Source organism: Pseudomonas sp. AC247 (assembly GCF_979258015.1).
Genome location: NZ_OZ409829.1, coordinates 4,277,055 through 4,332,988, shown reverse-complemented (window position 1 = coordinate 4,332,988; position 55,934 = coordinate 4,277,055). Strand labels below are relative to the sequence as shown.

52 protein-coding genes (2 of these 52 cut by a window edge) are annotated in these 55,934 nt (G+C 59.6%); 27 read left to right on the top strand and 25 right to left on the bottom strand.

Annotated elements, in window-relative coordinates; all coding sequences use genetic code 11:
• The 4 genes from ACZZ0B_RS19675 to ACZZ0B_RS19660 all read left to right on the top strand — a co-directional run.
• A protein-coding gene (locus ACZZ0B_RS19675) for a PA1041 family peptidoglycan-binding anchor lipoprotein (RefSeq protein WP_008083923.1) crosses the window boundary here: on the top strand, positions 1-448 show its 3' portion. Its footprint begins 248 nt before the window's first position; 448 of the gene's 696 nt are visible here — the last part of the coding sequence; its start codon lies off the left edge, out of view; it ends in the stop codon at positions 446-448.
• 89 nt (positions 449-537) lie between these two features.
• The gene (locus ACZZ0B_RS19670) at positions 538-1,260 is read left to right on the top strand and encodes a PA1041 family peptidoglycan-binding anchor lipoprotein (RefSeq protein ID WP_008083925.1); all 723 of its coding nucleotides are present in this window, start codon (positions 538-540) and stop codon (positions 1,258-1,260) included.
• Positions 1,261-1,423: 163 nt separating this feature from the next.
• A complete protein-coding gene (locus ACZZ0B_RS19665; RefSeq protein WP_440093595.1) occupies positions 1,424-1,705 on the top strand; it encodes a DUF1145 domain-containing protein in 282 nt (93 codons plus the stop codon).
• Positions 1,698-2,456, top strand: coding sequence for a collagen-like protein (locus ACZZ0B_RS19660; RefSeq protein WP_463546045.1), 759 nt, complete (start codon positions 1,698-1,700; stop codon positions 2,454-2,456). Before ACZZ0B_RS19665 ends, ACZZ0B_RS19660 begins: the two co-directional genes overlap by 8 nt.
• 111 nt (positions 2,457-2,567) lie before the next feature.
• Here the strand turns inward: ACZZ0B_RS19660 and ACZZ0B_RS19655 are convergent, their stop codons facing one another.
• Positions 2,568-3,026 (bottom strand): CopD family protein, encoded by a 459-nt coding sequence (locus tag ACZZ0B_RS19655; RefSeq protein WP_158832046.1) that lies wholly within the window; start codon positions 3,024-3,026, stop codon positions 2,568-2,570.
• 98 nt (positions 3,027-3,124) lie between these two features.
• Here ACZZ0B_RS19655 and dinG point away from each other — a divergent pair, with 98 nt between their 5' ends.
• The 5 genes from dinG (at position 3,125) to pdxH (ending at position 11,059) form a co-directional block, all read left to right on the top strand.
• On the top strand, positions 3,125-5,269 hold the full coding sequence (dinG, locus tag ACZZ0B_RS19650) for an ATP-dependent DNA helicase DinG (RefSeq protein WP_008085357.1): 2,145 nt from the start codon (positions 3,125-3,127) through the stop codon (positions 5,267-5,269).
• A 95-nt stretch (positions 5,270-5,364) separates the two neighbouring features.
• Complete coding sequence (locus ACZZ0B_RS19645; RefSeq protein ID WP_463546044.1) at positions 5,365-7,836, top strand: beta-agarase; 2,472 nt, start codon at positions 5,365-5,367, stop codon at positions 7,834-7,836.
• 191 nt (positions 7,837-8,027) lie between these two features.
• Positions 8,028-9,173: a serine hydrolase domain-containing protein gene (locus tag ACZZ0B_RS19640; protein ID WP_463546043.1), complete on the top strand. Its 1,146-nt coding sequence runs from the start codon at positions 8,028-8,030 to the stop codon at positions 9,171-9,173.
• Between the two features lie 113 nt (positions 9,174-9,286).
• Positions 9,287-10,387 carry an OmpA family protein gene (locus ACZZ0B_RS19635; protein WP_158832040.1) on the top strand — a complete coding sequence of 367 codons (1,101 nt, stop codon included), beginning with the start codon at positions 9,287-9,289 and terminating at the stop codon, positions 10,385-10,387.
• 24 nt (positions 10,388-10,411) lie between these two features.
• Positions 10,412-11,059 (top strand): pyridoxamine 5'-phosphate oxidase, encoded by a 648-nt coding sequence (gene pdxH, locus ACZZ0B_RS19630; protein ID WP_008086353.1) that lies wholly within the window; start codon positions 10,412-10,414, stop codon positions 11,057-11,059.
• A 5-nt stretch (positions 11,060-11,064) separates the two neighbouring features.
• Here pdxH and ACZZ0B_RS19625 read toward each other — a convergent pair whose 3' ends face one another.
• On the bottom strand, positions 11,065-11,301 hold the full coding sequence (locus ACZZ0B_RS19625; RefSeq protein WP_463546042.1) for a hypothetical protein: 237 nt from the start codon (positions 11,299-11,301) through the stop codon (positions 11,065-11,067).
• A gap of 179 nt (positions 11,302-11,480) precedes the next feature.
• Between ACZZ0B_RS19625 and ACZZ0B_RS19620 the strand changes: the two genes are divergently transcribed.
• Positions 11,481-11,945: an outer membrane lipoprotein gene (locus ACZZ0B_RS19620; RefSeq protein WP_008086349.1), complete on the top strand. Its 465-nt coding sequence runs from the start codon at positions 11,481-11,483 to the stop codon at positions 11,943-11,945.
• Positions 11,946-12,020: 75 nt separating this feature from the next.
• Here ACZZ0B_RS19620 and ACZZ0B_RS19615 read toward each other — a convergent pair whose 3' ends face one another.
• The 5 genes from ACZZ0B_RS19615 to nhaA form a co-directional block, all read right to left on the bottom strand.
• Positions 12,021-12,272, bottom strand: a complete 252-nt coding sequence (locus ACZZ0B_RS19615) for a pyocin S6 family toxin immunity protein (protein ID WP_440093609.1) — start codon at positions 12,270-12,272, stop codon at positions 12,021-12,023.
• 10 nt (positions 12,273-12,282) lie between these two features.
• Positions 12,283-13,476: an S-type pyocin domain-containing protein gene (locus tag ACZZ0B_RS19610; protein WP_463546041.1), complete on the bottom strand. Its 1,194-nt coding sequence runs from the start codon at positions 13,474-13,476 to the stop codon at positions 12,283-12,285.
• Between the two features lie 192 nt (positions 13,477-13,668).
• Entirely contained in the window at positions 13,669-14,409 is a 741-nt protein-coding gene (locus tag ACZZ0B_RS19605) for a zeta toxin family protein (RefSeq protein WP_463546040.1), read from the bottom strand.
• Positions 14,406-14,672, bottom strand: a complete 267-nt coding sequence (locus ACZZ0B_RS19600; protein WP_008086340.1) for a hypothetical protein — start codon at positions 14,670-14,672, stop codon at positions 14,406-14,408. Before ACZZ0B_RS19600 ends, ACZZ0B_RS19605 begins: the two co-directional genes overlap by 4 nt.
• A gap of 122 nt (positions 14,673-14,794) precedes the next feature.
• Positions 14,795-15,982: a Na+/H+ antiporter NhaA gene (gene nhaA, locus ACZZ0B_RS19595; RefSeq protein WP_008086339.1), complete on the bottom strand. Its 1,188-nt coding sequence runs from the start codon at positions 15,980-15,982 to the stop codon at positions 14,795-14,797.
• Between the two features lie 252 nt (positions 15,983-16,234).
• On the opposite strand from nhaA, the gene ACZZ0B_RS19590 reads away from it, so the two are divergent.
• Complete coding sequence (locus ACZZ0B_RS19590) at positions 16,235-17,329, top strand: PLP-dependent cysteine synthase family protein (RefSeq protein WP_008086336.1); 1,095 nt, start codon at positions 16,235-16,237, stop codon at positions 17,327-17,329.
• Between the two features lie 115 nt (positions 17,330-17,444).
• On the opposite strand, the gene ACZZ0B_RS19585 is transcribed toward ACZZ0B_RS19590, so the two are convergent.
• Positions 17,445-19,058 carry an NAD(P)/FAD-dependent oxidoreductase gene (locus ACZZ0B_RS19585; RefSeq protein ID WP_463546039.1) on the bottom strand — a complete coding sequence of 538 codons (1,614 nt, stop codon included), beginning with the start codon at positions 19,056-19,058 and terminating at the stop codon, positions 17,445-17,447.
• 97 nt (positions 19,059-19,155) lie between these two features.
• Positions 19,156-19,809 (bottom strand): COG3650 family protein, encoded by a 654-nt coding sequence (locus ACZZ0B_RS19580; RefSeq protein WP_008086332.1) that lies wholly within the window; start codon positions 19,807-19,809, stop codon positions 19,156-19,158.
• Between the two features lie 144 nt (positions 19,810-19,953).
• Between ACZZ0B_RS19580 and ACZZ0B_RS19575 the strand changes: the two genes are divergently transcribed.
• Complete coding sequence (locus ACZZ0B_RS19575) at positions 19,954-21,057, top strand: acyltransferase family protein (RefSeq protein ID WP_463546038.1); 1,104 nt, start codon at positions 19,954-19,956, stop codon at positions 21,055-21,057.
• Positions 21,058-21,080: 23 nt separating this feature from the next.
• Here the strand turns inward: ACZZ0B_RS19575 and ACZZ0B_RS19570 are convergent, their stop codons facing one another.
• A complete protein-coding gene (locus ACZZ0B_RS19570) occupies positions 21,081-21,680 on the bottom strand; it encodes a short chain dehydrogenase (RefSeq protein ID WP_463546037.1) in 600 nt (199 codons plus the stop codon).
• Between the two features lie 104 nt (positions 21,681-21,784).
• On the opposite strand from ACZZ0B_RS19570, the gene ACZZ0B_RS19565 reads away from it, so the two are divergent.
• A complete protein-coding gene (locus tag ACZZ0B_RS19565) occupies positions 21,785-22,699 on the top strand; it encodes a LysR family transcriptional regulator (protein WP_463546036.1) in 915 nt (304 codons plus the stop codon).
• Between the two features lie 102 nt (positions 22,700-22,801).
• On the opposite strand, the gene ACZZ0B_RS19560 is transcribed toward ACZZ0B_RS19565, so the two are convergent.
• From ACZZ0B_RS19560 to ACZZ0B_RS19545, 4 genes are read right to left on the bottom strand one after another with little or no spacing between them, the layout of a single operon-like run.
• Positions 22,802-23,278 (bottom strand): DoxX family protein, encoded by a 477-nt coding sequence (locus ACZZ0B_RS19560; RefSeq protein ID WP_463546035.1) that lies wholly within the window; start codon positions 23,276-23,278, stop codon positions 22,802-22,804.
• The gene (locus ACZZ0B_RS19555; RefSeq protein WP_463546034.1) at positions 23,275-24,033 is read right to left on the bottom strand and encodes an HvfC/BufC N-terminal domain-containing protein; all 759 of its coding nucleotides are present in this window, start codon (positions 24,031-24,033) and stop codon (positions 23,275-23,277) included. The genes ACZZ0B_RS19560 and ACZZ0B_RS19555 overlap by 4 nt, the downstream gene beginning before the upstream one ends.
• Positions 24,030-24,917, bottom strand: coding sequence for an MNIO family bufferin maturase (gene bufB / locus ACZZ0B_RS19550; RefSeq protein ID WP_463546033.1), 888 nt, complete (start codon positions 24,915-24,917; stop codon positions 24,030-24,032). Before bufB ends, ACZZ0B_RS19555 begins: the two co-directional genes overlap by 4 nt.
• Positions 24,918-24,942: 25 nt before the next feature.
• Positions 24,943-25,245, bottom strand: coding sequence for a BufA1 family periplasmic bufferin-type metallophore (locus ACZZ0B_RS19545; protein ID WP_008086321.1), 303 nt, complete (start codon positions 25,243-25,245; stop codon positions 24,943-24,945).
• A gap of 345 nt (positions 25,246-25,590) precedes the next feature.
• Between ACZZ0B_RS19545 and ACZZ0B_RS19540 the strand changes: the two genes are divergently transcribed.
• Together ACZZ0B_RS19540 and ACZZ0B_RS19535 are read left to right on the top strand one after the other, a co-directional pair.
• Positions 25,591-26,925 carry a DUF2599 domain-containing protein gene (locus tag ACZZ0B_RS19540; RefSeq protein WP_463546032.1) on the top strand — a complete coding sequence of 445 codons (1,335 nt, stop codon included), beginning with the start codon at positions 25,591-25,593 and terminating at the stop codon, positions 26,923-26,925.
• A gap of 34 nt (positions 26,926-26,959) precedes the next feature.
• Positions 26,960-28,198 (top strand): DUF2599 domain-containing protein, encoded by a 1,239-nt coding sequence (locus ACZZ0B_RS19535; RefSeq protein ID WP_463546031.1) that lies wholly within the window; start codon positions 26,960-26,962, stop codon positions 28,196-28,198.
• Positions 28,199-28,369: 171 nt separating this feature from the next.
• Here the strand turns inward: ACZZ0B_RS19535 and ACZZ0B_RS19530 are convergent, their stop codons facing one another.
• From ACZZ0B_RS19530 to ACZZ0B_RS19510, 5 genes are all read right to left on the bottom strand, one after another.
• Positions 28,370-29,071: an ABC transporter ATP-binding protein gene (locus ACZZ0B_RS19530; RefSeq protein WP_008082262.1), complete on the bottom strand. Its 702-nt coding sequence runs from the start codon at positions 29,069-29,071 to the stop codon at positions 28,370-28,372.
• A complete protein-coding gene (livG, locus tag ACZZ0B_RS19525) occupies positions 29,072-29,839 on the bottom strand; it encodes a high-affinity branched-chain amino acid ABC transporter ATP-binding protein LivG (RefSeq protein ID WP_008082259.1) in 768 nt (255 codons plus the stop codon).
• Complete coding sequence (locus tag ACZZ0B_RS19520) at positions 29,836-31,092, bottom strand: high-affinity branched-chain amino acid ABC transporter permease LivM (RefSeq protein WP_008082257.1); 1,257 nt, start codon at positions 31,090-31,092, stop codon at positions 29,836-29,838. The genes livG and ACZZ0B_RS19520 overlap by 4 nt, the downstream gene beginning before the upstream one ends.
• The gene (livH, locus tag ACZZ0B_RS19515) at positions 31,089-32,012 is read right to left on the bottom strand and encodes a high-affinity branched-chain amino acid ABC transporter permease LivH (RefSeq protein WP_008082254.1); all 924 of its coding nucleotides are present in this window, start codon (positions 32,010-32,012) and stop codon (positions 31,089-31,091) included. The genes ACZZ0B_RS19520 and livH overlap by 4 nt, the downstream gene beginning before the upstream one ends.
• Before the next feature lie 230 nt (positions 32,013-32,242).
• Positions 32,243-33,370: a branched-chain amino acid ABC transporter substrate-binding protein gene (locus ACZZ0B_RS19510; protein ID WP_008082248.1), complete on the bottom strand. Its 1,128-nt coding sequence runs from the start codon at positions 33,368-33,370 to the stop codon at positions 32,243-32,245.
• A 353-nt stretch (positions 33,371-33,723) separates the two neighbouring features.
• On the opposite strand from ACZZ0B_RS19510, the gene ACZZ0B_RS19505 reads away from it, so the two are divergent.
• Positions 33,724-34,044 carry a DUF2288 domain-containing protein gene (locus tag ACZZ0B_RS19505; RefSeq protein ID WP_008082246.1) on the top strand — a complete coding sequence of 107 codons (321 nt, stop codon included), beginning with the start codon at positions 33,724-33,726 and terminating at the stop codon, positions 34,042-34,044.
• 277 nt (positions 34,045-34,321) lie between these two features.
• Here ACZZ0B_RS19505 and ACZZ0B_RS19500 read toward each other — a convergent pair whose 3' ends face one another.
• Positions 34,322-36,520 (bottom strand): hypothetical protein, encoded by a 2,199-nt coding sequence (locus tag ACZZ0B_RS19500; RefSeq protein ID WP_463546030.1) that lies wholly within the window; start codon positions 36,518-36,520, stop codon positions 34,322-34,324.
• Positions 36,521-36,716: 196 nt separating this feature from the next.
• Here ACZZ0B_RS19500 and ACZZ0B_RS19495 point away from each other — a divergent pair, with 196 nt between their 5' ends.
• A complete protein-coding gene (locus ACZZ0B_RS19495) occupies positions 36,717-37,613 on the top strand; it encodes an NAD(P)-dependent oxidoreductase (protein WP_463546029.1) in 897 nt (298 codons plus the stop codon).
• Here the strand turns inward: ACZZ0B_RS19495 and ACZZ0B_RS19490 are convergent.
• Both ACZZ0B_RS19490 and ACZZ0B_RS19485 read right to left on the bottom strand, forming a co-directional pair.
• A complete protein-coding gene (locus ACZZ0B_RS19490; RefSeq protein WP_463546028.1) occupies positions 37,504-39,786 on the bottom strand; it encodes a putative bifunctional diguanylate cyclase/phosphodiesterase in 2,283 nt (760 codons plus the stop codon). The genes ACZZ0B_RS19495 and ACZZ0B_RS19490 overlap by 110 nt on opposite strands.
• A 150-nt stretch (positions 39,787-39,936) precedes the next feature.
• On the bottom strand, positions 39,937-40,305 hold the full coding sequence (locus ACZZ0B_RS19485; RefSeq protein ID WP_008082241.1) for a YkgJ family cysteine cluster protein: 369 nt from the start codon (positions 40,303-40,305) through the stop codon (positions 39,937-39,939).
• A gap of 300 nt (positions 40,306-40,605) precedes the next feature.
• Here ACZZ0B_RS19485 and ACZZ0B_RS19480 point away from each other — a divergent pair, with 300 nt between their 5' ends.
• Positions 40,606-41,955: a spinster family MFS transporter gene (locus ACZZ0B_RS19480; RefSeq protein WP_008082239.1), complete on the top strand. Its 1,350-nt coding sequence runs from the start codon at positions 40,606-40,608 to the stop codon at positions 41,953-41,955.
• A 271-nt stretch (positions 41,956-42,226) separates the two neighbouring features.
• Here the strand turns inward: ACZZ0B_RS19480 and rapA are convergent, their stop codons facing one another.
• Positions 42,227-45,073 carry an RNA polymerase-associated protein RapA gene (gene rapA / locus ACZZ0B_RS19475; RefSeq protein ID WP_463546027.1) on the bottom strand — a complete coding sequence of 949 codons (2,847 nt, stop codon included), beginning with the start codon at positions 45,071-45,073 and terminating at the stop codon, positions 42,227-42,229.
• Positions 45,074-45,327: 254 nt separating this feature from the next.
• Here rapA and ACZZ0B_RS19470 point away from each other — a divergent pair, with 254 nt between their 5' ends.
• From ACZZ0B_RS19470 to ccoM, 3 genes are all read left to right on the top strand, one after another.
• Positions 45,328-45,669: a hypothetical protein gene (locus tag ACZZ0B_RS19470; RefSeq protein WP_008082237.1), complete on the top strand. Its 342-nt coding sequence runs from the start codon at positions 45,328-45,330 to the stop codon at positions 45,667-45,669.
• A gap of 135 nt (positions 45,670-45,804) precedes the next feature.
• Complete coding sequence (locus ACZZ0B_RS19465) at positions 45,805-45,966, top strand: hypothetical protein (RefSeq protein WP_007918490.1); 162 nt, start codon at positions 45,805-45,807, stop codon at positions 45,964-45,966.
• Positions 45,967-46,111: 145 nt separating this feature from the next.
• Positions 46,112-46,225: a cytochrome c oxidase subunit CcoM gene (gene ccoM, locus ACZZ0B_RS19460; RefSeq protein ID WP_003222396.1), complete on the top strand. Its 114-nt coding sequence runs from the start codon at positions 46,112-46,114 to the stop codon at positions 46,223-46,225.
• A gap of 934 nt (positions 46,226-47,159) precedes the next feature.
• Here the strand turns inward: ccoM and ACZZ0B_RS19455 are convergent.
• Complete coding sequence (locus tag ACZZ0B_RS19455; protein WP_158829284.1) at positions 47,160-48,635, bottom strand: inorganic phosphate transporter; 1,476 nt, start codon at positions 48,633-48,635, stop codon at positions 47,160-47,162.
• Between the two features lie 375 nt (positions 48,636-49,010).
• The gene (locus ACZZ0B_RS19450; RefSeq protein ID WP_008080067.1) at positions 49,011-49,211 is read right to left on the bottom strand and encodes a hypothetical protein; all 201 of its coding nucleotides are present in this window, start codon (positions 49,209-49,211) and stop codon (positions 49,011-49,013) included.
• Between the two features lie 649 nt (positions 49,212-49,860).
• On the opposite strand from ACZZ0B_RS19450, the gene pcaR reads away from it, so the two are divergent.
• The 6 genes from pcaR to pcaH form a co-directional block, all read left to right on the top strand.
• Positions 49,861-50,703 (top strand): pca regulon transcriptional regulator PcaR, encoded by an 843-nt coding sequence (gene pcaR / locus ACZZ0B_RS19445; RefSeq protein WP_008080069.1) that lies wholly within the window; start codon positions 49,861-49,863, stop codon positions 50,701-50,703.
• Between the two features lie 293 nt (positions 50,704-50,996).
• Positions 50,997-52,343 carry a 4-hydroxybenzoate transporter PcaK gene (pcaK, locus tag ACZZ0B_RS19440; RefSeq protein ID WP_008080080.1) on the top strand — a complete coding sequence of 449 codons (1,347 nt, stop codon included), beginning with the start codon at positions 50,997-50,999 and terminating at the stop codon, positions 52,341-52,343.
• Between the two features lie 262 nt (positions 52,344-52,605).
• On the top strand, positions 52,606-53,463 hold the full coding sequence (locus tag ACZZ0B_RS19435; RefSeq protein ID WP_463546026.1) for a CoA transferase subunit A: 858 nt from the start codon (positions 52,606-52,608) through the stop codon (positions 53,461-53,463).
• Entirely contained in the window at positions 53,463-54,242 is a 780-nt protein-coding gene (locus tag ACZZ0B_RS19430; protein WP_463546025.1) for a CoA-transferase subunit beta, read from the top strand. The genes ACZZ0B_RS19435 and ACZZ0B_RS19430 overlap by 1 nt, the downstream gene beginning before the upstream one ends.
• Positions 54,239-55,444 carry a 3-oxoadipyl-CoA thiolase gene (gene pcaF, locus ACZZ0B_RS19425; protein WP_177323304.1) on the top strand — a complete coding sequence of 402 codons (1,206 nt, stop codon included), beginning with the start codon at positions 54,239-54,241 and terminating at the stop codon, positions 55,442-55,444. The genes ACZZ0B_RS19430 and pcaF overlap by 4 nt, the downstream gene beginning before the upstream one ends.
• Before the next feature lie 36 nt (positions 55,445-55,480).
• Positions 55,481-55,934, top strand: the 5' portion of a protein-coding gene (gene pcaH, locus ACZZ0B_RS19420) for a protocatechuate 3,4-dioxygenase subunit beta (protein ID WP_463546024.1). Its footprint extends 251 nt past the window's final position; only the first 454 of its 705 coding nucleotides appear in the window; its start codon is at positions 55,481-55,483; its stop codon lies off the right edge, out of view.

The window sequence follows — 55,934 nt, the reverse complement described above, 5'->3', positions numbered from 1 at the left end:
CGACAAGTGCCCGGGCACGCCGAAAGGTGTGCAAGTCGATGCTGACGGCTGCCCTCCACCTGCCCCTGCGCCAGTGGTTGAAGAAGCTGTAGTGGTCAAGGAAGAAACCATCGTCATTCGTGATGTGCACTTCCAGTTCGACAAAGCCACGCTGACCGGTCCTGACAAACAAGTGCTCGACAAGGTCGCCACGCGCCTGAAACAGGAATCCTCTACCGCGCAACTGACCGTGACCGGTCACACCGACAGTGTCGGCAGCGATGCCTACAACAAGAAACTGTCGGATCGTCGTGCGCACTCGGTGGTTGAGTACCTGATCCAGCAGGGCGTACCGCGGGCCAGCTTCGTGTCGGTGTCCGGTCTGGGTGAAAGCCAGCCTGTGGCTGATAACAAATCGGCTGATGGTCGCGCGCAAAACCGTCGTACCGAAATCAAAATCGTCCGCTAGACCTCTCGCATCCGCGGCTTGTGCAGTCGCGGATGCGGGTCTTTACTCCTGTGTAACCGGTATGGGCCGGTGACACAGGAGCTTTCACAATGAGTGTTTTCTCAAGGTCCGTCTTGCCGGTACTACTGCTAGGCAGCTTGCTCACCGGTTGCGCCACCCACAGCGATGGCACTGCCCCCCTCAATCAACGTACGTGGCCGATCTGCAGCCTTATCGGCGGGCTGGTCGGTGGCGGTCTCGGCGCCATTGAAAGTGCCGGCTGGGCCGGTGGCGGCGCAGCGCTGGGGATTCTGACCGGCGGACTGATCTGTTATGCCCAGGACGGCGATGAGGATGACGACGGCGTATTCGACCGCCGCGACCGTTGCCCGGACACCCCGCAAAATACCCCGGTCGATCACCGCGGTTGCCCGCTGCCGCAATATCCAGTCACCGAAAAAGTACCAGAACCAGCGCCGCAGACTGAGGTGATTACCCTCAGCGATGCCGGCAACGTGCTGTTCGATTTCGACAAGTCCGACCTGACTCCGGCGGCGAAAGCCCAGCTCGATACGCTGATGGACAAGCTGCGCAATGCTGACGTGGTGAGCATCAAGGTCATCGGGCATACCGACAGCAAAGGCTCGGATGCGTATAACCAGGCCTTGTCGGAACGGCGCGCGAGCAGTGTTGCGGCGTATCTGCTGAGCCAGGGCCTGGCACCGAACAAACTCACCAGTGAAGGTCGCGGGGAAAGCGAACCGGTGGCCGACAACGCCACCGACGAGGGACGCGCGCAAAACCGTCGCGTGGAGTTGCACATCAATCGTTAGGACGCGTCTGAAGGGCGCAGGCTAGAGCTGCCGGGCGACGATCATCGTCGTTCCGGCAGCCATTTGGCGGTGTAACGAAGTTTTTTCATTTTCCCCTCTGGCTTATCCCCCGCAGAAGCCGTTACTGTGCGCCCAAAGAATAATTCGCAACACGGGGGAGCGTATGAAACTGTTCTGGGGGCTGGGGCGTTTGTTGACCCTGCTGTTCTGCTGCGTGGTGCTGGCCAATCAACTGGTGCCGTTCGTACATCCGCTGCACCTGCTGGTCAATCTGGCCGGTGGTCTGCTGTTGCTGATTCATGTACTCGAAGTGCTGCTGTGCAATCGCAGCCTCAAAGGCCGTCCGCACCCTTGGCGTGACCGTGGCCGCATTCTGTTGTTCGGCGTATTCCACCTGCAAACCATCCCGGCCCCGGCCGCTCCGGAGGCTTCTTCCCATGCGTAAACTTTGCCTGCTCGCTGCATTCATCAGTCCTTTGGCCTGCGCCCAGGTGGTCAGTGTCGAAACCAATTCGCTGATGCGTTTGCCCAACACCGCCAGCACCTTGCAGCTGGAAAAACTGGAAGTCGCCGATTTCGGCACGCTGTTGATTCCTGCCAACGTGACCGAGTTGAGCGTCGGTGAACTGCGCCTTGGTCATGAAGCGCGCATTGCGATCGTTCCGGGTGAACAGGCGCTGGACCTGAAGGTCGCGCGCGCCGAGCTGAGCGAAGGCAGCAAAATTACCGCGCGCGGCGCACCGGGCACCTATGAAAAAGCTGCGCGTGCCGGGCGTAATCTGAATCTGCAATTCAAGGCATTGAACGCGCCGCAGCTGTCGGTTGATGCCCGTGGCGGCACCGGTGCACCGGGTTTTGTCGGGCTCGATGGCGGCAACGGTGAAGATCCGGGCTGCACCTATGGCTCGGCTGGTCATGGTTTTGATGGCAGTAACGGCAGCGACGGTCAGCCCGGTGCCCCGGGTGCGCTAGTGCGCCTGGAAGTGCCACGCGAGTTTCCGGCCGATTTGATCAAGGTCAACGTGGCTGGCGGTGCCGGTGGCCCGGCCGGTGTTGGCGGTAAGGCAGGGAAGGGTGGCAAGTCCAAGGGCTGCCTGGTGTATCGCGCCGATGGCGGCAAGAACGGCAAGGCCGGGGCGGATGGTCAGCCTGGGCCGGTGGGGGCGGCGGGTGCGGTGACCGTGCAGCGTTTGTAAGCGCTTTTACTGATTGTTCCCACGCTCTGCGTGGGAACACAGCCCGTGACGCTCGGCGTCACTGGACGCGGAGCGTCCCTTGCGGCATTCCCACGCAGAGCGTGGGAACGATCACGGCCTCGCCGCCGCAATCGCCACCAGCACCAACCCCACAATCAAATTAATCCCCACCACCCGGCGAATCCGCCCCAGTACCGCCGCACCCGCCGGCCAATCCTTCGCGTCCACCGCCGTGCGCAACTCCGGCAGCATCAGCCCCTGAATCCGGATAAACAGCGCCGTCATCACCACGTACAACCCGATCATCACCTGCACATATTTTGGCGCGGTCTCAAACCCGACCTGCTGCAGATGCAACATGCCCACGCCGCTGATCGGCAACAGGATCACCGCGACCCATACCCAGCGAAAAAAACCTTGAAACACTTCCACCCACAAGGTCAGGCGGGCAGGTCCGTCGAGGGCCTTCACAGCCGCGGGCCGCAGGACCATCCAGGCGAAAAACATGCCGCCGACCCACACCAGGGCGGACAGGACATGCAGGGGATAAACGAGGCTAAAAGGTGTCATTGGGGTACTCCGTTCTGCGCGGGATCGATTCGCGGGGTATGATAGCCGCCGAACCGAACCACTGAAAATTTATCCAGCGTTTTTGCGCCCGACACTCAATGATCAGCACTGAACTCAAAACCACGATCCAGGGCGCCTATTCGCGTTTTCTAGAGGCCAAGAGCCTCAAGCCGCGTTACGGCCAGCGCCTGATGATCGCTGAAATCGCCAAAGTCCTCGGGGATATCGACACCGACGACGAAGGCCGGCGCAGTGGCGACCCCGCAATTGTTGCGGTGGAAGCCGGCACCGGTACCGGCAAGACCGTGGCCTACAGCATGGCGGCGATCCCCACGGCCAAGGCCGCCGGCAAGCGTCTGGTCATCGCCACCGCGACCGTCGCGCTGCAAGAGCAGATCGTCTACAAGGATTTGCCCGACCTGATGCGCAACAGCGGGCTGAATTTCACATTTGCTCTGGCCAAGGGCCGTGGCCGCTACATGTGCCTGTCCAAACTCGACATGCTCTTGCAGGAAGGTCACGCGCAAACCGCCACCGCCCAGCTGTTCGAAGAAGAAGGCTTCAAGATCGAGGTTGATGAGGCCAGTCAGAAGCTGTTCACCAGCATGATCGAGAAACTCGCCGGCAATAAGTGGGACGGCGACCGCGACAGTTGGCCGAACGCGCTGGAAGACGCCGATTGGGCGCGTCTGACCACCGATCACAGCCAGTGCACCAACCGTCATTGCCCGAACTTCGGCCAGTGCGCTTTCTACAAGGCCCGCGAAGGCATGGGCAAGGTCGACGTGATCGTCACCAACCACGACATGGTCCTCGCTGACCTGGCCTTGGGCGGCGGGGCGGTGCTTCCCGATCCGCGCGACACCATTTACGTGTTCGACGAAGGCCACCACCTGCCAGACAAGGCGATCGGCCACTTCGCCCACTACACGCGCCTGCGTTCCACCGCTGACTGGCTGGAAACCACCGCGAAGAACCTTACCAAACTGCTCGCCCAGCATCCGCTGCCGGGCGATCTCGGCAAGTTGATCGAGCAGGTGCCGGAGCTGGCGCGGGAGATCAAGGCCCAGCAACAGTTCATGTTCAGCGCCTGCGAGCAGGTTGCCGATTTCAAACCCGGCGAAGATGTCGAGGGCCGTGAGCGGCCGCGTCATCGTTTCGTCGCCGGGGTGATTCCCGAGCACATGCGCGAAATGGGCATCGAGCTGAAGAAGGGCTTCTCGCGCCTCAACGATCTGTTCACCCGTCTGACCGACCTGCTCAAGGAAGGCATGGACGGCGAGGTCAACATCGGTATCGCCAGCAATCAGGCCGAAGAGTGGTATCCGTTGTTCGGCAGCCTGTTGTCTCGCGCCTCCGGCAATTGGGAGCTATGGACCGCGTTCACCGCCGAAGACCCGGAAGACAGTCCGCCGATGGCGCGTTGGCTGACCTTGGCCGAAAGCGGCTCGCTGTTTGACATCGAGGTCAACGCCAGCCCGATCCTCGCTGCCGAAACCCTGCGCCGCAGTCTGTGGAACGTGGCCTATGGTTGCCTGGTGACCTCGGCAACGCTGACGGCGCTGGGCACTTTCGACCGCTTCCGCATGCGCGCCGGTCTGCCGAAAAAAGCCGTCACCGCCGTGGTGCCGAGCCCGTTCCATCACGCCGATGCCGGCGTGTTGCGCGTGCCGGACCTGAAGGCCGATCCGCGTGATGCCCCCGCGCACACCGCTGCGATCATTCGTGATCTGCCGGATCTGGTCGAAGGTTCGCGCGGCACGCTGGTGCTGTTTTCTTCGCGCAAACAGATGCAGGACGTGTTCGACGGCCTCGACCGCGACTGGCGCAAGCAAGTGTTCATTCAAGGCAACCTGTCGAAACAGGAAACCCTGAACAAGCACAAGGCGCGGGTCGATGGCGGTGATTCCAGCGTGCTGTTCGGTCTCGCCAGTTTTGCCGAAGGTGTCGACTTGCCGGGTGCGTACTGCGAGCACGTGGTGATCGCCAAGATCCCGTTCTCGGTGCCGGACGACCCGGTCGAAGCGGCGTTATCGGAATGGATCGAAGCCCGTGGCGGCAATCCGTTCATGGAAATCTCCGTGCCCGATGCCTCGCTGAAGCTGGTTCAGGCCTGCGGGCGTCTGCTGCGCACCGAAGAAGACCGCGGCACCATCACCTTGCTCGATCGGCGCCTGGTCACCCAGCGCTATGGCAAGGCGATCCTCAATGCGTTGCCGCCCTTCCGTCGTGAAATATCCTGAGACATCAGTGGGCAGTTTTGCCCACTGTGTTGTCTATCTCTCTGCCATCGCTTTTCCATTGGCCTCAGTTGGTCGTTAGGGAGAACTCCGTTCTTATGATTCGCCGTTCGTTGCCTGCCGTTTTCGCCTTGATCTTCGCTGCGCCGTTGCTCGCAGCGCCAGCCGGTCAGCAGACCCTGTTCAACTTTGTGCGTCCGGCCGACGTGGTAAAGATCGCCACGGAAAACGCCGATTTGCCGCAAGCCAATGCCGAACAGACGGCTGAAGGCGAAGTGCTGCGCCGGGTAACCTTCAATCCGGTGGCCCGCCCGACTTTGCGCCTGACCCCGCAAACCGGTGCCTGGGATTGGTCGCAGTCGGGGATGATGACCCTGCGCTTGCAGAGCGCGATGAACTGGGCTGTCACCGTTTACGTGCAAATCCAGAGCAATGACGGCCGCACGCTGGTCAGCCGCGTCGATCTGCCGGCAGGTCCTGCGCAGACGTTGCTGGTGCCACTGGTGGCGACTGCACCGTTGAGCCAGGGCATGAAGGCCGGCCCGCCGATGCCGATGACCGTCGATGGCCAGCGGATTTTGCTGGCCAGCAGCAGCGGTGAGATTGATCGCAGCCAGGTGGTCTCGGTGAGCTTGTCGATGGATCAGCCGAAAGTCGCGCAGAGCTTGCTGCTTGAGCGTTTCGGTGTGCAGGACGGCGACTCGGTGACCCAGGCTGTTTATGGCAATCTGGTCGACGCCTACGGGCAATCGACCCGCAGCAAATGGCCGGAAAAAGTCGCCAATGACGAACAGCTGAAATCCGCCGCCGCCAAGGAACAGCAACAGCTGAAAACCTGGCTGGCCGAACGCGAGAAGTCCTCGCTGGACAAGTTCGGTGGCTGGAACAAAGGCCCGGCGTTCAAGGCCAGTGGCTTCTTCCGCACGGAAAAGCGTGATGGTCGCTGGTATCTGGTGACGCCGGAAGGGCACCCGTTCTACTCCCTTGGCGTCAACACCGTCAGCCCGGACGTCAACCAGACCTACGTGGCCGGTCGCGAGTACATGTTTGAATCGCTGCCCAAAGCCGACGAGCCACTGGCCAGGCATTTTGGCGAAGGCGATAACCATGGCGGCAACGGCGCCGATCAGGGCCGTGGCTACGGTAATGGGCGTTGGTATGACTTCTACGGCGCCAACTTGCAGCGTGTGTACGGCGAACCGTGCAAAGCGGACAGCGAAAGCAAATCCGGCGTTGCTGAAGCGGCGAAAGCTGAAGCGGCTGAAACCGCCGCCGCCAAGGCATCAGAACCTGCAGCTGTACCGGCTGAGCCGAAGTCTGGCGTCGCCGAAGCGGCCAAGACTGAAACCGTGCAAGTGGCCAGCGAAAAGACTTCCGCGCCGTGTAAAGCAACAATTGATGAGTCGCAGTGGGCCAACCACACGCTTGATCGCCTGCAAGCCTGGGGCTTCAACACGCTCGGCAACTGGAGCGCGCCTGAGCTGGGCGATGCCGAGCGGGTGCCGTACACCTTGCCGCTGTCGATCGTTGGTGACTACACCAGCATCAGCACCGGCAGCGACTGGTGGGGCGGCATGCCCGATCCGTTCGACCCGCGTTTCGCCATGGCCACCGAGCGCGCCGTGGCCATTGCTGCCCGCGATCACCGTGACGATCCGTGGCTGATCGGCTATTACGCCGACAACGAATTGGCTTGGGCCGGTCCCGGCGCTGACCCGAAATCGCGTTACGCGTTGGCCTACGGCACGCTGAAAATGACCACCGACGTGCCGGCCAAGCGTGCGTTCCTCAAGCAACTGCGCGACAAGTACCGCAATCAGGCCGGGTTGTCGAAGGCTTGGGGCATTGACCTGCCGGCGTGGGAATTGATGGAAGACCCAGGCTTCGAACCACCATTGCCGAACCCGGAACACCCGGAAATCGAAGCCGACTTCAAATATTTCCAGAAGGTCTTCGCTGACACGTACTTCAAGACCATTTCCGACTCGCTGAAATGGCACGCGCCAAACCAGATGCTTTTGGGCGGCCGATTCGCCATCAGCACTCCGGAAGCCGTGGCGTCCTGCGCGCAGTACTGCGATGTGCTGAGTTTCAACATGTACACGCTCAAGCCACAGGATGGTTATGACTTTGCCGCGCTGGGTGCCTTGGACAAACCGGTGCTGATTACTGAATTCAACTTCGGCTCCGCTGATCGCGGCCCGTTCTGGGGCGGCGTGACGCAACTGAGCAAAGAAGAAGATCGTGGCCCGGCCTACGCCAATTTCCTCAAGCAGGCCTTGAGCGAGCCTTCGATTGTCGGCGTGCACTGGTTCCAGTATCTGGATCAACCGGTGACCGGGCGTCTGCTCGATGGCGAGAATGGTCATTTCGGCTTGGTCGGGGTGACGGATCTGCCGTATCAGGGCTTTGTCGAGACCGTGCGTAAAAGCAATTTGCAGGCGGTTGATCAGTTAGGTCAGCAAGTGCAGAAAGCCCCTGTGCACGAAGCCGAAGGCGGCCGCAAAGGTGAGGCCGGCAAGGGCGCGGGGGCAGGGCATGCGGGTGGGCATTCGGGGAATGGTCATTAAGGTTTGAAACGCTAAAAGATCGCAGCCTTCGGCAGCTCCTACAAAGGAACGCAATCCCATGTAGGAGCTGCCGCAGGCTGCGATCTTTTGATTTGGCTTTTTAACCGTCTGGCCCGCAACTGTTCCCAAATCCCTCAAGGGCTGGAACAATGCGGGCCACTTTGTAGAGCGTTTTCGCGGGGGAGTTGCGGGTGCAGATTCAGGGACATTACGAGCTTCAATTTGAAGCGGTGCGCGAGGCTTTCGCAGCACTGTTCGACGATCCCCAGGAACGCGGCGCAGCCTTGTGCATTCAGGTCGGTGGACAAACCGTCCTCGACCTCTGGTCCGGTACCGCCGACAAGGACGGTGCCGAGGCCTGGCACAGCGACACCATCGCCAACCTGTTCTCCTGCACCAAAACCTTTACCGCTGTCACCGCGCTGCAACTGGTCGCCGAAGGCAAGTTGCAACTCGATGTCCCTGTCGCGCGCTACTGGCCGGAATTCGCCGCTGCCGGCAAGGAATCCGTGACCCTGCGCCAATTGCTCTGCCACCAGGCCGGCTTGCCGGCGCTGCGTGAATTGCTCGCCCCCGAAGCCCTTTACGACTGGCAGACCATGGTCGACGCCCTCGCGGCCGAAGCCCCTTGGTGGACGCCGGGCACCGCTCACGGGTATGCCGCGATCACCTACGGCTGGCTGGTCGGCGAACTGCTGCTCCGCGCCGATGGTCGTGGCCCGGGTGAGTCCATCGTTGCCCGCGTGGCGAAACCGTTGGGCCTGGATTTCCACGTTGGCCTGGCCGACGAAGAATTCCATCGCGTGGCGCACATCGCGCGCGGCAAAGGCAATGCCGGCGATGCTGCCGCTCAGCGCCTGCTGCAAGTGACGATGCGCGAACCCAGCGCGATGACCACCCGCGCTTTTACCAATCCGCCGTCGGTGCTCACCAGCACTAACAAGCCGGAATGGCGACGCATGCAGCAACCGGCGGCCAACGGCCACGGTAATGCGCGCAGTCTCGCCGGTTTCTACGCCGGTTTGCTCGACGGCAGCCTGCTCGAAAGCGACATGCTCGAAGAGCTGACCCGCGAACACAGCCTCGGTGAAGACAAAACATTGCTGACCCGCACCCGTTTTGGTCTGGGCTGCATGCTCGATCAACCGGACGTGGCCAACGCCACTTACGGCCTCGGCCCACGGGCGTTTGGCCATCCTGGCGCGGGCGGTTCCATCGGTTTTGCTGACCCTGAGCATGATGTCGCCTTCGGATTCGTTACAAACACCCTTGGGCCGTACGTTTTGATGGACCCGCGCGCGCAGAAGCTTGCGCGGGTACTTGCCACTTGTCTGTAAAGCGTCAATAGAGGCTCCAGGGTCGGAACCTCGACTGGTTTTTCGATTCAAATCGACTGTTTATCCGGGCGAAAGTGCTCTGATTTTTCATTACTTCATTTTGTGGATTTTCAATGTCATCTAAAAAGACCCTCGCCTTGGCCCTGTGTGTAGCGATCACCGGTTGCGCACAGACCCCGAAAAACGATGCGGACGGCGGCAGTTGGTGGCCGTTCGGTTCTTCCGACACTGTAGCCGCTAAAGAGCCGGCTCCTGCACCTTTGAAGCCAGCTGCCACTGCCCCGGTCGCCAAAACTGAAAGCAGCAGCCCTTGGTACTGGCCGTTCGGTTCCGATGATGAAGCGGCCAAGGCTGACATGAAGGCTGAAGTCGCACCGGAAGCCAAGAAACCGGTTGCCGTGGCCAAGGCTGACGCCGACACCGGTAGCAAGTGGTGGTGGCCGTTCGGTGGCAAGGATCAGCCGACCACCAAAGCCGTGCCGATGCCGGATCCGAAAGTCACTCAAGCCTGGCTTGACGACTACGAGCCGCGTCTGCGTGAAGCGGTCAAGGACAGCAACCTGCAACTCGAACGCCGTGAAAACGTGCTGGTCGTGACCGCTCCGGTGGAAGGTTCGTTCAACCCGGATCGTCCGGCGATGCTGCTGCCGGTCACCCTCGGTCCGTTCACCCGTGTAGCGAAAATCCTTGAAGCCGACCCGAAAACCGCCGTTCTGGTACTGGGCCACAGTGACTCCAGCGGTGCCGCTCCGGCCAACATCAAGTTGAGCCAGGAACGTGCCCAGGCCATTGCGGCGATTTTCCGCCTCAGCGGTTTGCAGCGTGATCGCCTGATGCTGCGTGGCATGGGTTCCGAAGCCCCACGTGCGGCCAACGACAGCGTTGAAGGCCGTGCCCTGAACCGTCGCGTCGAACTGTTGGTAACCCCGCAAAACACCATGGTCGCGCTGCTGAGCAAGTACAACATGCCAGCGCCGAAGCCAGTGACCATGGTCGCCGCGCAAGACGTCAAGCCAGTGGCCAAACCGGTGACCCCGGCCCCCGCTGCGAAAAAAGCGGCTGTGCCTGCCGCGAAAAAGGCTCCGGCCAAGAAAGCCGCTGCCAAGGCTCCCGCCAAAAAAGCCCCGGCGAAGGCTCCAGCGAAGAAAACCACGCCAGCCAAAGCCGCCGCGACCGACAAGAAAGTCGCCGCTACCGATACCACCAAGAAGTGATCCGCTAACGAAAAGGAATGCGCCATGACCCAGGCTCTGGCAGATATGCGTCGTGATTACACCCGGGACGGTTTGACCGAGGCGCAAGCCCCGGCCGAGCCATTTGCGCTGTTCCACCAGTGGTTCGCCGACGCGGTGAAAACCGAACAGGCGCCGGTGGAAGCCAACGCCATGACCCTGGCCACGGTGGATGCGGACGGCCGCCCGCATTGCCGCATTCTGCTGCTCAAAGGCCTGGACGAGCAGGGTTTCACCTTCTTCACCAACTACGAGAGTGCCAAGGGCCAACACCTGGCGGCCAACCCGTGTGCCGCCATGACCTTCTTCTGGCCGACCCTCGAGCGCCAAGTGCGCATCGAAGGCCGGGTGGTAAAGGTCACGCCCGAGGAGTCCGACGCCTATTACCAGGTGCGTCCGTTGGGCAGCCGTCTCGGCGCCTGGGCTTCACCGCAGAGCCGGGTGATCAACGGGCGCGGTGAACTGGAGGATTTGCTCAAGGCGACCGAACAGCGCTTTTCCGATACTCAGCCCGACTGCCCGCAACATTGGGGCGGTTATCGCTTGCTGCCTGAGCGCATCGAATTCTGGCAGGGCCGTCCGAGCCGTCTGCACGATCGCCTCAACTACCGTGTGCAGGGCGCTGACTGGATTCTTGAACGTCTGGCACCCTGAGCAGTCTACCGAGCGGGATAGCCTGCCGCAGCGGCCTCAAGCCACTGCGGCAGATCCCGGCGCTTGATCTTCTGCGCCTGAGCGTTCGCCAACTGCTCGAGCATGAAGGCCCGTTTGCCCTCATCCTTGCCGGCCAGCGACAGCGCCAGGTCGCGATCCATCCAGCGTTTGATCCGCACGCACAACCACCCATGGAAGTACAAACCGGCGGCCGTGGTGACGACGATGATCAAGTAATCCATGAAAATCCTTGGTGTCGGTGGCGCAGAATCTGGAATTTGGCGCTACTGTAGGGGCTTCTATAGGGAAAAGTGCAGGCGTCTGTACCTCGCCTGAATGAAAGCCAATTTGTCCGGGCTGCGTCGTGACAGGCGTCAAGCCACGGAGTTTAATGAATATATGTTCCTTTGGAGTTGATGCTATGCGTAAGTCTGTTCTGCTGGTTGCTTCCTTTTCCACGATGGCGATGTTGCTTACCGGCTGCCAATCGAGCCTGACCGGTGACTCCTACTCCCGTGACGAAGCGCGTCGCGTGCAGACGATTCGCATGGGCACCATCGAATCCCTGCGCCCGGTCAAAATCGAAGGCACCAAAACCCCGATCGGCGGCATCGCCGGTGCAGCAGTGGGCGGCGTCGGGGGCAGCGCCATCGGTGGCGGCAAGGGCAGCATTGTTGCTGCAGTGATCGGTGCAGTGGCGGGTGGTTTGATTGGTTCGGCGACAGAAGAAGGCCTGACCCGCACGCAAGGTGTGGAAATCACCGTGCGTGAAGACGACGGCAGCATGCGTGCCTATGTGCAGCAGGTTCAGGAGAACGAAGTGTTCCGCGTTGGCGAGCGCGTGCGCATCTCCACCGTTGGCGGCACCAGCCGCGTTTCGCACTAAGCGGGATGCAGGGTAAAGAAAACCCCGATCAGGTGACTGGTCGGGGTTTTTCTTTATTGCTTCCAATTCGTTAGTTCAGTAGTCAGCACAGGTGCCCATGAAAAACTCCAAACCCTTAGGGAGGCTAACTTTGAGAAGAGTTTGCAGCGCTGTGACTTGATCTGTAGTCAATAATAGCTCTCCGGGTTCCAATTCATTCAGGGGCTTAGACTCAACGAGCTGTGCAACTTTTTCGTTCATCTCGCTATCTTTGATATACAACTCGAATTGCAAAGAGTCATCTTGAGCATCATCAGGGTAAAAGCCGGTTATCGAAAGGTAGCGCATGTCTCAATCCTTAATTTCTAGAAGTTCTTCTGTCCGGCTCTGCAGGCCCGGTCTGTTCACCCGTCAGGTGATTGAACTCGCCTAAATGAGTCGTTCCCAACTTGTCGTATTTTTCCACAGCGTTACTTTTGTAATCCCATTCATAGATTCGACCTTTGCGGTCTACCCACCGTGCTCGCTGCTTTCCACCACCTTTCACCGAAGATTTCGACTTTACTCTAACTGCGTCAGGGAAGGCCGGTAGTGTCTCTGGGTGGCCGTAGTAGACATGGTCGCGAGCCCGGCTTAAAACGATGTAAATTGGCCGAATCCCCGAATGCGCTGGAAAAACCAAAATGAAGTCCCGGTACTCAGGCGGATAAACCGGATTGACCAGAATCCCGTCCGCAGCCTTCGTCGGCGGATAAACCCAGATATGCGGTGCTTGCGGTGCAGCCTCCAGCGCAGGAATGCCGAGGATGTCCGAGCCATCAACAGCAGGTGTCCAGATCAGTTCTACGTCTTCACCAAGATCGGCAATAAACTCGCTGCCCCGCGCGCTGAATTGCACGACATCAACCATTTCCCAATCGCGATGTTTGCCGGTGTAGAAGCCGTAGCCCTTCAAGCTTCCATCAGCCTGTTGCTCGACTCTCAACCGGACGCGAGTTCGCGCCTGTTGAAGGCCGCGCAATTGCTCCTCGGTATACAGCGCGCTGTCATCAAGGCTCGATGGCATGAACAGCGCCACCAGACCCACCAATGGCGTAATCACCGGGATGGATACAATTGCGGGCAGAGCTTTGAAAGCCGAACCTGCCAGCGCAAAACTGCCAAATCCTGTAGGGATGGCCGTTGCACCGATTTTCTTGAGATGAACTGCACCGCTTTCATCGGCTTCGCGGGCACCGAGCAGGATGAGATCGCCGTAATCCTTCAGGCTGTCGGTCGGCACCATCCCCGAGGGGCTCGAGTAGTCGATGATTGCATCCGGCAAGTTGCAGGACTTGGCGAATACGCAGCCGGCACGCTCGGGGTTGGCTTTTTTGACCGCCGCCTCACAGCTACGCTCGAAAGCCTCCTGCCGCGCCAACATGGCGTCGTAAGCGTTTTGTCTGGCGTCGCGCGCGGCCAATTCGCTGGCCTTCATAAAGCGGTGGGTGACGTGATGCCCGTCGCCTTGCGGTGGGTTGGGAACCCGGGGAATGTCCTTGTCGCCAGCCACTGATCGTCCTTTCGCTCATCCATCGACAGCCCTTTGCAAAGGGCTGGGCAACGTTAACGAAGCAGGAAAGTTGTGGCTGTAGGACGCGTCTCTAAAGACGTGGGGATTGTTCGACGCAAGACTGCTGGCGCTTTGCTGAAGAGCAAGACTATAAAAGAGTCAGAAGATTGGGGAGAAATTCGCGTCCATCACTTACAGCAACTTATCGAGTACGAACTCTTTGAACCATGGCGGCTGGGTGTCTGACTTGATTTCAATCAGTTCGCCATCAGTGATCTCCGCTATTTGCGTCAGGCCTTCACTGCCTTCATCCGAGTTGTCGAAAATATAGGCCCGGTTCGAGGTCAAGATAGCTTCAGACAAGAGCTCAAGAGATCTCCAGTACCGCGCTTGTATTTTTTTAGGAGGAACGCTGTGCCCGCCTTGGGATACTCGATAGGCAACCCTGGCAATATTGATCTGAGGATCGGCTGTCGCGACGTAGTAAACGTAAACCCGGTAACCGGACTGATGGGCCTCGGCGAGCAGGCTGACTTTGTCAGAGGAGGACATGACTGTTTCAAAGGTAAAACTGATGCGTTCTTTGATCAGTGATCTACGTATAAAGTCGGAAAGGGCGGATGCGACGTATGAGTCGATTTCAGTATTGGAAAAGCTGAGGCGTTCGCCATCAATCGTAAGGGCATCGAGCTTTGCTAGTGAATGTGGGGATTTCTTTAGTAGGGCATGTTCACGGAAGAAGTCGAAAATGTCTTCCTTGTGAGCCTCGATGCGATAGGAGGTGAAATCAAAATAGCCCGTATCTTTGATTGCTCGTTCGATGTCATCAGGATTTATGTAGTTGCCCAGCAAATGCGCGGGAACCAGTCGATTGAAGGTGCTTTTTCCTGAGCCGTTCGGGCCCGCGAATATCCGTATCCTCGGTGTGCTCAAGAAGTGGCCTGTTTTGATTTGTTGATGTGCAGGCGAGTGCCGCTTTTCAGATTTCCATAGGTGCCGATTGAGCGCAAAGCAATTGATGTCTTCTCGGTCACTTCAAACAGCTGACCATCTTTGGCAACGAGAACCGCAGCGCCGTTGGCGAGCGCCATTTTATAAGCGTTGCTGAATGCCTTCAGAGCAATGTCCGGAATACGCGATTCCTGTACGGAAATCTGATCGTCCGTCATTGGGCGTTTTTCTGCTTTACGTGACATGGATGACTCCAGATGCGGTGCTGAGAAGGTGCGGCTGTCAACGAAAGATATAGCACACTTGCAAGGTTCAGAGCCAAGCCCCTCTAGATAGAAGGGCTCTGCCTTTTGTAGAAATATGCGTATCAGGCGTTTTGCAGAGCATTGCGGCGACTCGCCGCCGCCGTCACCGCATAACCAATCAACGCCGCCAGAATCGAGCCGGTCAGAATGCCCATCCGATCCATCCCGGCGTAGTCGCTCACGCCCGGCTCAAAGGCCAGCGAACCGACGAACAGGCTCATGGTGAAGCCGATCCCGCAGAGAATTGCCACGCCCATGACCTGACCCCAGTTGGCGCCTTGGGGCAGGGCGGCGATGCCAACCTTGACCGCCAGCCAGGTCAGGCCGAACACACCGACGGTCTTGCCCAGCAGCAGGCCCACCGCGATGCCCATCGGCACGTGGTGAGTGAAGCTTTCCACGGTCACGCCGCTCAGTGAAAGGCCGGCGTTGGCGAAGGCGAACAGCGGCAGGATGCCGTAGGCTACCCACGGGTGCAGCGCATGTTCGAGGGTCAGCAGCGGCGAGGGCTCGGCGTTTTTCGTACGCAGCGGGATGCAGAAGGCCAGGGTCACGCCCGCCAGCGTCGCATGCACGCCGCTCTTGAGGACGCAGACCCAGAGGATCAATCCAATGATCATGTACGGCCCGAGCTTGACCACCCCGAGCCGGTTCATCGCCACCAGCGCCGCGATGCACGCCGCCGCCAGACCCAGTGACAGGGTTGAGAGTTCGCCGGAATAGAAGATTGCGATGATCACGATGGCACCGAGGTCATCGATGATCGCCAAGGTCATCAGGAACAGCTTCAGCGACACCGGGACACGCTTGCCGAGCAACGCCAGTACGCCGAGGGCGAAGGCGATGTCGGTGGCGGTCGGGATTGCCCAGCCGCTCAGTGCCGCCGGGTTGTCACGGTTGAGAAACCAGTAGATCAGCGCCGGCACCAGCATGCCGCCGATCGCCGCCGCGCCGGGCAGGACGATCTGCGAGGGCTTGGACAGCTGACCGTCGAGCACCTCGCGCTTCACTTCCAGGCCGATGAGCAGGAAGAACATCGCCATCAGACCGTCGTTGATCCACAGCAGCAGGGGTTTGGCGATTTTCAACGCACCGATCTGCGCCACCACGGGGGTGTCGAGCAGGCCGGTGTACAGCCACGACAGCGGCGAGTTGTTGATAATCAGGGCCAGGATGGCTGCGGCGATCAATAACAGACCGCTGGCAGCTTCCAACTGAAAGAAACGCGTGAAAGTGCTACGCAGAGGCAAGGTCGCTCTCCATCGAATCGTCAAAAAGGTGGGACACCCTAACCCGTACTGTTAGTTGTTAAAACAAAAGTTATATTCTTTTTTGTTATATGGCGTTACAACGCGGCTGAGCCCCGGCCACGCTGAGCCTAGCAGTTGCCCGACACATTGAGACGCAGCTGTATCTGTGCGTGAAGGAGGATTTTTCCTAAGCTGGTGAGCAAGCTTTTCGAACAGATAGACCACCTGCCCGATTCAACGAGAACCATCACCATGAGCGACAACCGACAGTGGGCCCGCGAAGCCATCCGCATCATCGAAGCGGATTTTCAGCGCAGCGCCGACACCCATCTGATTCCCTTGCCGCTGCCAGGTTTTGCCGGCATCGAGTTGTATTTCAAGGATGAGTCCAGCCATCCGACCGGCAGCCTCAAACATCGGCTGGCACGTTCGCTGTTTCTCTATGCGTTGTGTAACGGCTGGCTTAAACCCGGCGCGCCGGTGATCGAAGCGTCCAGCGGCTCGACGGCAATTTCCGAAGCCTATTTCGCGCGGATGCTCGGTTTGCCGTTCATTGCGGTGATGCCGGCAACTACCTCGAAAGAGAAGATCGCGCAGATTGCGTTCTACGGTGGCCAGAGTCATCTGGTGCAAGATCCGACGCAGATCTACGCCGAATCCGAGCGTCTGGCGCGTGAGCATGGTGGCCATTTCATCGACCAGTTCACCTACGCCGAACGTGCCACCGACTGGCGCGCGAACAACAACATCGCCGAGTCGATCTTTCAGCAGATGCGTTACGAGCAGCACCCGGAACCGAGCTGGTTGATTTCCAGCCCCGGCACCGGCGGCACCACCGCGACCCTCGGCCGTTACGTGCGCTATCGCCAACATTGCACCCGCGTGTTGTGCGCCGACGCCGAGCGCTCGGTGTTCTTCGATTACTACCAGAGCGGTGACGCGAGTTTGCGCCTGGATTGCGGTTCACGCATTGAGGGCATTGGCCGGCCACGGGTGGAGGCGTCGTTCCTGCCCAAGGTGATCGATGCGATGGTCAAGGTGCCGGATGCCTTGTCGCTGGCGGCCATGCATTATCTGGCGCAGCGTCTGGGACGGCATGTTGGTGGGTCGAGCGGGACTAATCTGATCGGCGCGTTGATGGCGGCGCAGCAGATGAAAGCGGCGGGGGAGTCGGGGTCGATCGTGGCGATTCTGTGCGATGGCGGCGAGCGGTATGCCGACACGTATTACGATCAGGATTGGCTGAGAGCGCAGGGCTATGAGCTGAGTGGGTTGATCGAAGCCGTGACAGCGAGTGCCGAGCGCGGTGAACCGCTGCCGACCTCAGTCCTGCGCGCCAATATCTGACACACCGAAATCAACTGTAGGAGTGAGCCTGCTCGCGATGGCGGAATAACATTCAACATTGATGTTGAATGGACTACCGCTATCGCGAGCAGGCTCACTCCTACACGTTTTTGTGTCAGTCAGTCAGACCTAGGATGTCGCGCGCCACGGCTTCGGCAATGCGAATCCCGTCAACACCCGCCGACAGAATCCCGCCCGCATAACCGGCGCCTTCACCGGCGGGGAACAAGCCCTTGACGTTCATGCTCTGCAGCGTCTCGTTACGCGTAATGCGCAGCGGCGACGAGGTGCGCGTCTCGATCCCGGTCAATACCGCATCGTGCAGCGAATACCCGCGAATCTGCTTCTCGAATGCCGGCAAGGCCTCGCGGATGGCCTCAATGGCAAAGTCCGGCAACGCCAGGGCGAGGTCGCCCAGCGCGACGCCCGGCTTGTACGAGGGCTCGACTTCGCCCAGTTCGGTTGAGGGAATGTCATTGATGAAGTCGCCGACCAGTTGCGCCGGCGCCTTGTAATCGCTGCCACCCAGAATGAACGCGTGGGATTCCAGACGTTCCTGCAACTCGATCCCTGCCAGCGGGCCGCCCGGATAATCGACTTCCGGGGTAATACCGACAACGATGCCGGAGTTGGCGTTGCGCTCGTTACGCGAGTACTGGCTCATGCCGTTGGTGACTACGCGGTTTGGCTCGGAGGTCGCCGCGACCACGGTGCCGCCCGGGCACATGCAGAAGCTGTAGACCGAACGGCCGTTCTTGGCGTGGTGCACCAGTTTGTAGTCGGCGGCACCGAGTTTCGGGTGGCCGGCGTATTTGCCCAGACGCGCACGGTCGATCAGCGATTGCGGGTGTTCGATGCGGAAACCCACCGAGAACGGCTTGGCTTCCATGAACACGCCACGGCTGTGGAGCATGCGGAAGGTGTCGCGGGCGCTGTGGCCGAGGGCCAGAACCACGTGTTTCGAATGCAGGGTTTCGCCGCTGGCCAGCTCGACGCCGACCAGTTGGCCGTCTTCGATCAGCACGTCGGTGACGCGCTCCTGGAAGCGCACTTCGCCGCCCATTTCGCGGATCTGCTCGCGCATGTTTTCAACCATGCCGGTCAGACGGAACGTACCGATGTGCGGTTTGCTGACGTAGAGGATTTCTTCCGGCGCGCCGGCCTTGACGAACTCGTGCAGGACTTTGCGGCCAAGGAACTTCGGATCCTTGATCTGGCTGTACAGCTTGCCGTCGGAGAACGTGCCCGCGCCGCCTTCGCCGAACTGCACGTTGGATTCTGGGTTGAGTACGCTTTTACGCCACAGGCCCCAGGTGTCTTTGGTGCGCTGGCGGACTTCGGTGCCGCGTTCGAGGACGATCGGCTTGAAACCCATTTGTGCCAGCAACAGGCCGGCGAAGATCCCGCACGGGCCAAAACCGACAACGATCGGGCGCTGGTTCAGATCGCTTGGCGCCTGGCCAACAAATTTGTAGCTGACATCCGGCGCCATGTTGACGTTACGGTCGTCGGCGAACTTGCCCAACACCGTGGCCTCGTCGCGCACGCTGAGGTCGATGGTGTAGATGAAGCACAGTTCGGAGGACTTTTTGCGCGCATCGTAGCTGCGCTTGAACAAGGTGAAATCGAGCAGATCATCGCTGGCGATGCCCAGACGCTGCACGATGGCAGGGCGCAGGTCTTCTTCGGGATGGTCGATTGGCAGCTTGAGTTCAGTGATTCGTAACATGGCGAGGATCCGGGTTCGCGGGGCGCACAACTGCGCCAGGGCGTTTGAAGGCCGCGATTATAAGCCGCAAAGGCCGGATCCGGTGAGGCTAAAACGCTCAGTCGTTGCGCGATCCGCCGAAATACCCGCAACCGCGCTGCACCTGGCCGTCGATGCGCAACTCGGCGCTCATGTGCTGCACGCTGCCGGTGTTGCTGTCGACGCAGCGCTGCGGCGCGACCCACAATTCGATGCGCTGGTTGTTGGCTTCACTGCTGAGGTTGAAGCGGCCGTCGCCCAGTTGCTCTTCAACATAAGGCACGGCGAGTGGCGGCTGGCCTTCACGGTCGATGACCATGCCTTTGCCGCTGACCTTGACGTTCCACTCCGGGCCATGGCCGGTCGCGCGCAGGATCAGCAGTTTGAAATTCGGATCATCGCAGGCCGTACCGGAGCGCTCGACGCGGTACAGCTGCGTCAGATCGAGGCGATCACCGGCGACTTTGCCGCGAACATCGGCAAACAGTTTGCCCTGCTCATCGGCGAGGGTCGCCGCCTCTTGCAGGACGCTGGTGCCGCCGATGTCATTGACCACCAGTTGGCGCTGATCCTGACACGGCTGAAACACCAGTTTGCCGTCAGCGGCGGTCAGTTGCCCCTGCATCCGCGTCTGCCCGACGTGCGAGGCACTTTCACGCTGGCCATCGAACAATTGGCAGGCGGCAAACAATGGCAGCAAGGCAACCAGGACTAACGAACGGGCAACACGCATCTTCGACTCTCCAGACAAGTGCCACCACGTTACTGAGGGTGGGCGGTGATCACAAGGCTTGTGTGGCCGATGCCTGCCTACGCTTGAGTTGAGCACCGGGCCACAGCATAGTGGCGCACCTGTCCAGCAGCGGGCTCATCAGACATGCAGCAAAACTCTTCGGTGTTTCCTCAACGACTGCATGCGCTGGACGCATTGCGCGGCCTCGCGGCGCTGGCCGTGGTGTTCTGGCACTGGCAACACTTCTTTTTCCTCGGCGCAGTGCCCGGTTCGTTACTGCGCGAGGAACAACCGTTTTACAGTGTTTTTTCGCTGTTCTACCGCCATGGCGGCGATGCCGTTTCGCTGTTTTTCAGTCTTTCAGGGTTTGTGTTTTTCTGGTTGTTTGCGCGTGCCCTCGCGCAGCGCGAACTGACCGCCAAACAGTTTTTCATTGATCGGTTCAGCCGGATTTACCCATTGCATCTGGTGACATTTGTTGGCGTCGCAGTGCTGCAAAAGATCTACAGCGCCTACACCGGTAACGCATTTGTTTATCCTTTCAACGATGCGTATCACGCGTTGTTGAATGTGCTTCTGGCGCCCGCGTGGGGGTTCGAGGACGGTTGGTCGTTCAATGGGCCGGTCTGGTCTGTCTCGGTGGAAGTGCTGTTGTACGGCGCATTTTTTCTGCTGTGGCGTTATGCGCCTGCGCCGCTAGTCATCAGCGTCGGTTTGGTGGTCAGCGCCGCGTGGATATTTCCCGCGCATTACAAAATCGCCCTGGGTGTGATCGGATTTTTCGGCGGTGGCTTGGCCTACTTCGGGGTGGCCGCGTTGTTGCGGCGGTTTGCCGAGCGCTGGGTGGGTGTGAGTCTGGCGCTCGTCTGCGCGGCAGGCTGGTGGTTGTTCGACGATGCAAACCAATCGGCACTGATCAAATTTGCCGTACTGTTTCCGCTGTCCGTCGCCTGCGTGGCGGCCTGTCACTCATGGCTGGAACCGTTGGCCAGGCGTCTGTCCTGGCTTGGCGACATCAGTTACGCCACCTATTTACTGCATTTCCCGCTGCAAATTTCTGCGGCGTTGCTGGCCGACAAATTCTTCCATGGGCGCGAGGTGTTTTATCAACCGTGGAGTTTTTTGCTGTTTTTCACGGTGTTGATCGGCGCCAGCCTGCTTTGCCATCGTCTGTTCGAACGACCGCTGCAGCGCTGGCTTCGACAGCGCGCCGGTGGGTACGCCAAGCAACTTGAACCCGCTCGCTGACCCACCTCGTTGCAGTAGACGGCTCAGTTCACATGAAACGTCTGACCGGTTTGCAGGCCTTCGACACTTTTCGCGTAGGCCAACGCCACATCTGCCGCAGCAACTGGCTTATAGCCCCGGAAGTACGGCGCATATTTGCCCATCGCTTCCAGCAACACGGTCGGACTGACCGAATTCACCCGCAGGCCGCGCGGTAACTCAATGGCGGCCGCCCGCACAAAACTGTCCAGCGCACCGTTGACCAGCGCCGCCGACGCACCGCTGCGGATCGGATCATGACTGAGCACGCCCGTGGTGAAGGTGAACGAAGCGCCATCATTGGCGAATTCGCGGCCGATCAACAGCAGGTTGACCTGGCCCATCAGCTTGTCCTTGAGGCCGAGGGCGAAGCTGTCTCCAGTCATCTCGCCGAGCGGCGCGAAGGTCACGTTACCGGCAGCGCAGATCAGCGCGTCGAATTTGCCGGTCTGTTCGAACAATTGGCGGATCGATGCGCTGTCGCTGATATCGACATTGAGATCACCGCTGTTGCGACCGATGCGAATGATTTCATGATGTTGCGAGAGCTCTTTGTCCACGGCTGAACCAATGGTGCCGCCAGCGCCTATCAATAGAATTTTCATCGAGCTGTACCTCAAGTGATTGAACGAGGACTCAGTCTAGAGTGGTTTTTTCTGCGGATAAGCGCGCTAATAGGCAACCTTTGGTTTTCAAATGGAAACAATCCATGAGCGAAATGGATGATCTGGCGGCGTTTGCCGTGTTGATCGAGGCCGGCAGTTTTACCCTGGCGGCGCAGCAGTTGGGCTGCAGCAAGGGGCAGTTGTCCAAACGCATCAGCCAACTTGAAGCGCGCTTTTCTGTGGTGCTGCTGCAGCGCACCACGCGTCGCTTAAGCCTGACGGCGGCAGGTGCGGCGTTGCTGCCGCAAGCGCAGGCGCTGGTCGTGCAGGTCGAAAAAGCGCGTCAGGCGTTGGCGCGGCTGAAAGACGATATGGCCGGTCCGGTGCGGATGACGGTTCCGGTTTCGCTGGGAGAAACCTTCTTCGATGGCTTGCTGCTGGAGTTCTCGCAGCAGTATCCCGAGGTGCAGATCGAACTGGAGTTGAATAACAGCTATCGGGATTTGTCCCGCGACGGTTTTGATCTGGCGATTCGCAGCGAGGTGGCCAACGACGAGAGACTGGTCGCCAAGCCGCTGCTGGCCTGGCAGGAAATGACCTGTGCCAGCCCGGCGTATCTGCAGCGATTCGGCGAACCGACGACCCCGCAGGCGCTGGCCGAGCACCGTTGTTTGCTCAACAGCCACTACAGCGGCCGTGAGGAATGGCTGTATCACCAGCAGCACGAATTGCTGCGAGTACGGGTGTCGGGGCCGTTCGCCAGCAATCACTACAACCTGCTGAAGAAAGCTGCGCTCACTGGCGCGGGCATCGCCCGATTGCCTTCGTACTTGCTCCAGGCGGAATTGGCTGACGGCCGATTGCGCCTGCTGCTGCGCGACTATCAGACCCGACGGATGCCGATGTACCTGGTGCATCCGTATCAGGGCGGTTTGCCGAAACGCACGCAGGTATTGGCGGACTATCTGATCGGCTGGTTCAAGCGCAGCGGCGAGGCGCTTGATCGCCTCCAGCACTGACCCATCCCCCTGTAGGAGCTGCCGAAGGCTGCGATCTTTTGATCTGGCTTCGAAAAAAACAGAATCAAAAGATCGCAGCCTTCGGCAGCTCCTACATGAGTGTCAGTGGTTGTAGTGTTTGGCGATCAGGTGGTCGAGCGAGAGTTTTCCCGGCCCGGTCGCCATCAGGTACAGCAACACTGCCGCCCAGGTGCCATGAGTCGGGTAGGCATCGGGATACACAAACAGCTGAATAGTCAGGGTCATGCCCAACAATGCCAGCGCCGAAAACCGTGTGGCGAAGCCGATCAGGATCAGCACCGGAAAGAAGTGCTCGGCAAACGCCGCCAGGTGCGCGGCAATTTCCGGCGACAGTAGAGGCACCTGGTATTCGCTCTTGAACAAGGGGATGGTCGAGTCGGCCAGGCGTGGCCAACCGAGCTCAAAGGTGCCGTCGATCAAGTCGATGGCCAAGCCTTCGACTTTGGTTTGTCCGGACTTCCAGAACACGGCGGCAATCGAAAAGCGTGCAACGAAAGCGATCAGGCTGTGGGGGATTTTTTCCAGCAGCGCGATGGCGTGGACGATCAGGTGATTCATGGCAATTCCTTGGCGTTCAGTTGAGTGATGGCGTTCCGCGCGATCAGCAGACCCAGTACTTCTGTGAGGTCGAATGGCGGGCTGTTCTCTGCCGCCGTCAGCACGGGCATGCCGTCGAGCAGATGGCGGATGAACCCATGGGCGGCGGGTTGAACGGCAAACACTTCGACGTCGAGGTTATTGCGCAGTACCAGCGCACTTTGGCCGTGATTGAGGTCGATGCCCGCGAGCGATGCCCCGCGCTGATGCGCCGCCCAAATGGCAACCACGGGATAGGCCGAACCGAGCACGTGCAGGGACGGATGAAGCCCCACACGCAGCTCGCCGAGAATGTCCGGTTTGGCCAGTGCAGCGGTGATTTCCGCCGGCCGGACAGGCAACGCGTCGGCGGCGTGGTAGGCGAGGGTGCGCAACTGTTCGAGGCGCGCCACATCGGCCAGATACGGCACGCTGGCGGCGGGTTCGAAGGCTGCAATGAAGTCCGCAAACGGTTCGCCATAGCGGCTCATCAGCGGATTTCGGGGCGGGTTTGCCTGTACGAAAAGTGCCGCCATGGCACGGAAAAATTCCTCGCCAACCAACTGCGCGACCACCGGGTAACCGTCAGCCAGCGCGTTGATCAGTGAGCCCAGCACGTTATTGCGATACACCGCGAAACGGCTGGCCGGATCGGCGCCGTTGGCACTGCACAGCCCCTCGGGGCAGGGCAGTTGTCGGTCAAGCAGGGCGGCGGCGAATGCCATTTGACTGCTCATGGCTGTCCCCCGACCTGCCGCAACAACGCGTCGGCCCGTTGCGTCTCGGCAAGCAAAACGTTGAAAGCGGGCACGTTATTGTCGCGCTCGATCAGTGTTGCCACCGGGCCAATGCGCTCCAGCACTTGCTGGTACAACTGCCAGACTGCCTGATCAATCGGTGCGCCATGATCGTCGATCAACAAGCGGTCACCGAGGCTGTCGCAATCTTCAGCAAACCCTGCCAGATGAATTTCGCCGACCGCGTGCAACGGCAATGCATCGAGGTAGGCCTGCGGATCGCGCTGATGATTGATGCACGCCACGTAAACATTGTTGATGTCGAGCAACAGACCGCAGCCACTGCGGCGGATCACCTCGGCGATGAACTCTGGTTCATCGATTGTCGAGCGCTGGAACGCCAGATACGTCGCTGGATTTTCCAGCAGCATCGGTCGTTTCAGGGCGTTCTGCACCTGATCGACATGCGCGCAGACGCGGTTCAGCGTCGGCGTGTCGTAAGCCAGTGGCAGCAGGTCATTGAGAAACACCGGGCCATGGCTGGACCACGCCAGGTGTTCGGAAAAGGATTGTGGTTGATAGCGTCGAATCAGCTCGGCCAATCGTTTGAGGTGCTGTTGATCCAGCGGCCCTTCAGCGCCGATGGACAAACCGACACCGTGCAGCGACAGCGGATACTGCTGACGAATCAAACCGAGAAAATGATGAAACGGGCCGCCGGCCACCATGTAGTTTTCGGCGTGGACTTCGAAGAACCCGATGTCCGGTTGAGTGTCGAGCACTTCACGAAAGTGCCCGGTCTTGAGCCCCAGCCCTGCACGGGGCGGGAGCTCGGCAAGGGCTGCCTGAGTGCCGGGGAGGGGAGTGTCTTGTGTTGTAAACATGATCGTCACTCAGGCAGGACTTGGATCAGGACTTGGCTTTGAAGGCTTCCATCTGACCGAAACCGGTCGGCGAGGTCTTGCTTTCGGTGGTGGCGCAGGTGCCTTTCGGGACGAGTTTCCAGGCGTTGGCCTGGTAGTCCATTTTCGCCGTGCCGGCACACGTGGTGCCTGCACCGGCGGCGCAATCGTTGTGACCTTTCATGGCGACGCCGAAGCATTTTTCCATGTCGTCGGCGGCGTGGGCGGTGGAGACGGCAGCCATGCTCAGGGCAGAACCGAGGGCCAGAACCAGGGCGGTGGCGGACAGGGTGCGGGTGGTAGCAGTCATGATGTTTCTCCAGTATTGATCAGGGTTTTTACAAGCGCTTTTGCGCTTGCTTACCCCTCTAGAGAACGCTCATGACGATGCGTTACACCCTACGCAAAAACTTTTTCACTACCCCTGTAGGAGCTGCCGCAGGCTCGGGCCGCGATCGGACGATCTTTTGACGTTGGTTGTAAAAAACAAGATCAAAAGATCGCAGCCTTCGGCAGCTCCTACAGGGGGATCGTGTTTGCAGATGTGTTCTATAGTCATTTCGAAGGCCCATCGTATCGGGCCGATTTACCAGGACGGTATCTCATGACAAAGGATTGCTCGGACTCCGCTGTGCTATCGCGCAGAATTTCATCTTTGGCGCTCGCCCTCACGCTGCCCCTATTGCTGAACACGGCGATCGCCCAGCCGCAGCCTGATCCGCTGGACACACTCAAGCGGATCAATTCCAACTACAACACCCTCAAGGATTCCTGCCAGGAACCCGATACCGGCGCCGCGCGGGGGCTCTATTACTGCAGCGGCGTGACGCTGCGCATGGTCAATGACGGGCCTTTCAATCCGTGGGATTACAGCCCTTACGCGATCAAGATAGGTGCGACGTCCTACTCGTGGATTCGCAAGGATCTGAGCACACGAATCCTCATCCACCCGGCCGGGTTCATTCTGCGCACGCCCACCGATGCGGCGGCGCTGAACCTGCCGGTCAAGGAGCAGGGCTTCACCTGTATTTACGCTTTCGATGGCGGCACGGGGCCGGAGCGCAAGTGGTATGGCTGCGGTTTCTTCGACAGTCGCGAGCCGCCGCGCGTGGCGCAGGGGGTGATGAACAATCGCAATGCCGCGCTGGCCTATGGCACTTGTGCCGAAGCCGGGGTCAGCACCGCCGAGCAGTGGACGCAGAAATACACCGGGTTGATGAAGGGGCCGATTCAATACGGCCAATGTTCGTGGAACGCGGAAAAACCCAGCGACTGGAAAGCGATGATCCGCGTGCACGAGTCGCGGCCAAACACCACCAACAAGGACCCTTTTGCCTTCAGTGCCCAGGTCAACGAGTTCATGTTGAAAAACGCCACGGCGACCAACGATGGCAGCGAAAACATGAAGTACATCGATGCCTTCATCTACAACGTCAACAGCACGCAGAACTTCGCCACTCGCGGTGATCAGGCGCCACCGAAACCCGAGAACGGCCTGAACAGCGCACGCAACTTCCAGAAAAAACTTCAGGCGCGAGGCTACAGCGTGCCAATTCTGCGGCTGGATTTCACCAAGCCTGCCGAACAGCGTTTCAGCTACGTTGCGGCCGATCAGGCGATCGATCTTGGCGTGGCGAGCGGCACCCAGCCGCCACCGCTTGCAGCGCAATACATTGCTTCGGCCGACTGGATCAAACGTTATGACCCCGGCACCCGCAAGGATGAATGGAGCCTGAGCATTGTGCCCACGGCGGCGGGGCGGGCCTTGCCTAAAGAACAGATTGACGCGATCTACCAGCAACTGTTTGCCCTCAAAGGCGCTGACAGCAATTGGCGCGACAACGAAAAGTCGGTGGGCAGCATGCGTCAGCAATTGAGCTGCGTGCTGGTCAATTACCGCAACAAGACGCCGTGGAATCTCGAGCCTTTCCGGCCGGCGTTGTCGGACAGCGAAACCCGGGCGGCGGGTTGCAACCCGGTGCCGCGTTGAAGGTGTGTGTTGGCTAATCAAGGAGATGCAAGCCATGCAAAAACGTTTGAACAGGATCGCTCCATTGCTCATGTTCCCGCTGCTGATTCAGGCGACGTGGGCGCATGCCGAGTCGTGCGACGAGACACTGAAAAAGGTCGAAACCTTGTATAACAAAACCGTCGACAGTTGCGGGCAGGACCCCGCGTCGGACTGTTCCGGACTACTGGTTCGCGGCACGCACCGCGCCGACCCGGCGAAGGGGCAGAAATGGGATGTGTGGAATCCCAGTCCGAAAGCCGTGGAAATCGGTACGTTTGCCGCCTCGTATATGCGCGCCGATGGCGTCAGCTATGAAGATCCGGGCATGAGCACGCAGAACGGCTATCTGATTACGCCCAGAGACCTGGTGCGCGACCCCGAGACGCCGGTGCATGTCTACTGTGCGTTTCCCAACGATGCCTGGACCGATTTTCGCAATGATCGGGGCTGTGGCGACAACAAAAATACCGCCCCGACAGAAGCGGTTTGCCAGGCGATGAAACCACCGATCACCAGCCCGAATGCCTGGGTCGCGCACTTCACCCAGTACAACAATAATCGGCAGCAGGATCAGTTGCAGTGCGGTTTCAACATGCGCAATCCGATGAGCAGCAAGGAGCGGGTGGATGCGTTCCGCAACTTCCTGGGCGCGCGCAAAGTCATCAACAGCCGTGAGTTTCAAACGCAGACGGAGCTGCGTCTGGGCAATCCGAAAACCGATGAACTGCCGATTCTGGCGTTTTTCTACAGTGACCAACGCGGCTTGAATGATGCCATGGCCAATCAGCGCGACTACAAGGCCAAGACCGGCAAGGATCGCAATATCATCAAGATCGACTTCCCGAAAACTCCGGTGGCCAAGGCCAGCTTCTCGTGCATCCAGACCGCGACGCCAGCGGCGCCACAGTTCTGTGAGAAGTACATCGAATCGAGCACTTGGGTACAACGGCCGGATCCGAAACTGGGGCCGAACACCTGGTCGCTGTCAGTGGTGCCGACCGCCTGCGGCCGCGCGATCAAGGATGACCAGACTGACCGGATGTTTGCCGAGCTCTACAACAAGCACAAAGACGATTCGCAATGGCGCCAGTACAGCGTCAACGGCGGGTCACTGCGTCGGCAGATGGTCTGCCATCTGGCGGCAACCTACGAGGGCAAGCCCGTGCGCAACAAGCCTGAGTGGAACCTTGAACCGGCGCGTCCGTATGTCGATCAGGCCACCGCTGTAGCCCAACACTGCAACCCGTACTAACACCAATATCCTGTAGGAGCTGCCGCAGGCTCGGGCCGCGATCGGACGATCTTTTGATCTTGTTTTTAAGAACCAACGTCAAAAGATCGCAGCCTTCGGCAGCTCCTACAGGGGGGATGTGTGGGGTAAAAAAAACGGCCCGAAGGCCGTTTTTTTTGTTGGGCGTACGCATCAACCGCCGAGGTACGCCTCGCGTACTTTCGGGTCGGTCAGCAGTGCTTCACCGGTGCCTTGCATGACCACACGACCGTTCTCCAGAACGTAGGCGCGGTCAGCGATTTTCAGCGCCTGGTTGGCATTCTGCTCGACCAGGAACACCGTCACACCGTCCTTGCGCAGCATTTCGATGATGTCGAAAATCTGCTGGATGATGATCGGTGCCAGGCCCAGCGACGGTTCGTCGAGCAGCAGCAGTTTCGGCTTGCTCATCAGCGCACGGCCGATGGCGAGCATTTGCTGTTCGCCGCCGGACATGGTGCCGCCGCGCTGGTTGAAGCGTTCTTTCAGGCGTGGGAAAAGTCCGAGAACCTTGTCCATCTGTTCCTGATAGTCGCCCTTGTCGGTGAAGAAGCCGCCCATGGACAGGTTTTCCTCCACGGTCAGACGGGCGAATACCCGACGACCTTCCGGCACCACCGCGATGCTCTTGCGCATGATCTGCGACGAGTCCTGGCCGACCAGTTCCTCACCCATGTAGCGGATGCTGCCGCTGTGCGCTTGCGGCGAACCGCACAGCGTCATCAGCAGCGTCGACTTGCCGGCACCGTTGGCGCCGATCAGGGTCACGATCTCGCCCTGACGGACTTCGACGTTGACGCTGTGCAGGGCCTGGATCTTGCCGTAGAAGGTGGAAACGTTTTCGAACTGCAGCATTTACGCTTCCCCCAGGTAGGCTTTGATCACTTCAGGATTGTCGCGAATCTGTTCCGGCGTGCCGTCGGCCAGAGGCGTGCCCTGGTTGATCACGACGATGTGGTCGGAAATGCTCATGACCAGTTTCATGTCGTGTTCGATCAGCAGCACGGTGACGTTGTGCTCTTCACGCAGCACGCCGATCAGCGCCTTGAGGTCTTCGGTTTCCTTCGGATTGAGGCCGGCAGCCGGTTCGTCGAGCATGAGGATCCGCGGACGGGTCATCATGCAGCGAGCGATTTCCAGACGCCGTTGCTGACCGTAGGCCAGCGTGCCGGCGGTACGGTTGGCGAACTCCTTGAGGTTGACCTTTTCCAGCCAGTACTCGGCAAACTCCATGGCCTCGCGCTCGCTTTTGCGGAACGACGGGGTCTTGAACAGGCCGGCCAGGAAGTTGGTGTTCAGGTGACGGTGCTGGGCGATCAACAGGTTCTCGACCGCCGTCATGTCCTTGAACAAGCGCACGTTCTGGAAGGTGCGCACCACGCCTTTGAGGGCGATCTTGTGGCCCGGCAGGCCTTGAATCGGCTCGCCATCCAGCAGGATGCTGCCGCCCGTTGGCTGGTAGAAACCGGTCAGGCAGTTGAACACGGTGGTCTTGCCCGCGCCGTTCGGCCCGATCAGTGCAACCACTTGTTTCTCTTTGACGGTCAGGGCCACGCCGTTGACCGCCAGCAAGCCGCCGAAGCGCATGCTCAGGTTTTCGACTTTAAGGATCTCGCGGCTCATTTTCGCAACTCCATGTGTGGGCGTTGCATCGGCAGCAGACCTTGTGGACGCCAGATCATCATCAACACCATCAGCGCACCGAACATCAACATGCGGTACTCGCTGAACTCACGCATCATTTCCGGTAACAGGATCATTACCACGGCGGCCAGAATCACACCCAACTGTGAACCCATACCGCCCAACACCACGATGGCGAGGATGATTGCCGACTCGATGAAGGTGAACGACTCCGGGGTTACCAGACCCTGACGGGCGGCGAAGAAGCTACCGGCGAAACCGGCGAACGCAGCGCCAAGTGTGAAGGCCGACAGCTTGATGATTGTCGGATTAAGACCCAAAGCACGGCAGGCGATCTCGTCTTCACGCAGCGCTTCCCACGCACGGCCGATCGGCATGCGCAGCAAACGGTTGATGACGAACAGCGCCGCCAGCGCCAGTACCAGGGCAACCAGGTAGAGGAAGATCACCTTGTTGATCGAGTTGTATTGCAGGCCGAAATACTCGTGGAAGGTTTGCATGCCTTCCGCAGCCTTGCGTTCAAAGGTCAGACCGAAGAACGTCGGTTTCTCGATGTTGCTGATGCCGTTCGGGCCGCCAGTGATGTCGGTCAGGTTACGCAGGAACAGACGGATGATCTCGCCGAAACCGAGGGTCACGATCGCCAGATAGTCACCGCGCAGGCGCAGCACCGGGAAGCCCAGCAGGAAGCCGAACGTCGCCGCCATCAGGCCGGCAATCGGCAGGCAGATCCAGAAGCTCAAGCCGTAGTAGTGCGACAGCAGCGCGTAGCTGTAGGCGCCGACGGCGTAGAAGCCGACGTAACCGAGGTCGAGCAGACCGGCCAGACCGACGACGATGTTCAGGCCCAGGCCAAGCATCACGTAGATCAGGATCAGCGTCGCGATGTCCACCGCGCCACGCGAACCGAAGAACGGCCACACCAATGCACCGATGATCAGCGCAATGATGAAGTAGCGTTGGGTGGTCGGCAGGGTCAGGAAGTTGCTGGCCTTGGCCGGGATCAGCGGCATACCCGGCGAGGATTTCCATGCCTTGCTGATCTGCTGGTTGAACAGCACCCGCAGGAACATCAGCACCGAACAGATGGCGATGGTCGCCAGAATCATCGGGCTGGTGTTGTGCACTTCGAGGTTGATGCCGACGATGGTCAGTTTCAGTCCGAGTACCGGGTAGGCCACAGCCCACACCAGCAAGGCACTGAACAGTGCCTGTTTAAGATTCCTAGTCATACTTTCTCAACCTCCGGACGGCCCAGAATGCCGGTCGGACGGAACAACAGCACCAGAACCAACAAGCCGAAAGCCACGACGTCCTTGTATTGGTCACCGAAGATATCGGCACCAAACGCTTCCGCCACCCCAAGCACCAACCCGCCGAGCATGGCGCCGGGGATGCTGCCGATGCCGCCGAGTACCGCTGCGGTGAAGGCTTTGAGGCCGACGAGGAAACCGGCGTTGGGGTTGATCACGCCATATTGCATGCTCAGCAGCACGGCCGCGATGGCCGCCAGCGCAGCACCAATGACGAAGGTCAGGGCGATGATGTTGTTGGTGTTGATGCCCAGCAGGTTGGCCATCTTGATGTCTTCGGCGCAGGCGCGGCAGGCGCGACCCAGGCGAGAACGGGAGATGAACAGCGTCAGGCCGAGCATGGCGATCAGCGTCACCACGAACACCACGATTTGCATGTAGGAAATCAGCACTTCATGTGCGCCACCTGGCCCGAAGGAAATGTTCCCGGGGATCAGGTTGGGGATGGATTTGTCCTTGGAGTCTTGCGCCAGCAGAACCGTGTTCTGCAGGAAGATCGACATACCGATGGCGGAGATCAGCGGGATCAGACGGTTGCTGCCGCGCAGGGGGCGGTAGGCGATCCGTTCGATGCTGTAACCGTAGGAACTGGTGACAACGATGCTCGCGATGAAGGCTGCGGTCATCAACAGCGGGACGTTGTCGATTCCCATCATGGCCAGCCCGGCGATGGCGATGAACGCCACGTAGGAACCGATCATGTACACCTCGCCGTGGGCGAAGTTGATCATTCCAATGATGCCGTAAACCATCGTATAGCCGATGGCAATCAGGGCATACGTGCTGCCAATGGTCAGGCCATTAACCAACTGCTGGAAGAAGTGATAGAGGTCAGGCATTACAACGCTCCTAAAAACCTGATACGCATTTCACTGGTGGAGTCATTTTCCCGCCCGGCCCCGTGGATCTATATCCACTTCGAATCCGGGTTTTGCCAGCGAACCGCTGATGACGGTTTTGAGATTTTCAGGTGGGGAGACTGGCGGATCACGCCAGCGCGGCCCATACATTCGTAAAACAAAGCCCACGGCACGCCGTGGGCTTTATTGGCAGTCAGTCAGGGCGCGCCTTACTGAGGCGAAACTTCAGTTTTTGGTTTGCCGAAGTGCCACTCGTAAACCACAAATTTGAAGTCCTTCAGGTCACCCTTGGCGTCGAAGCTCAGGTCGCCAGTCGGGGTCTTGAAGGTGCCGGCGTGAATGGCTTCGGCCACTTTGGCCGGGTCTTCGGATTTGGCCGCGGTGATACCGCCGGCAATCACTTCAACCGCCGAGTAGGAAGGGAACACGAACGGGCCGCTCGGATCTTCTTTCTTCGCCTTGAAGGCATCTGCCAGGGCGATGTTGGCCGGATCCTGGTCGAAGGATTTCGGCAGGGTTACCAGCAGACCTTCGGAAGCGTCTTTGGCGATCTGCGAAATCGAGTCGTTACCCACGCCTTCCGGACCCATGAACTTGGCTTTCAGGCCTTTTTCAGCCGCCTGACGCAGGATCAGGCCCAGCTCCGGGTGATAGCCGCCGTAGTAAACGAAGTCGACGTTGGCTTGCTTGAGCTTGGCGATGATCGAGGAGAAGTCCTTGTCGCCGGCGTTGACGCCTTCGAACACGGCAACCTTGGTGCCTTTCTTCTCGAGGGTGGCTTTGACGGCGGTGGCGATGCCTTCACCGTATTGTTGCTTGTCGTGCAGCACAGCAACGATTTTCGGTTTCACGTGATCGGCAATGTAGTTACCGGCGGCAGGGCCCTGGGCGCTGTCCAGACCGATGGTACGGAAGACCATTTTGTAACCACGGGCGGTGATGTCCGGGCTGGTGGCAGCCGGGGTGATCATGATCACGCCTTCGTCTTCGTAGATGTCCGAAGCCGGTTGAGTGGAGCTGGAGCACAGGTGACCGACGACGAACTTGACGCCGTCGTTGACGACCTTGTTCGCGACCGCTACCGCTTGTTTCGGATCGCAGGCATCGTCGTATTCAACGGCTTCGAGTTTCTTGCCGTCGACGCCGCCCTTGGCGTTGATTTGTTCGATGGCCATTTTTGCGCCACTGAACTGCATGTCGCCGTATTGGGCTACTGGACCGGTCTTAGGGCCGGCGATACCGATTTTGATGGTGTCAGCTGCGAACGAATGGCTGGCAACCCCGGCCAGAACCATAGCGGCAAACAGTTTGGAAATCTGCTTAGTAGCCTTAGTCATAGTGCTCCACTCTTACTGTTGTAATTTTTTTTGAGTTCTGGCGCCGTAGCAGCAGAACCGGGTCAGATATCTTTGCGATACCCTCCGGAAATGCCCCCGGCAACTGTACCGGTACAGTGTAGAGCGCCGGTTGTTGGCCTGGGAAGCGGGCGCCGAGGGGCAAAACTTGGGGGTGTCGCATTTTTGAATTAAAAAGACAGAATTGCGGCGGGGCGTTCGTGGGCATATATCCCAATCAACAGCATTCCTTGGCGTTCCTGCTCTTTTCGTTCGGTAAAGCCATTTGCAACCGGGTTTTTCTGGCGGACCACCGACGTTATCATTCGCGTCGATTTCTTCTCCGGACAGTTCCCATGAATCAAGAACCTAGCACCCTCTATGCCAAGCTGCTTGGTGAAACCGCATCTATTACCTGGAAAGAGCTGGAGCCGTTCTTCGCCAAGGGTGCCCTATTGTGGGTCGACCCTGCGCTGGATCTGATCGCGGCCGCCGAGGCCGTGGCTTCGGATGAAGGCGAGAAAGTGGCCGCCTGGCTGGCCGAAGACAAAGTCGCCAAGCTGTCTGAAACGCGGGCGCTGGATCTTTTCGAGCGCGATCCGGCGTTGTGGGCGGTGGTGGTTTCGCCGTGGATTCTGATCCAGGAAAGGGCAGTCGCCGCCGACGTCGCACCTTGATGGTGCGACCGGTCATCAGCGAAAAGTGTGTAGCGGAGTAGCGTGATGGCACGTTGCCGTAGAGAAACACCACAGGCGAGGGTGGCATCACGGTGACGTAAACGTAACGGGAACAGTTTAGTAAGCAGCCTAACGGCTGCTTAATTGTTTCTGGATATTGGATTTAAGATTTCTGTCGTCTGAAAAGGCCTCATCGCGAGCAGGCTCACTCCTACAGGGGAACGCATTCCAATTGTAGGAGTGAGCCTGCTCGCGATTGCCGCGACTCGGTCCCGGATCAGACCGAGAACGACTTCCCGGTATGGTTATTCAGCGAAATAACCTTGGTCTTGCCAATCCGGTGACGATAGATCTCGCGCAAGTATTTGATCGACTTCTTCACACAATCACGCGACAAACGAATGTCGTTGATCGAGACGAATTTCTCTTTGTCGTTGATCAGCTCGCGGTACTTCTTCTCGTACATCGGCTTGATCGCGTACCAGTTGGTGTCGAGGATCTTCGCCGGGTTTTCGAACTCATTGAGCAGGTCGTCGATGCGGTCTTCGTCGAACTCTTCGTTGATGATGAAATCGAGGATCGAGTTGTCCAGGGTCTCGTCGAAACGGTACGGGTTCTTCGCGAAGCAGCGCTTGATGAACGCGACGATCAGGGTCAGGAAATCATCCGACAGGCACGGGCTCTTCGCGATCAATGTGGTCAGCGACAGGTTGGCCGAGGCGCCGATCACCAGCGCGTAACGCTTGAGCGTGGTATTCGGGAACAGGCTGTTGAGGTGGGTCTTCAACCGGTTCAGGTCCATGTACGACAGTTTGTAGTCTTTCGGCAGCGAGACGATCGAGACCACCGACGAGCAGTTCTTGAAGAAGTGCAGGTCGTGCAGCGCCGCAGCGTCATAACCGGAATTCTTGTACTGCTCAAGCGAAGCGCGATAACGCTTGGATTCGATCGGCAGCAGGCTGATGCCTTCAATCGCCTGCGTGACCTTGTTGAAATGCGGCAGGTCGATCGAACGGAAGAACAGGTCGTCGATGTTCAGGCGTTGCGGCTCTTTGTCGAACACCTTGAATTTGTCGCTGCTCGGCGGCGGCGTTTCCGGCACCACCGATTCGGCGTAGGCAATCGCCACCGGGCCGGCCAGACTCATGAACAGGTCGTTGGCGTCGAGGCGAATGGTCTCACCGATGTCGATGCCGGCGCGGCGGAAATAGTTCTGATCGTAGTCAGTGGTGACTGCCTGCGCCGTCAGAATGTTGAAGATCTGCTGCGAGATGTATTGGTTGGCGTGCTTCTCCATCGCATTGACATCAATGTTCTGGATGTTGCCATCATCGCTTTCTTCGGCGTAACGCATGATGTCGTTGGAGATCAGCATCATTGCGTTCCATGGGCGGATACGGCCCATGACGCTGGCTTCGCTACTGTCTTCGTTGGCGAAGTTGTAGGAGAAATCCCATTCTTCCGAGAGGTATTTACACAGCAGGCGACCGGCGTTGATGTGCAGCGCCTCGGACATTTCGCTGCGGTGATCGGAAATATTCGGCAGCACGCAGATGCCGCTGGTGAAGATCGGCTCGAAGACGAACGAATGACCGCTCTTGCCGTCATGTTCGTCCATCGGCTTGGTGTCGAACGTCTTGTTCATGTACGAGTGCTGCTGGGCCAGGCCGAACTCCGAGGCCATGCCCGAACCGGTACCGCCGCCGGCACTGAAGATCGAGAAATACAGGCGCGACTGGTTGGCCTTGATGCCGCAACTGTCAATCAGGTACGAGTGGATCATTTTCCAGTCAGGGCTGGAGAAGCGCTGGGTGTCCTTGTTGAGGATGATCTTCGCCAGATACTGGCCGAGGATCGGCGCGTTACCGGCGCCGCCGGCGTGGACTTCGGACAAGTCCATGATCTTCATTTTGCTGTAGTCACGCAGGAAACCGCTTTTTTCGCCCTTGCGCGAGAAACGAATACGCCCGGCAATGTCTTTGTCGAGGTCGCCGAGCATCACCAGCGGCTCGACCAGGAACACCGGTTTGCTCGCCTTGTTGTTGCCGATGCGCAGGTTGTTCTTGATCCACTGCGCCGGGCTGTAGCCCTTGTCGGCCGATCGGCGATCCGCCGCACGGTCTTCGTTGTTGAATTCGTTGAGGTAGAACTTGCGCGCGTTGTACACCAGCTCCGCGACGTCGAGGGCGATGTTGGAGCCGCAGCGACCGAGGCCGATCAGGCACACCGATGGAAATTCCTGATCGTTGTGCTGTTCGTTATCGCCTTCCAGGTGCGGCGGGCGCGGGAACACCAGATCACGCAGGCCGTCGAGATTGTCGAGGATACGGTCGGTATTGGTTTCGGTGAAGTACAGGTATTGCTGGGTCGACAGCGGGCGCGACGGGACCAATGGCTTCGACGATGACGGGCTGTTGGCGGCGGGGCTCAAAGTCAGATCGGATACCGCACTGGGGGGATTGTTTTTAGAAGTCATTGTGCGCCATATACCTGGACTGGGTTGGTGCGCTGGCCGATGCCTGCGAACCTCACGGAATAAGATCTCGCGTCTTTTTTTGCGCGTATTGAGCCCGAGCGTCAGGGATTTGGCCTGAGTGTCGCTGGGGGGAATCCTTTCCTGATCGTTGATGAATCGGCCATTATTCGGCGATCTTTAATCGAAAAGAGGCAAAATGATGTCAACGCTACCTTCGTTGGGGTTCGCCGGAATCGGTCTGATGGGGCTGCCCATGTGCCGGCGTCTGTTGGCGGCGGGTTATCCGCTGACCGTGTGGAATCGCAACCCGGCCAAGTGCGCGCCGCTGGTCGAAGCCGGTGCCCGGCAGGTGGCGCGTCCCGCCGATTTGTGCGAACACGCGGACATCGTGATGTTGTGCCTGGCCGATACGGCGGTGGTGCGTGAGGTGGTGTTTGGCGCTGGCGGTATTGCCGAAGGCGCGAAAAACGGCCAGCTGCTGGTGGATTTTTCCAGCCTCGAACCGACCGCCACGCGCGAGATGGCGGCGCAACTGGCCGAGAACAGCGGCATGGCCTGGCTGGATTCTCCGGTGTCCGGCGGCGTGGTCGGCGCCGAAGCGGGCAGTCTGGCGATCATGGTCGGTGGCGATGCGGCAGATCTTCAGCACGTGCGCCCGGTGCTGCTCAATCTCGGTCAGCGCGTGACGCACATGGGCGGTGTCGGCGCCGGGCAGGTGACCAAGGCCTGTAACCAGATGATCGTTGCCTGCAATGCCTTGGTGATTGCCGAAGTAGTGGCGCTGGCCGAGCAGGCCGGGGTTGATGCGAGCCTGATTGCTGAAGCGCTGGCCGGCGGTTTTGCCGATTCCAAACCACTGCAGATCCTCGCCCCGCAAATGGCTGAAAGCCGCTTCGAGCCGATCAAATGGCACGTGCGCACCTTGCTCAAGGACCTCGACACCGCCGTGAAATTCTCCCGCGAACAGGGTTCAGCGACACCCATCAGCGGATTGGCCGCACAACTGATGCGCCTGCATGGGGCGCAGGGCTTTTTGGCGCAGGATCCAGCAACATTGGTGCAAATGTACCGCGCGCCAGAATCAACGGATTGACCGTATGGGCATGTTTGCGCTGATTGATTTCTTCCAGCACCGGGCGCAGCTCCTCCAGCGGCACCGGGCGGCTGAGCAGGTAACCCTGAATGAAATCGCAGCCCGAACGCTCGAGAAATTCGTACTGCTCCAGGCTTTCCACGCCTTCGGTGACCACCTGCAAATGCAGGGTGTGCGCCATGACGATGATCGCCTGGACGATCTCCATGTCCGCCGTGGCATTGGGAATGTCGATGATGAACGAACGGTCGATCTTCAGTGTGTTCAGCGGCAGGCGCTTCAGGTACGCCAGCGATGAATAACCGGTACCAAAGTCATCGATCGACAGCGACACGCCGAGGGCTCGGATCTGTCGCAGCAACACCAGGGTGTTGGCGATGTTGCCCATCAGCGCATTCTCGGTGACTTCCAGTTCCAGGCGTTCCGGTGCAACACCGGCGGTGCGCAGCGCACTTTCAATCTCGAGGGCCAGCTCCTCGCGGGCAAGATTGAGGGGCGAGCAGTTCCAGGCGATTTTCAGTTCTTCGCAGCCATGGCGCGAGAGCTCGCCGAGGTCTTTGCAGGCCCGGCGCAATACCCAGTTATCCAGCTCGGCGATCAGACCATTGTTCTCGGCGATGCTGATAAAGCGATCCGGGGTCAGCAAACCGTGCAGCGGGTGTTGCCAGCGGATCAACGCTTCGAGCTTGGTAACGCGGCCGGTTTTCAGTTCGAAGATCGGCTGGTAATAGAGCATCAAACCGTTTTCTTCGCGCAGGGCGTGGCGCAGTTCTTCCTCGAGTTGCAGTTCCAGGGTGGCGCGGTTTTTCAGGTTGGAATTGAAAAAGTGCAGGCCGTTGCGTCCCGCCCCTTTGGATTGATACAGCGCCAGATCGGCGTGCTTGAGCAGTTCTTCGCAGGTGGTGCCGTCCTCCGGAAACAGACTGATGCCAATGCTGGTGGTCATGACCATGCGCCGCCCGGCCAATTCGATCGGCTCCTTCATCTTGAGCATGATGCGCTGGGCCATGTTGCGCGCCTCTTCACGATCACGCAGGCTGATCAGGATGCAGAACTCATCGCCACCGAAGCGCGCGACCACGTCTTCATGGCTGCGTACCGAGCCTTTGATGTGTTGGGCGATGACTTTGAGCAACTCGTCACCGGCGTCATGGCCGAGGCTGTCGTTGATCCGTTTGAAGTGGTCGATGTCGAGAAACATCACCGCGAGCATGCCGCCCTCGGTGGTTTTCTGGCTGAGTTTCTCGGCGAAGATCTGGTTAAAGCCGCGACGGTTGATCAGGTTGGTCAGGGCGTCGTAGTTGGCCACTTGCTGCAGCGACATGCGCGCCTGGTCGAGCTGGCTGAGCAAGGCATTGACCCGGCGCAGGTCGTGTTCCTTGCTCTGCAGTTTCTTGTCAGCCAGCGCGGCGCTGACCGCGCTGCCGAGTATCAACAGGGTGATCAACGCGACCGTCAGGCCCAACTGCATATGGCTGGTTTCGACCGCTATCGCCGGCACGCTGCCTTCAGGCAAGACCAGGTGCAACGCGGCCATCCCGGTGAAGTGCATGCTGAAAATGCCGGCGCCGAGGATCAGCGCGGCGCTGTATTTGAGCATCTGATGAAACAGGCCGCTGCCTTCGCGAAGGTAACCCGCCACCCACAGCGCGGCGAAACTGGCGCCGATGGCAATGACCACCGACAGCGCAAACAGGCCGGGGTCATAGTAAGCGACGGCGCTCGACTGCATGGCCGTCATGCCGACGTAATGCATGCCGGCAATCCCCAGGCCGATGACGACGGCGGTTTTCAGGTACAGCACCCGGCTGGGACGGGCCTCGCTCAGCGTGTGCATGGCCAGCCATGAGGCAAGCAGGGCGATCAGCAAGGAAAACAGGGTAATGGGCAGGTCGTACTGGATGTCGATCGGCGCCTGGAACGCCAGCATGCCAATGAAGTGCATGGCCCAGATGCCGCCGGCCAGGCAGGTGGCGCCGATCCAGCGCCACACCCGTTGCGAACGTGGATCTTCGGCGTGGCCCACCCGCTCGGCCATGTCGAGGGTGGCGAAACTGGCGGCGCAAGCGACCAGATAAGCCACCAGCACCAGCAAGGGATTGTGTGTGCAATCGAGGATGACCTGCCCGCTCTCCGGCAGCTCGGTAACAAACTGTAAACCAAGCCACTCCATAGCATGCCCCGTCTCTGAAGTCGTCCTTACTGCGTCGTCAACGCAGGCGAATGACTGGAGTATAGAGGCGGTTTCTGGGGTGAATGCGGTAGTGGCATATTGGCGCTAACGATTTCGGCATTAGCACCATAGCGTTTGGCACTAATAGAGTCAGGCGCTCTGGTCGAAAGGAATTTGCGCCCAGTCCGGTTGCAGCGGCGGCAGGCCGAAACGCGCCCGGGCCTTGTCGCAATCGACATTCTGTTCGCCGTTTTCCCATGACGACTCGAATTCGCGGCAGGGGCTGGAGCGCAATTCATAAATCGAGCATTTCACCTCGCTGCCGACTTCGCCGACCAACGCCGTGCAACGCGGCGATTTACAGTCGGTGCCGTTCATCGCCACCCGGCTCGGGCTGATCTGCGTGACCAGTTCATCGGGCACCGTGCCACCGGAGGAAGCGCATTCACCCCAGAAAAAAGACACACGAAAATGGGAACAACAGGCACCGCAATTCAGACACGGACTGACTTCGGACATGGGGAGGGCATCAAAGGGATTGATCGGCGAATCCGGACGGATCCGGCGGCTATTCTAGGCTTCGCCACGGACTTGGGAAGGGGGGCGCGAAACTATTTTTTTGTGCCAGGATTTTGCGGTAGAAGCCCCGGTTTTCGGGGGATTGCAGACTTATCAAGGGCTTACGTTTCGTTACAGTGGCATGGCCCGATATCAGGCAGACGAATGATCACAGACAGCTTCCGACGGGCTGACTAGATTGCAGGTTCCGGGCTCGGATGCGTTGGCAGTGAAGCCCTATAACAATAAAGAGACGGACCCATGCAGAACTCGACCCAAGCGGCGAATGCCTGGCGCATTCTGTTCCTGCTGTTTCTCGCCAACCTGTTCAACTTCTTCGACCGCACCATTCCGGCGATCATCATCGAGCCGATCCGTATGGAATGGCACCTCAGCGACTTTCAACTGGGGATCGTCGGTACCGCATTCACCATTGTTTACGCGATTGCCGGGCTGCCGTTGGGGCGTATGGCCGACACCGGCTCGCGGCGCAAACTGATGGGCTGGGGCTTGGCGACGTGGAGTGCGCTGACAGCGGTCAACGGCCTGGTCGGCAGCTTCTGGAGCTTTTTGATCGTGCGCATGGGCATCGGCATCGGTGAGGCCAGCTACGCACCGGCGGCCAACTCGCTGATCGGCGATCTGTTCCCGGCGCATCGTCGGGCGCGGGCGATGGGCATTTTCATGCTCGGTCTGCCGCTGGGCTTGTTGCTGGCGTTCTTCACCATCGGCGCGATGGTCAAGGCGTTCGACAGCTGGCGCGCGCCGTTCTTTATCGCGGCAGTGCCGGGGCTGATCCTGGCGATTTTCATGTTCTTCATTAAAGAGCCGAAGCGCGGCGCGGCGGAAACCGTGCAGGTCTCGCAAGAGCGCGTCGACAGGCCGATCCGGCGGATTCTGGCGGTGCCGACCTTTCTGTGGCTGGTGATGGCCGGGTTGTGCTTCAACTTCGCGACCTATGCCTGCAACTCGTTTCTGGTGCCGATGCTGCAGCGTTATTTCCTGATGCCGTTGCAGGAAGCGGCGGTGGCGACCGGGGTGATTGTTGGCGTGACCGGGTTGGTCGGATTGACGCTGGGCGGCTGGATTGCCGACAAGATTCACCAGCGTGTGGCCAATGGGCGGCTGTTGTTCGCGGCGTTCAGCCTGATTATTTCGACGCTGTGCACGGCGTGGGCGCTGCATGCCGGGCGTATCGAGATCGGTGTGTTTGTCGCGGTGTTCAGTGTCGGCTGGTTGTTTGCCTACAACTTCTACACCTGCGTTTACACGGCGATTCAGGACGTGGTCGAACCGCGTTTGCGGGCGACGGCGATGGCGTTGTTCTTTGCCGGGTTGTATTTGCTGGGCGGTGGTCTGGGGCCGGTGGTGGTTGGTGGCTTGTCGGACCATTTTGCCCACACGGCGATGTTGTCGGCAGGGGCTGAGCAGATGACCGAGGCGTTCAAGGCGGTCGGGCTGCATGATGCGATGTACCTGATTCCGGTGGCGCTGTTTTTGACCATGGTGTTTCTGTTTCTGGCGGCGCGGTGTTTTGTGCGCGATGCGCAGCGGATGAAGGAGGGGCTGGTTGCAGTGGTTGAGCCAGAAGTTGCAGCGGCGACTGCCTAGCCGTCATCGCTGGCAAGCCAGCTCCCACAGTGACCGAGTCGTACACATAATTTGTTAACAACCCGAAACCTGTGGGAGCTGGCTTGCCAGCGATGAGGCCATCAGCATTGATCGTTCCCACGCTCTGCGTGGGAATGCAGCCGGGACGCTCTGCGTCCCTTTCCAGAGCTGGAACGCGGAGCGTCCCTTGAGGCATTCCCACGCGGAGCGTGGGAACGATCGGCCCGCATCGCTGCGGGCCTTGTTGTTTTCAGGCGTGGAGCAGGGCGGTTTAGCCTGCTACCAACACCCGAATCGCTTCCAGGCGCAACGCCGCTTTGTCCAGCATCGCCAGACCTTGCTCACGCTGTTCACGCAACGCCACCAGCTCGCTGTCACGTACGGTCGGGTTGACCGCTTGCAACGCGGTCAGGCGCGCCAGTTCTTCGTCGGTGTCGGCCGCCAGACGGCGACGGGCCTCGGCTACGCGCTCGGCGTGACGCGGGGCGATCTTGTCTTCACCGGCGTTGATCCGTGGCGTCAGCTGATCGCGCTGGGCCTGGATGAACTTGTTGGCGCTGGCGCGTGGCACGCTTTCCAGTTGATCGTTCAGCGTTTCAAACGAGACGCGAGCCGACAGGTCGTTGCCATTGGCATCCAGCAGGCAGCGCAGGGCGGCCGGCGGCAGGTAACGGCCCAATTGCAGCGAGCGCGGCGCCACCACTTCGCTGACATACAGCAGTTCCAGCAGCACGGTGCCCGGCTTCAACGCCTTGTTCTTGATCAGCGCGACGGCGGTGTTGCCCATCGAGCCGGACAGCACCAGGTCCATGCCGCCCTGCACCATCGGGTGTTCCCAGGTGATGAACTGCATGTCTTCGCGCGACAGCGCCTGGTTGCGGTCGTAGGTGATGGTCACGCCTTCGTCGTCGCCCAGCGGGAAACTGGCGTCGAGCATCTTCTCGCTCGGCTTGAGGATCAGCGCGTTTTCCGAATGGTCTTCGCTGTCGATGCCGAACGCGTCGAACAGGGTTTCCATGTAGATCGGCAGGGCGAACTGATCGTCTTGCTCAAGGATGTCCTCGACCAGCGCTTCACCTTCGCCGGCACCACCGGAGTTGAGCTCCAGCAGACGGTCGCGGCCGGTGTGCAGCTCGGCTTCCAGACGCTCGCGCTCGCTGCGCGCTTCGTCGATCAGCGCTTGCCACTCGCTGTCGTCGGCTTCTTCGAGCAGCGGCAGCAGGCGCGGGCCGAACTGATGCTGCAAGGCGTTGCCGGTCGGGCAGGTGTTGAGGAACGCGTTCAGCGCTTCGTGGTACCACTGGAACAGGCGCTCTTGCGGGCTGGTTTCCAGGTACGGCACGTGCAGTTCGATGATGTGTTTCTGGCCGATCCGGTCGAGACGACCGATCCGCTGCTCGAGCAGATCCGGGTGCGACGGCAGATCGAACAGCACCAGGTGGTGAGCGAACTGGAAGTTGCGACCTTCACTGCCGATTTCCGAGCAGATCAGCACTTGCGCACCGAACTCTTCATCAGCGAAGTACGCAGCAGCGCGGTCACGCTCAAGGATGTTCATGCCTTCGTGGAATACTGTGGCCGGGATGCCGGAACGCACGCGCAGGGCGTCTTCCAGATCCATCGCGGTTTCGGCGTGGGCGCAGATAACCAGCACTTTGGTGCGCTTGAGCATTTTCAGCTGATCGATCAGCCACTCGACGCGCGGGTCGAATTTCCACCAGCGTTCTTCTTCGCTGGCGTCCGGCTGCGCCTGGAAGCTGACTTCCGGGTACAGCTCGGCGTGTTCGCCCAGCGGCAGTTCGAGGTATTCGTCCGGGCACGGCAGCGGGTACGGATGCAGCTTGCGCTCCGGGAAACCCTGCACGGCAGCGCGGGTGTTACGGAACAGCACGCGGCCGGTGCCGTGGCGATCGAGCAGTTCGCGCACGAGGCGGGCGCTGGCTTCGGTGTCGCCATCGTTGACCGCGGTCAACAGGGCTTCGCCTTCGTTGCCGAGGAAACCCTGAATGGTTTTGTGCGCTTTGGCTGAGAGACGGCCCTTGTCGAGCAGTTCCTGCACGGCTTCGGCCACCGGGCGATAGTTATCGCTCTCGGCGCGGAACGCGGCCAGGTCGTGGAAACGGTTTGGATCGAGCAGGCGCAGACGGGCGAAGTGGCTGTCCTGACCGAGCTGTTCCGGGGTGGCGGTGAGCAGCAGCACGCCCGGGATGACTTCGGCGAGTTGCTCGACCAGCGAGTATTCGGCGCTGGCTTTCTCTTCGTGCCAGACCAGGTGATGCGCTTCGTCGACGACCAGCAGATCCCAACCGGCGGCGAACAGAGCGTCCTGCGCCTTCTCGTCGTCGACCAGCCATTCCAGCGCGACCAGCGCCAGTTGGGTGTCTTCGAACGGGTTGGTGGCATCGCTTTCGATAAAACGTTCTTCGTCGAACAGCGCGACCTGCAGGTTGAAGCGGCGGCGCATCTCGACCAGCCACTGGTGCTGAAGGTTTTCCGGAACGAGGATCAGCACGCGGTTGGCGCGGCCCGAGAGCAGTTGGCGATGGATCACCAGACCGGCTTCAATGGTTTTACCCAGACCCACTTCGTCCGCCAGCAATACGCGCGGCGCAATGCGGTCGGCGACTTCACGGGCGATGTGCAATTGGTGCGCGATCGGTTGCGCACGCACGCCACCCAGGCCCCAGAGCGAAGATTGCAGCTGGCGGCTGGTGTGTTCGAGGGTGTTGTAACGCAGCGAGAACCACGCCAGCGGGTCGATCTGCCCGGCGAACAGACGGTCGCTGGCCAGACGGAACTGAATGAAGTTCGACAGCTGGGTTTCCGGCAGGGTGACGGCTTCGTTCTGCCCATTGAGACCGTGGTAGACCATCAGCCCGTCGACATCGTCGACTTGCTGCACGGTCATCTTCCAGCCTTCGAAGTGGGTGATGCTGTCGCCCGGCGAGAATCGCACACGGGTCAGGGGCGCATTCCGTAGCGCGTACTGGCGGGTTTCGCCAGTGGCCGGGTAAAGCACGGTCAACAAGCGGCCGTCCTGTGCCAGAACGGTGCCTAAACCAAGCTCTGCTTCGCTGTCACTGATCCAGCGTTGCCCCGGTTGATACTGCTGCGCCATGCTGCCTGACTCCCACCTTGAAAAAGCGGGCTATCTTAACGGAATGCGACCCTGAGGCCAAAGGAATACTGGGGTAGGAGCTGCCGAAGGCTGCGATCTTTTGATCTTGGGGAACACTTGGAATCGGTGTTGTCCCATTAAAAGATCGCAGCCTTCGGCAGCTCCTACAGGTGCCAAGTGCGTCACAGATTTGCGACGGATGGCTCAAGGCGCCTTTGCCGCAGCCGATAGCCTGCAGACAGGAGACCCTTTATATGTTGCCACCGATGCTCCCCTTGAGCGCTGTGCCGATCACTTCCCAGCAGGACCCGATCCGCCAGCGACCGGACATTCCTCCGGTGGTGCCGGTGCAGGAAAGCTCCAACGAAAGCACGATTGATCTGCAAAATCGCGATCCGGAAGAGGATCGACTGATGGCGCGCGAAGAACAGCGCCGCCAGCAGGAGCGCGATCGTCGTCGTCGCGAAGCCGATGAAGACCCGGAAGAACATCTGGCGGTGCCTGGCACCGAACTCAATGCCGACAACACCGTGCCGGTGGTGCCGCTGATGGAAGACCAGCCGCGTCAGGGGTTGTGGGTCGATATCGAGATTTGACCGTTGTCGTTCACATGAATTGTTTTACAGCGTTTAAGCCGGTGGCTGGTCAGCGCTGGCGTCTGGCTGCATTATTGGCGCAGGCCTGCCGGTGATGTGGCAGTTGTGATTCTTTCAAGCGATGTTCCGAACGCCATGAGCCAAGACGACAAACTGATCGACCTCAGCACCGAACGCGCCAAGCGGGTGCATGACATTAAAGAGAAGCGCCTTAACGAGGTGCGACAGGCTTTCGAGCAGGCCATGCCGCTGGGAAAAGCCAAGAAAAAGTCGAAGAACAAGCCGAAAAAGCGTTGATCTCCCCCTGCATCCGTTGATGCAGGTCAGTTATTTCCCCTCCTTTATCTCCCTTCGTTGCTGGCATTGATCCCGGTCAATTTGTGCGCCTGTGTGTTTGGTAACTTAGTCCCATCGCAGCAGAGCAGGGGCCAGGAGGCCAGTCATGTTTTTCGATAACGTGGTGTTTGCCGGGGTCCTGACTGTAGGGCTGATGGTTCTGTTTTTTGCAGGGTTTGGATTTTTTATCTGGAAGGACGCGAATAAGCGCAAGAAGTGATTCTTCTGGAGTGATGAGCACGCAAGGCATTTTGGGGCGACTTCGGTTGCCCCTTTTTTTTGCCTTGGCGGCCTGTGGGCCGACCAGGCTTTGGGTTGTTTTGTGGGAATATCCGTTTTTTCGGGTGTTGCGGCTGGCGGTTTCGCCCTTACGGCGAGTCACCTTTTCCAAACGCCGAAAAGGTAACCGAAAAGGCTTGCTCCTACGTGCGGCCCGCTCGCTGGGGCTCGGGGTACCTTCGCTCCGGGATCGATCCGGGCGCAGCGCCTACGGTTTGCTTCGCTGCACCTCCTCTCGCTGTGTTTGGCTGCGCCAAACGGTCGCTGCGCTCCCACGCCCGGATCAATCCCTCCACTCAGCCTTCCGATGTCGCCTTACAGATCAAAAGCCGCAGCCGAGCTAACGCTCATCCTGTTGAGTGGTAGAAGCCGAAGCGATACGAGTAGTTGAGTTTGAACTCAATTCCTGTGTGAGCTGGCTTGCCAGCGATGGCGGCCTGGCAGCCGACCAACCTCTTGAAGTGAAAAATCCTATGTAGGAGCTGCCGAAGGCTGCGATCTTTTGATCTGCTTTGGATGTGGCTTTTGATTTTTTGCCCCTTCGGCAGGCCGAGCGGAGGTGTTCATCCGGGGGTTAGGCGCGCAGCGCCGTGCGGCGCAGCCGCACACATCGAGAGGAGGTGCAGCGCAGCAAACCGTAGGCGATGCCCCCGGATGGACACCGTAGCGAGGGAACACTGAGCCTCAGCGAAGTGCCGTACGCCGGGGCAAAGCCTTTTGGTTCCTTTTTGGCGTTTGAAAAAGGGACTCGCTGTAAGAGCGAAACCGCCAGCGGCAGCACCCGCAGCAACGGATATGCCCCCAAACCCCAAACCCCAAAAACAAAAAAAGGCGCGATCCTCTCGAATCGCGCCTTTTTCACGTACAGCTATCTATCAACTACCCAAAGCCTTCGAAGCCAACCAGAACAACCCGGCCGACAGCCCAACCGTCGCAGGCAGGGTCAACACCCATGCCAGGAGAATCGTACGAACCGTGCCACCCTGCAGACCGCTCTTGTTAGCGACCATGGTGCCCGCCACGCCCGAAGACAGAACGTGAGTGGTCGACACCGGCAGACTGAAGATGTTGGCCAGACCAATCAAACTGGCCGTCGTGATCTGCGCCGACATGCCCTGAGAATAGGTCATGCCTTGCTTGCCGATCTTCTCACCAATGGTCAGCACCACACGTTTCCAACCCACCATGGTGCCCAGGCCCAGAGCCAGTGCAACCGCCAGAATCACCCAGAACGGCGCGTATTCGGTGGTGGTGGTCAGGTCTTTGCGCAGCTTGTCGAGGTCAGCCTTTTCACGGGCATCCAGAACCGGCAACTTGCTGACTTTCTTCGCGGTATCGTCCAGGCAGAGCAGGTAGCGACGAACTTCTACACGGCTGTCCGAGGACAGCGAGTGGTAGTCCGCGACACCTTTGAGCGTATGCAGCAGGGCGGAAATGGTCGGTTCGGTCTGCTGCGGGTTGCAGCGGAATTTCTCCGGCAGGTCGCCTTCCACGCTTTTGCCCAAGGCCAGGAATTCACCCAGGGAATCGGCGTTGCGCTGGTAGAACTGGCTCAGGTGCAGGGTGGCATCGCGAGTGCGTTCGATCTGGTAAGTGGTGCTGTTCAGGTCGAGAACGAACTGCGCCGGAACGATACCGATCAACACCAGCATGATCAGGCCGATGCCTTTCTGGCCATCGTTGGAACCGTGCACGAAGCTCACGGCCATGGCCGAGATCACCAGGACCAGACGGTTCCAGAACGGTGGGTGCTTCTTGTCGTCAAGCTTGCGGCGCTGTTCCGGCGTCTTGTGCATTTTCGACAGAGGGCGCCACCATTTCAGGCCGATCAGCACCAGTGCCGCGATCAGGAAGCCGGCCATTGGCGAGAACACCAGCGAGGCGCCGATATCGATCGCTTTCTGCCAGTTCACGCCGTCAGCCAACGGGATATCGTTGATCAGGGCATTGGCCAGGCCGACACCGAGGATCGAGCCGATCAGCGTGTGCGAGCTGGACGCCGGGATACCGAAGTACCAGGTGCCGAGATTCCAGGTGATTGCCGCGGCGAGCAACGAGAACACCATCGCCAGACCATGGCCGGTGTTCACATTGATCAGCAGTTCCACCGGCAGCAAATGGACGATGGCATACGCCACGCCAACGCCACCCAGCAGCACGCCGAGGAAATTGAACACACCGGAAAAGAACACTGCCAGATGAGGCGGCATGGCTTTGGTGTAGATAACAGTGGCTACCGCGTTAGCGGTGTCATGAAATCCATTGATGAACTCGAAGGCGAGGACAAAAGTCAGGGCGAGCAAGAGGCTCACAAGCACCCAAGCATCCAGTCCGCTGAATAAATCGATCATGAAGGTTTTCTGACCCGGTCGTAAGGGGGCGCGATTATGCCAGAAAAGTCTCGAAATCGATCCCCTACCTGCTCATCGGTAACACTCTTCTTCAATTTAATTTGTTGCAGCAGATGAAAACCAAGCGTGGCGCAGGGTTTTTCAAGTCGTTGATTTTATTGATTAAAGACTTCTGAGCGGGGCGTTTTTGCAGGCGTATCGACGGCTCAAACGCTTGTCTGAAATATCTGTGAAACCTGTAGGGCGTCTGGTTTCAGCCTGTCAGACAGGGAGATGGCCGCTGCCCGCGGGTAGCGGGCGCGCAAGGCATCGTCGTTCCACCGCGCTTGTAGCCGGTGCGTACGCTGACCTTTTAAAGATGCGAAAAACCGTGGCTCAAGGCTCTTCGGCTTTGAGTTCCTTTTCGATCTTTTCAATTTCCTGCTTGAAGACCTGATCCTGAACGGTAGGGCGCTTACGCCATGCCTTGCGTTCCGGTTCTGGTTGAGCGGCGTAGGTGGTGACTTCCCCGCCGTAAACTTCCTTGTAACGTTGTTCCTGGCGCTCAAGTTCCGCGCGCAGTTCGTCTTTCGTCACAGTGCTACCTGTATGAGTTGAGTTAAATGTCTGGTGAAACGCACTGCAACGAATCGATTGAGCAGCCCCCTCGACATCGCAACGCCTGTGCGGGCATTACTGAAATCGGCGGGCGATCAAGACTTCCGTGTTACAGGCGGCTACGGCACCAGATTAAAACTGACGCAGCTTCAGTGTCCTGTTTCAGCAAGCGCTGGCGTTACATGGGTGATGAGCGTCAGGCGCTGGCCGGGGCTGTCGGCGATGGACATCGCGTCAGCAAGTGGCGGCCACGGCGATTAAAAACGCGGCCCCACTGAACGCATTATAGCGGTCGATTCAGGATTGACTATCTTTGCCAAGTTAAAAACGGTTCCGGATGTGTGATTGTTTTGTGACGCGCAACTTTTAGGGGTAGTTCAAATACAGGCAAACGTTTACTTGGCCGCGATCTGTTTTTGGCGCCATTTAGTCGATGAACTAAACCGCGTTTCAATTGACCGGTAAAAGTTGAACAAGCGTCTCAAATGGTGGGGACAGCCATGCGGGTCGATTGCGATTATCGGTCGACGGTTCGATAATCGCCCAATGTTGATGGCTCGACGCTTGTGCATCTGCCCACGAGCCGTTTGTATAGCCCGTTGATCTGTGCCGGATAAAAGGACAATAAATGAACGATCAAATGCGCAATTCCTTCACCTCCGTGGCGCCGCCGATCGTCGCCTCGCCGGCCAAACGGATCCAGGCGCTGACCGGTGATCCGGATTTCATGACGTCGCTGGCCCGTGGCCTGGCGGTGGTGCAGGCGTTTCAGGAGCGCAAACGTCACCTGACCATCGCGCAAATCAGCCATCGCACGGAAATTCCCCGCGCGGCCGTGCGCCGTTGCCTACACACCTTGATCAAACTCGGCTACGCCACCACCGACGGACGCACCTACTCGTTACTGCCCAAAGTGCTGACCCTCGGCCATGCCTACTTGTCTTCGACGCCGCTGGCGGTCTCGGCCCAGCCGTACCTCGACCGCATGAGCGAGCAACTGCACGAAGCCTGCAATATGGCCACGCTAGAGGGCGACGACATCCTCTACATCGCGCGTTCGGCGACCACGCAACGGCTGATTTCGGTTGACCTGTCGGTGGGCGGGCGTCTGCCGGCCTATTGCACGTCGATGGGGCGGATCCTGCTGGCGGCACTCGACGACACCTCGCTCGGCGAATACCTCGACCACGCTGAACTCGTGGCCAAGACCAGCCGCACGATCCACACCCCCGAGGCGTTGCTCGAATGCCTGCAGGAAGTGCGGCAGCAGGGTTGGTGCATCGTCGATCAGGAATTGGAGCAAGGCCTGCGCTCGATTGCCGTACCGGTCTACGACGCTTCGGGCCAAGTGGTGGCGGCGCTCAACGTCAGCACCCACGCCGGTCGCGTCAGCCGCACCGAGCTTGAGCAGCGCTTCCTGCCAGGCCTGCTCAGCGCCAGCCGCGACCTCAGCGCGCAGTTGTTTGCCTGAGGAAGCTGTTCGATAAACGCACAGTGTTGCGTTTATCGAATTGACGCTAAAACCCCCGGATCATTAATGTCGCGGCAGCGTCATCCGGCGCCGATGTGAATGAGCCCGCCGGACTGCGACTCCGATAATAATGACAAGAGGCAACTGACCATGCGCACGCTCTCCGACTGTCTCCGCTCCACCCGCTGTTGCCGGGTTCACCGCAACGCCTGATCCAGACCTTCAATTCTTGTGCCCGTGCCGTGTTTTGGCCGGCCGCCGTTCGACTGCGTTTTTTGCGTGGAATAAAAATAATGAACCAGCCTCAGTCCGCTGTAGGTCAATGCCTCGACGTGCAGACCTTCATCAATGCCCAACCGATCTCGCGCTATCAGTGGCGAGTGGTGATCCTGTGTTTCCTGATTGTTTTCCTCGATGGCCTCGACACCGCCGCGATGGGCTTCATCGCCCCAGCGTTGTCGCAGGACTGGGGCATCGACCGCGCCAGCCTCGGCCCGGTGATGAGCGCCGCGTTGATCGGCATGGTCTTCGGCGCACTCGGCTCCGGCCCCTTGGCTGACCGCTTCGGGCGAAAAGTCGTACTCGTCGGCGCCGTGGTGCTGTTCGGTGCTTTCAGTCTGGCGTCGGCGTACAGCACCAACGTCGAACAACTGCTGGTACTGCGTTTCCTCACCGGCCTGGGTCTGGGCGCCGGGATGCCGAACGCCACCACGCTGCTCTCGGAATACACCCCGGAGCGCAAGAAATCGCTGCTGGTGACCAGTATGTTCTGCGGTTTCAACCTCGGCATGGCCGGTGGCGGGTTCATTTCCGCCAAGCTGATCCCGGCGTTCGGCTGGCACAGTCTGCTGATGATCGGCGGGATCCTGCCGTTGATCCTCGCCGTGGTGCTGCTGTTCTGGCTGCCGGAATCGGCGCGCTACCTTGTAGTCCGTAACCGTGGCACCGACAAGGTTCGCAAGACTTTGGCTCCAATTGATCCGGTCACTGTCGCCCAGGCCTCGAGCTTCAGCGTGCCGGAACAGAAAACCGTCAAGGCACGTAACGTCTTTGCGGTGATTTTCTCCGGCACTTACAGCACCGGCACCTTACTGCTGTGGCTGACCTACTTCATGGGCCTGGTGATTGTGTACCTGCTGACCAGCTGGCTGCCGACGCTGATGCGCGACAGCGGCGCGAGCATGGAGCAAGCCGCGTTTATCGGCGCGTTGTTCCAGTTCGGCGGGGTATTGAGCGCGGTCGCCGTGGGATGGGCGATGGATCGCTTCAATCCGCACAAGGTTATTGGCGTTTTCTACCTGCTGGCGGGGGTGTTTGCCTACGCGGTGGGGCAAAGCCTGGGCAACATTACATTGCTGGCGACCTTGGTGTTGGTGGCCGGTATGTGCGTGAACGGTGCGCAATCGGCGATGCCGTCGCTGGCCGCGCGGTTTTATCCGACGCAGGGGCGGGCGACCGGCGTGTCGTGGATGCTCGGGATTGGCCGCTTCGGCGCGATTCTCGGGGCGTGGATGGGCGCGACGTTGTTGGGCTTGGGCTGGAATTTCGAGCAGGTGCTCACGGCGTTGGTGATTCCGGCGGCGTTGGCCACGGCGGCGGTGTTGATCAAGGGCATGGTCAGCCATGCGGATGCGACCTGATATCGCGGTGTGAAGCGAAAAGATCGCAGCCTTCGGCAGCTCCTACAGGGTTTTACATTCCCATGTAGGAGCTGCCGAAGGCTGCGATCTTTTGCAGACAACACGAAACGATAGGCAAACAACAATCTGTTCGATAAACGAACACTCAGTCGATTATCGGATTGTTTGGCAATTTTCCCAGGCTTAATCTGCAGTGACTCCGGCGCTGAACCTCGCGCCTTTTTATCACTGGCGATTTATTACAAAAACAGGAGCCCGCTCCATGGCTGAGATCCTTTCGCTGCACGAAGCGGTGAAGCAATTCGTCAACGACGGCGACACCGTCGCACTCGAAGGCTTCACTCACTTGATCCCCACGGCTGCGGGCCATGAAATCATTCGTCAGGGCAAGAAAGATCTGACGCTGGTGCGGATGACGCCTGACCTGATCTACGACCAATTGATCGGCGCCGGTTGTGCACGCAAACTGATTTTCTCCTGGGGTGGCAACCCTGGCGTGGGTTCGCTGCACCGTCTGCGCGATGCGGTCGAGAAACAATGGCCGCAGCCGCTGGAAATCGAAGAGCACAGTCACGCCGATCTGGCCAATGCCTACGTCGCCGGCGCTTCTGGCCTACCGTTCGCGGTGCTGCGGGCCTACGCCGGCTCCGACCTGCCGAAGGTCAACCCGCTGATCAAAACCGTGACCTGCCCGTTCACCGGTGAAGTGTTGGCGGCGGTGCCGTCGGTGCGCCCGGACGTGACTGTGATCCATGCACAGAAAGCCGACCGTCAGGGCAACGTGCTGCTGTGGGGCATTCTCGGCGTGCAGAAGGAAGCTGCACTGGCCGCCAAGCGCTGCATCGTTACCGTCGAAGAAATCGTCGACAACCTCAACGCACCGATGAACTCCTGCGTATTGCCGACCTGGGCCCTGAGCGCGGTCTGCCATGTGCCCGGTGGCGCACATCCGTCCTACGCCCACGGTTACAACGAGCGCGACAATCGTTTCTATCAAGCGTGGGATCCGATCGCCCGCGACCGTGAGACGTTTACCGCGTGGATCAACGAATACATCCATGGCTGCGCTGACTTCAGCGCGTTCCAGGCCAAGTTGGCCGCTGCTTCGGAGGCCAAGTAATGACGTACACCACCAATGAAATGATGACCGTCGCCGCGGCCCGTCGCCTGAAGAACGGCTCGGTGTGCTTCGTCGGCATCGGCCTGCCGTCGAAAGCCGCCAACCTGGCGCGCCTGACCTCGTCGCCAGACGTGGTGCTGATCTACGAATCGGGCCCGATTGGCGCCAAGCCGAGCGTGCTGCCGCTGTCCATCGGTGACGGCGAGTTGGCGGAAACCGCCGACACCGTGGTACCGACCGGTGAGATTTTTCGCTATTGGTTGCAGGGCGGACGCATCGACGTCGGTTTTCTCGGTGCTGCGCAGGTCGACCGTTTCGGCAACATCAACACCACCGTGGTTGGCGATTATTTCTCGCCGAAAGTGCGTCTGCCGGGTGCCGGTGGCGCGCCGGAGATTGCCGGTTCGGCGAAAAGCGTGTTGATCATCCTTAAACAGTCGGCACGTTCGTTTGTCGACAAGCTCGATTTCATCACTTCGGTCGGTCACGGCGAGGGCGGCGACTCGCGCAAACGTCTGGGCCTGCCAGGCGCCGGGCCGGTCGGCATCATCACCGACCTGTGCATCATGGAGCCGGAAGAGGGCACCCACGAATTCGTGGTCACCGCACTGCACCCGGGCGTGACCCGCGAGCAAGTGGTCGCGGCCACCGGTTGGGCAATTCGTTTTGCCGACACCGTCGAGAGCACCGCAGAGCCAACAGAAGTAGAACTGACCGCACTGCGCGATCTTGAAGCGCGCACGGCCGCCGCCCATGGTCAGGTACCAGGAGAAGCATGATGCGTGACGTTTATATCTGCGACGCGATTCGCACACCCATTGGCCGCTTCGGCGGCGGTTTGTCCGCCGTGCGCGCCGATGATCTGGCCGCCGTGCCGATCAAGGCCCTGATGGAACGCAATCCCTCGGTGGACTGGAGCGCCATCGACGAAGTATTCCTCGGCTGCGCCAACCAGGCCGGCGAAGACAACCGCAACGTCGCGCGCATGGCGCTGCTGCTGGCAGGCCTGCCGGAAAGCGTGCCGGGCGTGACCCTCAATCGTCTTTGTGCTTCGGGCATGGACGCGATCGGCACGGCATTTCGTGCGATTGCCAGCGGTGAGATGGAGCTGGCGATTGCCGGCGGCGTCGAGTCGATGTCCCGCGCACCGTTCGTGATGGGCAAGGCTGACGCGGCGTTTTCGCGCAACATGAAACTGGAAGACACCACCATCGGCTGGCGTTTCATCAACCCTTTGATGAAGGCGCAATACGGCGTCGACGCGATGCCGCAGACCGCTGACAACGTCGCCGACGACTATAAAGTCTCGCGCGCCGATCAGGACGCTTTTGCCCTGCGCAGTCAGCAACGTACTGCCGCCGCGCAGGCCGCCGGCTACTTCGCTGAAGAAATCGTCGAAGTGCGGATCGCCCACAAGAAGGGCGAAACCGTGGTCAGCCAGGACGAGCATCCGCGTGCTGACACGACAATAGAAGCGCTGACTAAACTGAAACCGGTCAACGGCCCGGACAAAACCGTCACCGCCGGCAATGCCTCCGGCGTCAACGACGGTGCCGCTGCGCTGATTCTGGCGTCCGCCGAAGCGGTGAAAAAACACGGCCTGACCGCCCGCGCCAAAGTGCTCGGCATGGCCAGTGCCGGTGTAGCGCCGCGCGTGATGGGCATCGGCCCGGTGCCAGCGGTGCGCAAATTGATCGAACGCCTCGGCGTAGCGGTCAGCGATTTCGCCGTGATCGAACTCAACGAAGCGTTTGCCAGCCAAGGCTTGGCGGTGCTGCGTGAATTGGGTCTGGCTGACGACGCCGCGCAGGTCAATCCGAACGGTGGGGCGATTGCTCTCGGTCACCCGTTGGGCATGAGCGGTGCGCGATTGGTATTGACCGCACTGCATCAGTTGGAAAAGACCGGTGGCAAAAAAGGTCTGGCGACCATGTGCGTCGGTGTCGGCCAAGGTCTGGCTTTGGCCATCGAACGCGTCTGACGCAAGCCGTGACGAAAAAGAACAGAGGAAAGCGACATGTCTGACAAGCCTGGTTACCGTCGTCCGCAGGAAGGCACTCAGCCTGAGTACCTGCACCCGACCTATCAATCCACCAACCTGCGCTCGCCGTCGAAGCCGTTGGTGTTTCTGCCGCACTCGCTGTCGGAAATCACCGGCCCGACCATCGGCGCCGAACGTGTAAGCGACACCGATAACGACCTGACCGCCCAGCATGAGGGCGAGCCACAGGGCGAACGCATCATCATTCACGGTCGCGTACTGGACGAAAACGGTCTGCCGGTGCCGGGGATTCTGGTGGAGATCTGGCAGGCCAACGCCGCCGGTCGTTACAACCACAAGCGCGATCTGCACGATGCGCCGCTCGACCCGAACTTCACCGGCACCGGCCGCACCGTGACCGACGCCGATGGCTGGTACCAGTTCCAGACCATCAAGCCTGGCGCCTATCCGTGGGGCAACCACCACAATG

Excerpts from the sequence above, each read along its gene's own strand:
- ACZZ0B_RS19670 (WP_008083925.1), top strand. The coding sequence starts at position 538 with ATGAGTGTTTTCTCAAGGTCCGTCTTGCCGGTACTACTGCTAGGCAGC.
- ACZZ0B_RS19665 (WP_440093595.1), top strand. The coding sequence starts at position 1,424 with ATGAAACTGTTCTGGGGGCTGGGGCGTTTGTTGACCCTGCTGTTCTGC.
- ACZZ0B_RS19660 (WP_463546045.1), top strand. The coding sequence starts at position 1,698 with ATGCGTAAACTTTGCCTGCTCGCTGCATTCATCAGTCCTTTGGCCTGC.
- ACZZ0B_RS19655 (WP_158832046.1), bottom strand. The coding sequence starts at position 3,026 with ATGACACCTTTTAGCCTCGTTTATCCCCTGCATGTCCTGTCCGCCCTG.
- dinG (WP_008085357.1), top strand. The coding sequence starts at position 3,125 with ATGATCAGCACTGAACTCAAAACCACGATCCAGGGCGCCTATTCGCGT.
- ACZZ0B_RS19645 (WP_463546044.1), top strand. The coding sequence starts at position 5,365 with ATGATTCGCCGTTCGTTGCCTGCCGTTTTCGCCTTGATCTTCGCTGCG.
- ACZZ0B_RS19635 (WP_158832040.1), top strand. The coding sequence starts at position 9,287 with ATGTCATCTAAAAAGACCCTCGCCTTGGCCCTGTGTGTAGCGATCACC.
- pdxH (WP_008086353.1), top strand. The coding sequence starts at position 10,412 with ATGACCCAGGCTCTGGCAGATATGCGTCGTGATTACACCCGGGACGGT.
- ACZZ0B_RS19625 (WP_463546042.1), bottom strand. The coding sequence starts at position 11,301 with ATGGATTACTTGATCATCGTCGTCACCACGGCCGCCGGTTTGTACTTC.
- ACZZ0B_RS19620 (WP_008086349.1), top strand. The coding sequence starts at position 11,481 with ATGCGTAAGTCTGTTCTGCTGGTTGCTTCCTTTTCCACGATGGCGATG.
- ACZZ0B_RS19615 (WP_440093609.1), bottom strand. The coding sequence starts at position 12,272 with ATGCGCTACCTTTCGATAACCGGCTTTTACCCTGATGATGCTCAAGAT.
- ACZZ0B_RS19600 (WP_008086340.1), bottom strand. The coding sequence starts at position 14,672 with ATGTCACGTAAAGCAGAAAAACGCCCAATGACGGACGATCAGATTTCC.
- ACZZ0B_RS19590 (WP_008086336.1), top strand. The coding sequence starts at position 16,235 with ATGAGCGACAACCGACAGTGGGCCCGCGAAGCCATCCGCATCATCGAA.
- ACZZ0B_RS19585 (WP_463546039.1), bottom strand. The coding sequence starts at position 19,058 with ATGTTACGAATCACTGAACTCAAGCTGCCAATCGACCATCCCGAAGAA.
- ACZZ0B_RS19580 (WP_008086332.1), bottom strand. The coding sequence starts at position 19,809 with ATGCGTGTTGCCCGTTCGTTAGTCCTGGTTGCCTTGCTGCCATTGTTT.
- ACZZ0B_RS19575 (WP_463546038.1), top strand. The coding sequence starts at position 19,954 with ATGCAGCAAAACTCTTCGGTGTTTCCTCAACGACTGCATGCGCTGGAC.
- ACZZ0B_RS19570 (WP_463546037.1), bottom strand. The coding sequence starts at position 21,680 with ATGAAAATTCTATTGATAGGCGCTGGCGGCACCATTGGTTCAGCCGTG.
- ACZZ0B_RS19565 (WP_463546036.1), top strand. The coding sequence starts at position 21,785 with ATGAGCGAAATGGATGATCTGGCGGCGTTTGCCGTGTTGATCGAGGCC.
- ACZZ0B_RS19560 (WP_463546035.1), bottom strand. The coding sequence starts at position 23,278 with ATGAATCACCTGATCGTCCACGCCATCGCGCTGCTGGAAAAAATCCCC.
- ACZZ0B_RS19555 (WP_463546034.1), bottom strand. The coding sequence starts at position 24,033 with ATGAGCAGTCAAATGGCATTCGCCGCCGCCCTGCTTGACCGACAACTG.
- bufB (WP_463546033.1), bottom strand. The coding sequence starts at position 24,917 with ATGTTTACAACACAAGACACTCCCCTCCCCGGCACTCAGGCAGCCCTT.
- ACZZ0B_RS19545 (WP_008086321.1), bottom strand. The coding sequence starts at position 25,245 with ATGACTGCTACCACCCGCACCCTGTCCGCCACCGCCCTGGTTCTGGCC.
- ACZZ0B_RS19535 (WP_463546031.1), top strand. The coding sequence starts at position 26,960 with ATGCAAAAACGTTTGAACAGGATCGCTCCATTGCTCATGTTCCCGCTG.
- ACZZ0B_RS19530 (WP_008082262.1), bottom strand. The coding sequence starts at position 29,071 with ATGCTGCAGTTCGAAAACGTTTCCACCTTCTACGGCAAGATCCAGGCC.
- livG (WP_008082259.1), bottom strand. The coding sequence starts at position 29,839 with ATGAGCCGCGAGATCCTTAAAGTCGAAAACCTGAGCATGCGCTTCGGC.
- ACZZ0B_RS19520 (WP_008082257.1), bottom strand. The coding sequence starts at position 31,092 with ATGACTAGGAATCTTAAACAGGCACTGTTCAGTGCCTTGCTGGTGTGG.
- livH (WP_008082254.1), bottom strand. The coding sequence starts at position 32,012 with ATGCCTGACCTCTATCACTTCTTCCAGCAGTTGGTTAATGGCCTGACC.
- ACZZ0B_RS19510 (WP_008082248.1), bottom strand. The coding sequence starts at position 33,370 with ATGACTAAGGCTACTAAGCAGATTTCCAAACTGTTTGCCGCTATGGTT.
- ACZZ0B_RS19505 (WP_008082246.1), top strand. The coding sequence starts at position 33,724 with ATGAATCAAGAACCTAGCACCCTCTATGCCAAGCTGCTTGGTGAAACC.
- ACZZ0B_RS19500 (WP_463546030.1), bottom strand. The coding sequence starts at position 36,520 with ATGACTTCTAAAAACAATCCCCCCAGTGCGGTATCCGATCTGACTTTG.
- ACZZ0B_RS19495 (WP_463546029.1), top strand. The coding sequence starts at position 36,717 with ATGATGTCAACGCTACCTTCGTTGGGGTTCGCCGGAATCGGTCTGATG.
- ACZZ0B_RS19490 (WP_463546028.1), bottom strand. The coding sequence starts at position 39,786 with ATGGAGTGGCTTGGTTTACAGTTTGTTACCGAGCTGCCGGAGAGCGGG.
- ACZZ0B_RS19485 (WP_008082241.1), bottom strand. The coding sequence starts at position 40,305 with ATGTCCGAAGTCAGTCCGTGTCTGAATTGCGGTGCCTGTTGTTCCCAT.
- ACZZ0B_RS19480 (WP_008082239.1), top strand. The coding sequence starts at position 40,606 with ATGCAGAACTCGACCCAAGCGGCGAATGCCTGGCGCATTCTGTTCCTG.
- rapA (WP_463546027.1), bottom strand. The coding sequence starts at position 45,073 with ATGGCGCAGCAGTATCAACCGGGGCAACGCTGGATCAGTGACAGCGAA.
- ACZZ0B_RS19470 (WP_008082237.1), top strand. The coding sequence starts at position 45,328 with ATGTTGCCACCGATGCTCCCCTTGAGCGCTGTGCCGATCACTTCCCAG.
- ACZZ0B_RS19465 (WP_007918490.1), top strand. The coding sequence starts at position 45,805 with ATGAGCCAAGACGACAAACTGATCGACCTCAGCACCGAACGCGCCAAG.
- ccoM (WP_003222396.1), top strand. The coding sequence starts at position 46,112 with ATGTTTTTCGATAACGTGGTGTTTGCCGGGGTCCTGACTGTAGGGCTG.
- ACZZ0B_RS19455 (WP_158829284.1), bottom strand. The coding sequence starts at position 48,635 with ATGATCGATTTATTCAGCGGACTGGATGCTTGGGTGCTTGTGAGCCTC.
- pcaR (WP_008080069.1), top strand. The coding sequence starts at position 49,861 with ATGAACGATCAAATGCGCAATTCCTTCACCTCCGTGGCGCCGCCGATC.
- pcaK (WP_008080080.1), top strand. The coding sequence starts at position 50,997 with ATGAACCAGCCTCAGTCCGCTGTAGGTCAATGCCTCGACGTGCAGACC.
- ACZZ0B_RS19435 (WP_463546026.1), top strand. The coding sequence starts at position 52,606 with ATGGCTGAGATCCTTTCGCTGCACGAAGCGGTGAAGCAATTCGTCAAC.
- ACZZ0B_RS19430 (WP_463546025.1), top strand. The coding sequence starts at position 53,463 with ATGACGTACACCACCAATGAAATGATGACCGTCGCCGCGGCCCGTCGC.
- pcaF (WP_177323304.1), top strand. The coding sequence starts at position 54,239 with ATGATGCGTGACGTTTATATCTGCGACGCGATTCGCACACCCATTGGC.